At 62.9% G+C, this 56,809-nt stretch carries 54 protein-coding genes and 1 pseudogene (1 of these 55 cut by a window edge); 28 read left to right on the forward strand and 27 right to left on the reverse strand.

Going from position 1 to position 56,809, the window contains the following annotated elements; all coding sequences use genetic code 11:
- From BG83_RS0122140 to BG83_RS0122170, 7 genes are all read left to right on the forward strand, one after another.
- A partial coding sequence (locus BG83_RS0122140) for a phytanoyl-CoA dioxygenase family protein (RefSeq protein ID WP_024978785.1) occupies positions 1-824 on the forward strand: 824 nt, incomplete at its 5' end.
- Between the two features lie 193 nt (positions 825-1,017).
- On the forward strand, positions 1,018-2,514 hold the full coding sequence (locus BG83_RS0122145) for a flavin monoamine oxidase family protein (RefSeq protein WP_024978786.1): 1,497 nt from the start codon (positions 1,018-1,020) through the stop codon (positions 2,512-2,514).
- Positions 2,511-3,200 carry a c-type cytochrome gene (locus BG83_RS0122150; RefSeq protein ID WP_152543742.1) on the forward strand — a complete coding sequence of 230 codons (690 nt, stop codon included), beginning with the start codon at positions 2,511-2,513 and terminating at the stop codon, positions 3,198-3,200. The genes BG83_RS0122145 and BG83_RS0122150 overlap by 4 nt, the downstream gene beginning before the upstream one ends.
- A gap of 35 nt (positions 3,201-3,235) precedes the next feature.
- Complete coding sequence (locus tag BG83_RS0122155) at positions 3,236-4,732, forward strand: flavin monoamine oxidase family protein (RefSeq protein ID WP_024978788.1); 1,497 nt, start codon at positions 3,236-3,238, stop codon at positions 4,730-4,732.
- Positions 4,732-5,412 (forward strand): c-type cytochrome, encoded by a 681-nt coding sequence (locus BG83_RS0122160; protein WP_024978789.1) that lies wholly within the window; start codon positions 4,732-4,734, stop codon positions 5,410-5,412. The genes BG83_RS0122155 and BG83_RS0122160 overlap by 1 nt, the downstream gene beginning before the upstream one ends.
- Positions 5,413-5,478: 66 nt before the next feature.
- Positions 5,479-6,168 carry a hypothetical protein gene (locus BG83_RS0122165; protein WP_024978790.1) on the forward strand — a complete coding sequence of 230 codons (690 nt, stop codon included), beginning with the start codon at positions 5,479-5,481 and terminating at the stop codon, positions 6,166-6,168.
- 73 nt (positions 6,169-6,241) lie between these two features.
- Entirely contained in the window at positions 6,242-6,943 is a 702-nt protein-coding gene (locus tag BG83_RS0122170) for a TetR/AcrR family transcriptional regulator (RefSeq protein WP_024978791.1), read from the forward strand.
- A gap of 110 nt (positions 6,944-7,053) precedes the next feature.
- Here the strand turns inward: BG83_RS0122170 and BG83_RS0122175 are convergent, their stop codons facing one another.
- From BG83_RS0122175 to BG83_RS0122185, 3 genes are all read right to left on the reverse strand, one after another.
- A complete protein-coding gene (locus BG83_RS0122175; protein ID WP_024978792.1) occupies positions 7,054-10,161 on the reverse strand; it encodes an efflux RND transporter permease subunit in 3,108 nt (1,035 codons plus the stop codon).
- Entirely contained in the window at positions 10,158-11,234 is a 1,077-nt protein-coding gene (locus BG83_RS0122180) for an efflux RND transporter periplasmic adaptor subunit (protein ID WP_024978793.1), read from the reverse strand. The genes BG83_RS0122175 and BG83_RS0122180 overlap by 4 nt, the downstream gene beginning before the upstream one ends.
- A 101-nt stretch (positions 11,235-11,335) precedes the next feature.
- Positions 11,336-11,893, reverse strand: a complete 558-nt coding sequence (locus BG83_RS0122185) for a TetR/AcrR family transcriptional regulator (protein ID WP_024978794.1) — start codon at positions 11,891-11,893, stop codon at positions 11,336-11,338.
- A gap of 79 nt (positions 11,894-11,972) precedes the next feature.
- Between BG83_RS0122185 and BG83_RS0122190 the strand changes: the two genes are divergently transcribed.
- Positions 11,973-13,385, forward strand: a complete 1,413-nt coding sequence (locus tag BG83_RS0122190; RefSeq protein ID WP_024978795.1) for an efflux transporter outer membrane subunit — start codon at positions 11,973-11,975, stop codon at positions 13,383-13,385.
- A gap of 42 nt (positions 13,386-13,427) precedes the next feature.
- On the forward strand, positions 13,428-13,979 hold the full coding sequence (locus BG83_RS0122195) for a hypothetical protein (protein ID WP_024978796.1): 552 nt from the start codon (positions 13,428-13,430) through the stop codon (positions 13,977-13,979).
- A gap of 36 nt (positions 13,980-14,015) precedes the next feature.
- Here the strand turns inward: BG83_RS0122195 and BG83_RS0122200 are convergent, their stop codons facing one another.
- From BG83_RS0122200 to BG83_RS0122230, 7 genes are all read right to left on the reverse strand, one after another.
- Positions 14,016-14,288: a hypothetical protein gene (locus BG83_RS0122200; RefSeq protein ID WP_024978797.1), complete on the reverse strand. Its 273-nt coding sequence runs from the start codon at positions 14,286-14,288 to the stop codon at positions 14,016-14,018.
- Positions 14,289-14,329: 41 nt separating this feature from the next.
- Positions 14,330-16,021 carry a long-chain fatty acid--CoA ligase gene (locus BG83_RS0122205; RefSeq protein ID WP_024978798.1) on the reverse strand — a complete coding sequence of 564 codons (1,692 nt, stop codon included), beginning with the start codon at positions 16,019-16,021 and terminating at the stop codon, positions 14,330-14,332.
- Between the two features lie 47 nt (positions 16,022-16,068).
- Positions 16,069-16,785, reverse strand: a complete 717-nt coding sequence (locus tag BG83_RS0122210) for a hypothetical protein (protein WP_024978799.1) — start codon at positions 16,783-16,785, stop codon at positions 16,069-16,071.
- A gap of 23 nt (positions 16,786-16,808) precedes the next feature.
- Positions 16,809-18,491: a GMC family oxidoreductase gene (locus BG83_RS0122215; protein WP_024978800.1), complete on the reverse strand. Its 1,683-nt coding sequence runs from the start codon at positions 18,489-18,491 to the stop codon at positions 16,809-16,811.
- 30 nt (positions 18,492-18,521) lie between these two features.
- Complete coding sequence (locus tag BG83_RS0122220) at positions 18,522-19,943, reverse strand: coniferyl aldehyde dehydrogenase (RefSeq protein WP_024978801.1); 1,422 nt, start codon at positions 19,941-19,943, stop codon at positions 18,522-18,524.
- 103 nt (positions 19,944-20,046) lie between these two features.
- Positions 20,047-21,003: an alpha/beta fold hydrolase gene (locus BG83_RS0122225; RefSeq protein ID WP_024978802.1), complete on the reverse strand. Its 957-nt coding sequence runs from the start codon at positions 21,001-21,003 to the stop codon at positions 20,047-20,049.
- Positions 21,004-21,005: 2 nt separating this feature from the next.
- A complete protein-coding gene (locus BG83_RS0122230) occupies positions 21,006-22,532 on the reverse strand; it encodes a flavin-containing monooxygenase (RefSeq protein WP_024978803.1) in 1,527 nt (508 codons plus the stop codon).
- A gap of 510 nt (positions 22,533-23,042) precedes the next feature.
- On the opposite strand from BG83_RS0122230, the gene BG83_RS0122235 reads away from it, so the two are divergent.
- Entirely contained in the window at positions 23,043-23,294 is a 252-nt protein-coding gene (locus tag BG83_RS0122235; RefSeq protein ID WP_024978804.1) for a hypothetical protein, read from the forward strand.
- A 67-nt stretch (positions 23,295-23,361) separates the two neighbouring features.
- Here BG83_RS0122235 and BG83_RS27995 read toward each other — a convergent pair whose 3' ends face one another.
- Complete coding sequence (locus BG83_RS27995) at positions 23,362-23,622, reverse strand: hypothetical protein (RefSeq protein ID WP_235193243.1); 261 nt, start codon at positions 23,620-23,622, stop codon at positions 23,362-23,364.
- Positions 23,623-23,779: 157 nt separating this feature from the next.
- Here BG83_RS27995 and BG83_RS0122245 point away from each other — a divergent pair, with 157 nt between their 5' ends.
- Entirely contained in the window at positions 23,780-24,487 is a 708-nt protein-coding gene (locus BG83_RS0122245) for a succinate dehydrogenase iron-sulfur subunit (RefSeq protein ID WP_024978805.1), read from the forward strand.
- A gap of 30 nt (positions 24,488-24,517) precedes the next feature.
- A complete protein-coding gene (locus BG83_RS0122250) occupies positions 24,518-24,865 on the forward strand; it encodes a cupin domain-containing protein (RefSeq protein WP_024978806.1) in 348 nt (115 codons plus the stop codon).
- Between the two features lie 342 nt (positions 24,866-25,207).
- Here BG83_RS0122250 and BG83_RS0122255 read toward each other — a convergent pair whose 3' ends face one another.
- Genes BG83_RS0122255 through BG83_RS0122280 form a run of 6 tightly spaced genes read right to left on the reverse strand, consistent with a single transcriptional unit; the run spans position 25,208 to position 31,747 of the window.
- Positions 25,208-26,380, reverse strand: a complete 1,173-nt coding sequence (locus tag BG83_RS0122255) for a PLP-dependent aminotransferase family protein (protein ID WP_051541575.1) — start codon at positions 26,378-26,380, stop codon at positions 25,208-25,210.
- A 3-nt stretch (positions 26,381-26,383) separates the two neighbouring features.
- The gene (locus BG83_RS0122260) at positions 26,384-27,973 is read right to left on the reverse strand and encodes a class I tRNA ligase family protein (protein WP_037032336.1); all 1,590 of its coding nucleotides are present in this window, start codon (positions 27,971-27,973) and stop codon (positions 26,384-26,386) included.
- Between the two features lie 10 nt (positions 27,974-27,983).
- Complete coding sequence (locus BG83_RS0122265; protein WP_024978809.1) at positions 27,984-28,313, reverse strand: cupin domain-containing protein; 330 nt, start codon at positions 28,311-28,313, stop codon at positions 27,984-27,986.
- 26 nt (positions 28,314-28,339) lie between these two features.
- Entirely contained in the window at positions 28,340-29,119 is a 780-nt protein-coding gene (locus BG83_RS29570) for a phytanoyl-CoA dioxygenase family protein (RefSeq protein WP_024978810.1), read from the reverse strand.
- Between the two features lie 40 nt (positions 29,120-29,159).
- Positions 29,160-30,416 carry an MFS transporter gene (locus tag BG83_RS0122275; RefSeq protein WP_024978811.1) on the reverse strand — a complete coding sequence of 419 codons (1,257 nt, stop codon included), beginning with the start codon at positions 30,414-30,416 and terminating at the stop codon, positions 29,160-29,162.
- On the reverse strand, positions 30,413-31,747 hold the full coding sequence (locus BG83_RS0122280; RefSeq protein ID WP_024978812.1) for a lysine N(6)-hydroxylase/L-ornithine N(5)-oxygenase family protein: 1,335 nt from the start codon (positions 31,745-31,747) through the stop codon (positions 30,413-30,415). Before BG83_RS0122280 ends, BG83_RS0122275 begins: the two co-directional genes overlap by 4 nt.
- Positions 31,748-32,274: 527 nt before the next feature.
- On the opposite strand from BG83_RS0122280, the pseudogene BG83_RS29915 reads away from it, so the two are divergent.
- Positions 32,275-32,605, forward strand: a pseudogene (locus tag BG83_RS29915) (IS3 family transposase); the annotation flags it as partial.
- A gap of 172 nt (positions 32,606-32,777) precedes the next feature.
- Here BG83_RS29915 and BG83_RS0122295 read toward each other — a convergent pair.
- Positions 32,778-33,275 (reverse strand): hypothetical protein, encoded by a 498-nt coding sequence (locus tag BG83_RS0122295; RefSeq protein WP_024978813.1) that lies wholly within the window; start codon positions 33,273-33,275, stop codon positions 32,778-32,780.
- A 186-nt stretch (positions 33,276-33,461) separates the two neighbouring features.
- On the opposite strand from BG83_RS0122295, the gene BG83_RS0122300 reads away from it, so the two are divergent.
- From BG83_RS0122300 to BG83_RS0122315, 5 genes are read left to right on the forward strand one after another with little or no spacing between them, the layout of a single operon-like run.
- On the forward strand, positions 33,462-35,900 hold the full coding sequence (locus BG83_RS0122300) for a heavy metal translocating P-type ATPase (protein ID WP_024978814.1): 2,439 nt from the start codon (positions 33,462-33,464) through the stop codon (positions 35,898-35,900).
- Positions 35,897-36,136, forward strand: a complete 240-nt coding sequence (locus tag BG83_RS0122305; RefSeq protein ID WP_024978815.1) for a hypothetical protein — start codon at positions 35,897-35,899, stop codon at positions 36,134-36,136. The genes BG83_RS0122300 and BG83_RS0122305 overlap by 4 nt, the downstream gene beginning before the upstream one ends.
- Positions 36,133-36,435 (forward strand): YHS domain-containing protein, encoded by a 303-nt coding sequence (locus BG83_RS0122310; protein WP_024978816.1) that lies wholly within the window; start codon positions 36,133-36,135, stop codon positions 36,433-36,435. The genes BG83_RS0122305 and BG83_RS0122310 overlap by 4 nt, the downstream gene beginning before the upstream one ends.
- The gene (locus tag BG83_RS30130; RefSeq protein WP_080693719.1) at positions 36,419-36,565 is read left to right on the forward strand and encodes a DUF2933 domain-containing protein; all 147 of its coding nucleotides are present in this window, start codon (positions 36,419-36,421) and stop codon (positions 36,563-36,565) included. Before BG83_RS0122310 ends, BG83_RS30130 begins: the two co-directional genes overlap by 17 nt.
- Positions 36,566-36,567: 2 nt before the next feature.
- Complete coding sequence (locus BG83_RS0122315) at positions 36,568-37,230, forward strand: methyltransferase family protein (RefSeq protein ID WP_024978817.1); 663 nt, start codon at positions 36,568-36,570, stop codon at positions 37,228-37,230.
- A 422-nt stretch (positions 37,231-37,652) separates the two neighbouring features.
- Here the strand turns inward: BG83_RS0122315 and BG83_RS28960 are convergent, their stop codons facing one another.
- Positions 37,653-37,895 (reverse strand): hypothetical protein, encoded by a 243-nt coding sequence (locus BG83_RS28960; protein ID WP_024978818.1) that lies wholly within the window; start codon positions 37,893-37,895, stop codon positions 37,653-37,655.
- 161 nt (positions 37,896-38,056) lie between these two features.
- Entirely contained in the window at positions 38,057-38,662 is a 606-nt protein-coding gene (locus BG83_RS0122325) for a YqaA family protein (protein ID WP_024978819.1), read from the reverse strand.
- Positions 38,663-39,059: 397 nt separating this feature from the next.
- Between BG83_RS0122325 and BG83_RS0122330 the strand changes: the two genes are divergently transcribed.
- The 6 genes from BG83_RS0122330 (at position 39,060) to BG83_RS0122355 (ending at position 46,184) form a co-directional block, all read left to right on the forward strand.
- The gene (locus BG83_RS0122330) at positions 39,060-39,275 is read left to right on the forward strand and encodes a hypothetical protein (protein WP_037032338.1); all 216 of its coding nucleotides are present in this window, start codon (positions 39,060-39,062) and stop codon (positions 39,273-39,275) included.
- Positions 39,276-39,355: 80 nt separating this feature from the next.
- Positions 39,356-40,066, forward strand: coding sequence for an outer membrane lipoprotein-sorting protein (locus BG83_RS0122335; protein ID WP_235193245.1), 711 nt, complete (start codon positions 39,356-39,358; stop codon positions 40,064-40,066).
- Positions 40,063-40,764 carry an ABC transporter ATP-binding protein gene (locus BG83_RS0122340; protein WP_024978822.1) on the forward strand — a complete coding sequence of 234 codons (702 nt, stop codon included), beginning with the start codon at positions 40,063-40,065 and terminating at the stop codon, positions 40,762-40,764. Before BG83_RS0122335 ends, BG83_RS0122340 begins: the two co-directional genes overlap by 4 nt.
- Positions 40,761-43,250 carry an ABC transporter permease gene (locus BG83_RS0122345; protein WP_024978823.1) on the forward strand — a complete coding sequence of 830 codons (2,490 nt, stop codon included), beginning with the start codon at positions 40,761-40,763 and terminating at the stop codon, positions 43,248-43,250. The genes BG83_RS0122340 and BG83_RS0122345 overlap by 4 nt, the downstream gene beginning before the upstream one ends.
- Complete coding sequence (locus BG83_RS0122350) at positions 43,243-44,394, forward strand: hypothetical protein (RefSeq protein ID WP_024978824.1); 1,152 nt, start codon at positions 43,243-43,245, stop codon at positions 44,392-44,394. The genes BG83_RS0122345 and BG83_RS0122350 overlap by 8 nt, the downstream gene beginning before the upstream one ends.
- A gap of 83 nt (positions 44,395-44,477) precedes the next feature.
- A complete protein-coding gene (locus tag BG83_RS0122355; RefSeq protein WP_024978825.1) occupies positions 44,478-46,184 on the forward strand; it encodes an ABC1 kinase family protein in 1,707 nt (568 codons plus the stop codon).
- A gap of 21 nt (positions 46,185-46,205) precedes the next feature.
- Here BG83_RS0122355 and BG83_RS0122360 read toward each other — a convergent pair whose 3' ends face one another.
- The gene (locus BG83_RS0122360; RefSeq protein WP_024978826.1) at positions 46,206-47,387 is read right to left on the reverse strand and encodes a methionine adenosyltransferase; all 1,182 of its coding nucleotides are present in this window, start codon (positions 47,385-47,387) and stop codon (positions 46,206-46,208) included.
- A gap of 226 nt (positions 47,388-47,613) precedes the next feature.
- Between BG83_RS0122360 and BG83_RS0122365 the strand changes: the two genes are divergently transcribed.
- The 4 genes from BG83_RS0122365 (at position 47,614) to BG83_RS0122380 (ending at position 50,050) form a co-directional block, all read left to right on the forward strand.
- Positions 47,614-48,234 (forward strand): LemA family protein, encoded by a 621-nt coding sequence (locus BG83_RS0122365; protein ID WP_024978827.1) that lies wholly within the window; start codon positions 47,614-47,616, stop codon positions 48,232-48,234.
- Positions 48,231-49,070: a TPM domain-containing protein gene (locus BG83_RS0122370; RefSeq protein WP_024978828.1), complete on the forward strand. Its 840-nt coding sequence runs from the start codon at positions 48,231-48,233 to the stop codon at positions 49,068-49,070. Before BG83_RS0122365 ends, BG83_RS0122370 begins: the two co-directional genes overlap by 4 nt.
- Entirely contained in the window at positions 49,064-49,570 is a 507-nt protein-coding gene (locus BG83_RS0122375; protein ID WP_024978829.1) for a TPM domain-containing protein, read from the forward strand. The genes BG83_RS0122370 and BG83_RS0122375 overlap by 7 nt, the downstream gene beginning before the upstream one ends.
- Before the next feature lie 198 nt (positions 49,571-49,768).
- Positions 49,769-50,050, forward strand: coding sequence for a hypothetical protein (locus BG83_RS0122380; protein WP_024978830.1), 282 nt, complete (start codon positions 49,769-49,771; stop codon positions 50,048-50,050).
- A 131-nt stretch (positions 50,051-50,181) separates the two neighbouring features.
- Here BG83_RS0122380 and BG83_RS0122385 read toward each other — a convergent pair whose 3' ends face one another.
- The 6 genes from BG83_RS0122385 to BG83_RS0122410 all read right to left on the reverse strand — a co-directional run.
- Positions 50,182-51,495 (reverse strand): MFS transporter, encoded by a 1,314-nt coding sequence (locus BG83_RS0122385; protein WP_024978831.1) that lies wholly within the window; start codon positions 51,493-51,495, stop codon positions 50,182-50,184.
- A 6-nt stretch (positions 51,496-51,501) separates the two neighbouring features.
- Positions 51,502-53,889, reverse strand: a complete 2,388-nt coding sequence (locus BG83_RS0122390) for a heavy metal translocating P-type ATPase (RefSeq protein WP_024978832.1) — start codon at positions 53,887-53,889, stop codon at positions 51,502-51,504.
- Positions 53,886-54,536, reverse strand: coding sequence for a DUF6629 family protein (locus BG83_RS0122395; protein WP_024978833.1), 651 nt, complete (start codon positions 54,534-54,536; stop codon positions 53,886-53,888). Before BG83_RS0122395 ends, BG83_RS0122390 begins: the two co-directional genes overlap by 4 nt.
- A gap of 5 nt (positions 54,537-54,541) precedes the next feature.
- The gene (locus BG83_RS0122400; protein ID WP_024978834.1) at positions 54,542-55,894 is read right to left on the reverse strand and encodes an SAM-dependent methyltransferase; all 1,353 of its coding nucleotides are present in this window, start codon (positions 55,892-55,894) and stop codon (positions 54,542-54,544) included.
- Positions 55,894-56,178: a hypothetical protein gene (locus BG83_RS0122405; RefSeq protein WP_024978835.1), complete on the reverse strand. Its 285-nt coding sequence runs from the start codon at positions 56,176-56,178 to the stop codon at positions 55,894-55,896. Before BG83_RS0122405 ends, BG83_RS0122400 begins: the two co-directional genes overlap by 1 nt.
- Before the next feature lie 81 nt (positions 56,179-56,259).
- Positions 56,260-56,809, reverse strand: the 3' portion of a protein-coding gene (locus tag BG83_RS0122410; protein ID WP_037032340.1) for a thymidine phosphorylase family protein. Its footprint extends 962 nt past the window's final position; the window shows 550 of its 1,512 coding nt (coding positions 963-1,512); the start codon falls outside the window, past its right edge — the gene reads right to left on this strand; its stop codon occupies positions 56,260-56,262.

Consider the following 56,809-nt stretch of genomic DNA (forward strand, 5'->3'; position numbering starts at 1 on the left):
TTGAAGCGGACGGCGGTGTGATCGTGAAGGGCTTCCTAGCCCCAAGCTTGCTCGAGAACCTGAAGAAGGATCTTCTTCCGATGCTCGAAGCAACCCCAAACGGGGTGGACGAGTACTTTGCCGGTACACAAACGCGGCGGCTGTCACGCCTGTTTGCCCGCACTGACCATATGGTCGACGTCGCGCTGAACCCGCTGTATCTCGAAACTGCACGCCTCATCCTGCAGAAGCCGATCAAGCTCTGGAGTGGAGAGAACCAGGTCGAGGTGGCCCCCGATATTCAGGTGGGCGTGACGCAGGCTATCCAGATTCGACCCGGTCAGGGCATGCAACCGTTGCACCGTGACGATTCAGTCTGGCTGTGGCGACACCCCGGCTACAACCGGGAAGCTCGCGTGCAAATCATGATCGCCATCACCGACTTCTCCGAAGAGAACGGCGGGACCTTGGTCATCCCCGGAAGCCACAAGTGGGATGACGAGCGCATGCCAAAGCAAGAAGAAGCGATCCCGACCTCGATGGACGCTGGCGATGCACTGATCTTCATCGGTTCGACGTACCACGGAGGTGGTCAGAACCGTAGCAATGCGCCGCGCACGGGGCTGACCATGTCGTATGACCTCGCGATCTTGCGGCAGGAAGAGAACCACTACCTGACGTTGCCGATCGAGCGCGTCAAGCGCTTCCCTGAGGAAATGCAGCGACTGCTTGGATGGTCGTGTAGCACGACCTATGCGGGATTTGTCGAGCGCAACGGGGTGATGACCGACCCGCAGGCGTTGCTCCAGCAGGACGACTTTGCCGAGGTCGGCCACTTCGACTGACTCCAGTGCATCCGTCCTCCCCATGGAGCGCATGGGGAGGACTCAACCGCTTCAAGGGCGGTGCACGCAGCGATGTCACTGGCGAGATGCCAGGGGCGTCGGAGTGCCGTCGCGACAGGATATCGACGACCTGGCGCAATGCATCGCAAGCCAATAGATCACGCAGATTTTTCAAGTTAAGCCCGGGGGCAAGATGGACGACATTGCAAAGAAACACGATGAGGCGCCCGAGGCGGCAGCGCTCACGCGGCGCGGCTTTCTCGGCATGGCCGCATCGGTGACGGCAGCGGCAACGGCGGCGGTACTGCCGAATGTGGCGAGCGCAGTCACTGCAGCAAGCGATGGCCGCGATGTGCTCGAGGTGGCCATCATTGGCGCCGGGCTGGCAGGCCTGACCGCGGCACGTGACCTGAAGCGTGCGGGGTGCGAGTCCTTCGTGGTGCTGGAAGCGCGCGACCGCGTCGGCGGACGGACCCTCAACCACGATCTCGGCAACGGCTACTTCTCGGAAGCGGGTGGCCAATGGATCGGGCCCGGCCAGACCGCGATCGCCAATCTGGCTCGCGAGCTGGGTGTCGGCACCTTTCTGACGCACTGGGAGGGCGATTTCGTGATGCTTGCCGGCAACGCACGCACAACCATCGCAAACGACGGCGGCTTTGACACGGATCCGAAGCTGCGGCGCGAGCTCGAGGAGATGGCCAAGAGCGTGCCGACGGCCGCGCCGTGGACGTCACCGCGTGCTGCCGAGTTCGATGCCATGTCGCTTGCTGACTGGCTGGCAACCAAGAACCTTACACCGGAAGCCCAAATCGGCTGGGTGCTCGCCGCGCAGCTGACGACAGGTACTGCACCGGAAAAACTATCGATGCTGCACTATCTGTCCCTGATCAACTCGGCGGATTGCAATTACAGGCAGCTCGAAGCAATCAAGGGCGGTGCACAGGAGAGCCGCATCTCGGGCGGTTCGCAGATCCTGTCAATCAAGATGGCCGAGGCGCTGGGCGACAAGGTGCGCCTGTCGACCCCGGTGCTGCGTATCGAGAACTGGCAAAACGGACCGGTGACCATCCACACCGCGAAGGGCGTGGTTCGCGCGCGCAGTTTGATCGTCGCGCTCTCGCCATCACTGTGCAACCAGATCGCCTTCGATCCGCCGCTGCCGGAAAAGCGCCGGGAAATGCAGCGCCGCTGGCCTGCCTATGCACCGATGCGCAAGACAGCGCATGTCTACAAGAAGGCGTTCTGGCGTGACAAGGGCTTGGACGGCATGCTCGTGCAATTGAGGGGGCCGATCCAATTTGCCTACGACAACTCGCCGGAGGATGTCTCGTTCGGCGTGATCTCGGCCTTCGTGAACAACGGCGTGCTGCCGTCCGACCCCAAGGCTGCCGAAGCCGAGCTCTCGCGCATCTATGCCCAGGCGTTTGGCGACGAAGCGCTGCATCCCGTTGCGTACCACGAGCACGACTGGGGCAAGGCTGACAACTGGTCATTGAGCTGCACATCGCCCATCCCTCCAGGCTTTCTCACCAAGTACGGCGATGTGTTGCATCCGCCAATCGGCCGGTTGATCTGGGCGGGTACGGAAACCGCAGAAATCTGGATTACCACCATGGACGGTGCAATACGGTCGGGCCACAAGGCGGCATTGCAAGCGCTTCAGGCTGCGGCTGGGGGGAAAGCATGATGAACACGAATACGACAACAAAATCACGCGGTCGCGGCAAGCGGATTCTGGTACTGGGGGGCGCGCTCCTGTTGGCCGCAGTGGTGGTCGGTGGCGTCATGTACGGGCCGAACTTCTATGGCCTGCTGCAGATTGGCAAGCAGCTCGATCAGATCACGCAGGAGGACACGCGTGTCGGCGGTCCATGGCCACGCGTCAGCGAAGTGTGCGTGTCTTGCCATGGTTATGGTGGCAACGCACGCGCCCAGACCTATCCGCGCCTGGCGGGTCAGCCGGAGGCCTACCTCAAGAAGCAGCTCACCGCCTTCGCCAGCGGCGAGCGCAGCAATCCGACCATGACGTCGCTGGCGGTGAGCATGTCGCAACACGAGCTTGACGGCTTGGCGGCGCATTTCTCGAAGATGACGCCGCTGCCGAACACGACGTTCCAGGCGGACCCGGCACACGTGGCGCGCGGCGAGGCGCTGGTCAAGGCCAACAACTGCGCCGCTTGTCACGGGCAGCAGTTGGAGGGAAAAGACCTGTATCCGCGGTTGGCCGGGCAGGGTTACGGCTATCTGCGCGATCAACTGACCAGCTTCAAGAGCGGCGCGCGCCGCGATGCCACGGGCTCGATGCCGGCAGTTGTCGGAGCGCTGTCGCAGCAGGATATCGACGACCTCGCGCAATACATCGCAAGCCGATAGACCACGCAGATTTTTCAAGCTAGGCGGGAAGCAAGATGGACGATATTGCAAAGAAAGGCGATGAGACGCCGGAGGCGGCTGCGCTCACGCGGCGCGGCTTTCTCGGCATGGCCGCATCGGTGACAGCAGCGGCGACGGCGGCGGCATTGCCGAAGGTGGCGAGCGCGGCAACGGCTGCGAGCGATGAGCGGGACGTACTTGAGGTGGCCATCATCGGTGCCGGGCTGGCCGGCCTGACCGCGGCACGTGACCTGAAGCGTGCGGGGTGCGAGTCCTTCGTGGTGCTGGAAGCGCGCGACCGCGTCGGCGGACGGACTCTCAACCACGACCTCGGCAACGGCTACTTCTCGGAATCGGGTGGCCAATGGATCGGGCCGGGTCAAACTGCGGTTGCCGATCTGGTACGTGAGCTGGGTGTTGGCACGTTTCCCACCTACTGGCAGGGCAAGACCGTGATGCTGGCCGGTGGCGCGCGTGCTGCAGTCGATACTGAGGGCGGGTTCGGCACGGATCCGAAGATTGCGCATGAACTCGAGGAACTGGCCAAGAGCGTGCCGTGCGGCGCGCCGTGGAAATCGCCGCGCGCCGCCGAGTTCGACGCGATGTCGGTCGGCGATTGGCTGGTGAAAAAGAACATCGCAAACGCAGACCAGATCGGTTGGTCGACCGGCTTGGCGATCACGGGCGGCGCCTCGCCGGCGCGACTGTCGCTGCTGCACTGGTTGTCGATGGTCAATTCAGCCGAATGCAATTACGACCGGCTCGAAGCGGTCAAGGACGGCGCGCAAGGCACCCGTATCTCGGGCGGCTCGCAGATTCTGTCGATCAAGATGGCGGAAGCGTTGGGTAACAAGGTCCGACTGTCGAGCCCCGTGCTGCGCATTGAGAACTGGCAGAACGGACCGGTTGCCATTCATACCGCGAATGGTGTGGTCCGTGCGCGTAACGTGATCGTTGCGCTCGCGCCGATGCTGTGCAATCAGATCGCCTTCGACCCGCCGCTGCCGGAGAAACGCCGCGAAATGCAGCGCCGCTGGCCGGCGTTTGCGCCCGGACGCAAGACGACGCACGTCTACAAGAAAGCGTTCTGGCGCGACAAGGGCCTGAACGGCTGGATTTTTCAACCGGGGGGGCCGGTGCTTTGGGCGTACGACAACTCGCCGGAGGATGTCTCGTTCGGCGTGATCAACGCGTTCGTGCACATCAGCATGCTGCCGGCTGATCCGAAGGAGGCCGAGGCCCAACTCTCGCAGATCTATGCCGAGGCGTTTGGCGACGAAGCGCTGCACCCCATCGCATTCCATCAGCGTGATTGGCTCAAGGCAGACAAATGGACGCTGAGCTGCGTGTCGCCGATGCCGCCCGGTTTTCTCACCACGTACGGTGAAGCCCTGCATCCGTCTGTCGGCAAGCTGATCTGGTCGGGCACGGAAACCGCGGAAATCTGGGCGGGTTACATGGATGGTGCGGTGCGTTCCGGCCACAAGGCAGCGTTGCAGGCGCTGCAGGCCGTAGCCGGGGGGAAGGCTTGATGAATATCGCAACGAAACCACGCAGCCGCGGCAAGCGGATGCTCATCCTGTCAGGCTGGCTGCTGGTGGCAACTGCCGTGGTCGGCGGCATCGTTTATGGGCCGGAAGTCTATGGCCTGCTGCGGATAAGCAATGAGGTCGACAAGATCTCGGACAACAACGCACGTGTGAATGGCCCTTGGCCTCGCGCCAGCGATTCTTGCATTTACTGCCACGGCTTCGAAGGCAACGCCGTTACCCAAGCCTATCCGCGCTTGGCGGGGCAGAAGGAGGCATATCTCAGGAAGCAGCTCAAGGCATTCGCCAGTGGCGAGCGTAGCGACCCGACCATGACGCCATTTGCGCTCAGCCTGTCGGAGCACGAGTTCGAGTCGATGGTGACGCATTTCTCGCAGATGACGCCGCTGCCGAACACGAGCTTCCATGCCGATGCGGCCCGCGTGGCACGAGGCGAGGCGCTGGCCAAAGACAAGAACTGCGCCGCCTGCCATGGGCAGCAGCTCGAGGGGAAGGATGCGTATCCGCGATTGGCAGGGCAGGGCCACGACTACCTGGTCGACCAGCTCACGAACTTCAAGACTGGTAAGCGCCACGATCCCACCGGGGCGATGGCAGCGATGGCCGGTCCGTTGTCGCAACAGGATATCGAGGACCTCGCGCAATTCATCGCCAGCCGATAAGAAAGAACTGATATTCGTGGATAAGCGCAATGGTGAAGACATTCATCAACACCACCGGAATTCATCATGGAACCAAAATACTATCTTTATTGCCTTGCTGATTTCACATTGATCACGGCTTCATTAATCTACGGGATCAAGCTTCTCAAGAAGCGCAACTTCCTCCTCGGGTTCGAGTGGCTGGTTGTGGCGTTCTCGGCGACGAACCTATTGACCAATGCATTAACCGGCGAACGGATGTTCTTGAACATCTCGCTTTTTTGCGATGCATTTTCCAGAACCGCCGGTGTACCGGTGATCGGGATCGCCGGCATGATGGCTGTGACGCATCGATACAAGCCATCGATGGGCGCTGATGTCATGTATGTGTTGGGCGCGCTGGCAGCAACTGTGGTGGTATGGACAGCAGATTTCATGGTGGGGCCAAAGCCTTACTTCTATCTGGTGATGTGGTCTTTGTTCTCGGTTTACGTCGTTTACGTGATCAAGAAATTGCTAAGCGCCGGAGAGAAGCGGATCGCTTTCGGCGTGATCCTGGCGTTGGTATCCGCACAGACGATTGCCAGCATCTATGATTTCTACCATATACCGGGTGACGATGATCACGCGGTTTTCTATACGATTGCGATGCTTGTCTGGGCTTATCAGTCCGTGGTGTTTTATTACGCCTATTGCGCCTTGGAGCGCGCGCAGGCACAGGAAAGGAACCTGAATCGGGGTTATGCCCTTGGCGGCCTAGAACGGACTTCGCAGTGATCACGCCGTTCTTGTAGACATTTCTTTTAGAGGCTCTGGAACGAGTCGGCCATACACTTTTGGAGTGGGTGCCTTGAAGCGTCAAAGCCGCGAGCCGTCCGCTAAACGCTGGGTTCGACGCAAGGAAACCCGGCCGCAAGAGCTGGTCTCTGCTGCGCTGGACCTGTTCGTTGTGCGCGGCTATGCGGCCACGCGGCTGGAAGATGTCGCCGCGGCCGCTGGGGTATCAAAGGGCACGGTCTACCTGTATTTCGCCAGCAAGGAAGAGCTGTTCAAGGCAGTGATCCAGGAAAACCTCTTGCCTGTGCTGGCTGAAGGCGAGGCCTTCATTGATACCTTCGAAGGGACCAGCGAGGCGCTGCTGCACGAGATTTTGATGCGCTGGTGGGAGCGAACTGGTGAATCCGCTGCCTCGGGGCTAACCAAACTGTTGATCGCCGAATCGGGCAACTTCCCCGATCTCATGCAGTACTACAGCGTGGAAGTCATAGAGCGCTATGACCGGCTGTTCGCATCCATCCTGGCACGCGGCGTGGCGCGGGGCGATTTTCGAGAAACCGACGTGCAACAGACCACGCTGGCACTGGTCGCACCGATGCTGTTTCTGAAGATGTGGAAGCACTCCTTTGGCATCTGTGCAGCTAAGGCGCTGGAGCCGAAGGTGTTCATCACGCATGTGGTATCGCTGCTGTTGCATGGGCTGCTACGCAATCCCTCTCCAGATGCAGCACTTCCGGCGCCTCCGCCCCTGACTGCCCAGCCATCGGCCATCTAACCGCGAAGTTTCGACATGCCAAAAGCCAACGGGGTGCTCTGAAAGGCCACCCCCTTTGGCTTTAAGAGATCGACGCAGTGCAGGTCCTGCATATCAGGACCCGCATTGCATCAGGAGTGAGCGATCGATCCCGAGGCCGCACCGCTGCGACGTTGTTCAAGCCAGCGCGCCAGCCGCCCGCCGAACAGCAGTTCGTAAAGCACAGGCACCAGACCCAGCGTGATCAACGTGCCAAGCAGCAGCCCGCCGATGATGGTGAGCGCCATGCCCGCCCATAGGCTGCCGCCAAACAGCAACAGAGGGATCAAACCCGCCACGCACGTGAGCTTGGTCATCACGATGGGGCGCAGCCGCGCCACGGCAGCCGCCACCACGGCTTCGCGCCTGGGCTTGCCAGCAGCCAGTTCGGCCTCGATGCGCTCAAGCAGTAGCACCGCGTTGTTCACGATGATGCCGGCCAGCGACAGGATGCCGAAGTTGGCCATAAAGCCCAGGGGCTCGCCGCCGAGCAGCAGTGCCGGCGCCACACCGATCATCGCAAACGGGATGATGCCCACGATCAGCGTCAGCTTGCGGAAGGAGTTGAACTGCCAGACGAACAGCAACAGCATGGCCACCACCGCGAGCGGCAGGTATGTCTCGAGGGATGCGTTGGAATCGGCGGCCTCCTCGATCTCAGCACCCATCTCGATACGGTAGCCCGGGGGCAACGTGATCTTTGCGATGTTCGGAGCAGCGCGGTCGACGGTCTGTTGCGCAGTGGCCTGTGTACTGCGGCCTTCCACGGTCAACGTACGCACCAGGTCGCGCCGGCGGATGGCCGACGGCTCAGAAGACAGCGACACACTCGCCAGTGCAGACAGGGGCACAGGTGCCGCGCCGCTGGCCGGGTGGATCAGCGTGTTGGCCAAGTCTTCGGGGCGGGCGCGTTCAGCATCGCTGCCACGCACCACCAGCGGGACGAGCGTGTCGCCGTCGCGCAGGACGGAGACCTCAACGCCGGTATATCGGGCGCCGAGCGAGGTGGCGATGTCTTCGCTGCTGATGCCCAGGCGGCGTGCCTTGCGCTGGTCGATCTGCACGTCGACACGCGGCACGCGCGGGCCCCAATCATTGCGCACCTGCACCATCCCAGGAAGCGGGCGCAGCACGCCTTCGATCTTGCTGCCAATGTCACGCAGTACGGTTTCGTCCGGGCCGCTGATCCGGTAGGCCACCATGCCTGCATCGTTCGTACTGCGTGAGAAGCGCTTGGCATCCACGCGCACATCGGGATAGCGCTGCGCCATCCACTGGCGTGTGCGCTCGATCATGGGTGCAACATCCTTCGCACTCTGCACGCTCACCGTGAAGTAGCCCACGTGCGAGGCCGGCAACGGCGGGTTGAGCACGAGCACGACGCGGGGGCCGCCATCTGCCACGTAACCGATACTGGTCGTGACTTCGGGGTTCGCTTTCTTGTCGCTCAGCCAGTGGCTCAGGTCCCGCACCACGGCTTGCGTGCGTCGTGCATCGCTGCCTGGCTGCAGCTCAATTGCAACCTGGTACTGCGGGCGCTCCGACGGGGGCAAGAACCCGGTCGGCACGCGCGAGAGCAGAATCATCGAGCCGATGAACAGCACTGTCATCGCGGCCAGCATTTTGCCCTTGTGGTCCAGCACCTTGCGGATCACGCGCGCATAGCCCGCGTAGAAGCCGGTTTCTTTCGGTGGTTCGTTGGCGTTGTGGTGGCCGGGCTTCAGGAAGAAGTAGCACAGCAGCGGCGTCACCGTCAGACAGAGCAGCCACGAGCTCAGCAACGACAACGCCACCACGATCACCAGCGGCCGCAGGTATTCATTGACCGTGGTGTTGCCGAAGAAGAATGGCGAGAAGGCGAAGATGATGACCAGTGAAGAGGTCAGCAGCGGAATCCCTAGCGTTTGGCCAGCCCGGATGCAGGCCGTTTTGCGGTCTTCGCCCATGGCCAAGCGTCGCTCGACGTCTTCGGCAATCACGATGCCGTTGTCCACTAGCAGGCCCAACGCAATGATGATGGCCGCCATTGAGACGATATGCAGCTCGATGCTCAATGCGCGCATCACCAGCAGCGTGGCAAGAATCGTGAGCGGCACGATGCTGCCAACGATGATGCCGGCGCGCCAGCCCAGGAACAGCACCACCACTGTCATCACGATGACGATGGTTTCTTCCATCACGCGGTTCATGTTGCCCATCTCGCGCTCGACCACGTCAGCCTGGTAGGTCACGAAGTCCAGCGAGAAACCGGCGGGCAACTGCTGCTCCAACTGAGCCACGCGCTCCTTGAGTTCCTGGCCCAGCATCTTGATGTTCTGGCCGGAGCGCATCGATACACCCAGCACCACGGCGTTATCGCCGCGGTAGATGGCTGCGGACTCCGGAGGATCAGCCGGCAGCACGCGTATCTGGGCGATGTCGCCCAGACGGACGGTAGCTGGCGCCGTGCCAGCACTGGCGGGCACGGCCAGCACGAAGTCGCGCAGCGCCTCCAGAGAGCGGATTTCACCTGAGGCGACGACAGCGCTGTTCAGGCCCGAGAGCACGACCTGCCCGCCCGAGAGCACGACGTTCTGCTGGTGCAGTTGCTGCAGTACGGCGTTGGCACCCAGACCCAGGCCGGCGAGACGTGTGCGGTCGAATTCGATATAGACGCGTTCGTCCTGCAACCCATGGAAGGTCACGCCCTGTACGCCCTTGATGGCATAGATGCCCTCGCGCAGGCGCTTGAGCGGCTCACGCATCTCGCTCATCGAGAAGCCCGGTGCTGTGACGGCGATCGAGGCGATGGCCACGCGGCCAAAGTCATCGTTGATTTGTGGCGGCAGCGTGCCGGCGGGAAATAGGGGGCGAGCCTCTTCGATCTTGGCGCGCATGCGTTGCCAGACCGGCATCAGATTGCGCACTTCATCGCGCAGGTTGACTTGCAGGATGACGGTGCCGGGGCGCACCGTGCTCGTCACGTGCTTGAGCTCTGGCAACTGGCGCAACCGCTCTTCCAAGGGGCGCGCGACCAACTGCTCCATGCGTTCTGCAGGCAGGCCAGGGTTGGCCACGATGACGATCGCGTCGCGGACGGTGGTGGAGGGCTCCTCTTGCGAGGGGAAGCTAAGGAAGGCAAAGACGCCCGATACCAGAATCAGCAGCGCAACGAAGAATGTCAGGCGGGTACTGTTGAGCGCGCTTTCGGTGAGTTTCATTGCGCGACCCCTTCCGTTGCGCCTTGAAGCAGGGTCTGCGTCGGATGTGCTTGGGCGAGCTGGCCTTCATGCAGGAAGGCGGTGCCCGCGACGATCACACGGTCGCCGGCCGTCAGGCCTTGCGAAACCGTGACGCGGCCCTCGCGCTGCACGGCGGTGCCCGCTTGGACTGAGCGGCGTTGCAGCTTGCCGGTCTGGTCCAGCACAAAGACGGCAGCCTGGCCGGGCTTGTCGCCCCACATGACGGCAGGCGCTGGCACGGTGATCGCGTTGGGCGCGGTGCGGTTGGCCAACTCGACCGACACGACGCCGCCGCTGCGCAGATGTTTCGAGGTAACCGCACTTTGTGGCACGCGGAAGATTGCCTGCACCAGCGAGCCGTTGTCGCTGCGGGCGGACAACCGCTCCAGTGCAAGCGGGAATGACTCGGAGTCGCTCTTGCCCTGGGCGCTGTCTCCGGAAGAAAGGGTAGCGGCGACGCTGTCGGGCAACATGGCAACCACCTCCAGTGCGTTGCCGGCCTGAATCTGCAGGATGGCCTGGCCCGGCGCAACATCAGAGAAAGGCTGCGTCAGGCGTGCCACGATTTCGCCGTCAAACGGGGCAGTGATGTGGGTGAGCGCCAGGTCTCGGCGGGCCGCAGCAAGTGCGGCATCGGCTGCTGCCAGCTGACTTTGCGCAAGCTGGTGGGCGGCCCGTGCAGATTCCAGCGCCGTTTGCGAAATGATCTTGTCGCGTGCCAGCGCCTCTTGCTGCTGCAATTGGGCTCGGCGTTCCACCGCCGTTGCTGCTGCGGCGGCACGGTCGGCTTCTGCCTTGTTCAGGCGCCAGCGGGCTGGAGACTCGTCCAGCCGTGCAAGCACCTGGCCCGCACGCACCCGGTCACCCACCTCGACGGGAATGGCGACCACTCGCCCGGCGGCCTCGAAGCCCAGGTCACTGCGCTGGCGTGCCCGCAGCGTGCCGACGAAGCTGTCGGCGGATGCTCGGGCCTTGACCGCGCCGACGACTTCGACCTTGACCGGCTTGGGCGGTGCAGCCACCGGTGTGGCGGATGGGGTGCAGGCGCTCATGGCGAATGCTGACACCACGGCCGCAAGAGCCGTGAGCCCGGCGATGGGCTGGAAATGGGTACACATGGGACAACCTTTGAATCGAAGCGATGGGGCAGGGGTTAGGGCAGACCGCGCGCCAGTTCTTCCACCGTCTTGCGCATGGCGGCGCGCTGGTCGGGCGTGAACTCGTGCAGTTGAAGGAGTTCGAGCAGCAGCAGGCCGTCCAGCGCAACCGACAGCAGTTGCGCAAGACCGGCCTTTGGGCCGTGGTCCAGTGCGTCATAGCCGCGAGCGAACAACGCCTGGACTGGCGGCAGCAAGTGCGGGTGAGCGGAGGCCGCCGACAACATATTGGCCATGAGCTGCTTCCGGCTGGCAGGCATGTCGAAGGTGAAGCTGGCCAGCTCGGCCATCTTTGCCCGTAGCGAAATCGGCTTGGCATCGTCCGGCGCTGGTACGCCGACCTGTGCGTCCAGCTCGGCCACCATGCGCTCGACTAGGGCAGTGAGCAGATCGTCACGTGTCTTGAAGTGATAGATCAGCCCGGCTTTGGTGATGCCGACGGCATCTGCCGTCGCCTGGATGGTGAGTTGGGTCACACCACGCTCGGCCATCAGGTCTGCTGCGGCATCGAGAATTTTGTCGCGAGAGTTGGCGGACTCATTGGGTGTTGCCATGGCATCTCCTCGTGTTTGAACTTTACTATACGTATAGTATAGTTAAAGAAATCAACTCGTCAATGCCCGGAGCTATTGCATGCACCCCCTGATTTCTTCCGCTGCCCCCGTATTTCGTCGCGCCACGCGCCAGACGCTGCTCGGCGCAGCGGTGCTCACTCTGATTGGATTGGCCGGCTGCGCCACGGCCCCGGTGGGCTCCGCGCCGGCGGCAACCGCCGTCAACGTGCCTAGCCAGTGGAGCGAAAGCGCAATCCCCATCCAAGGTGTCGTGGCTGCCGAGTGGTGGCGCGACTTTGGTAACAATGAACTGAATACGCTGATTGATACCGCCCTCAAATCAAACCGAGACCTGAAGATCGCCGCCGCGCGGCTGGCCCAGGCGCGCGCACTGACCGATGGGGCACAGGCTGAGCGCCGGCCGCAGCTGGGCGCTGTGGCAGGGGCACAACGCGGCCGGGAAACGGGTATCGATCCGCGTGCTGAGCGTAGTTTCGCCGGCCTGCGCGCGAGCTGGGAAATCGATGTCTCCGGCCGAGGGGCTTTGGCGATCGACGCCGCCGAGGCCGACGCACAAGCCGCCTCCCAGGCGTTACGAGCAACCCAGATCGCGCTGGCGGCCGATGTGGCAACCGCCTATTTCGAGTTGCAGACGCTTGCGCACCGCGTGGCGTTGAACCGTGAGGCGATTGCCGTTGCGCAGCGCCAGGTCGAAGTGGTTCGCCGCAAGTTCGACGCAGGGCAGGCGACGTCGGTCGATGTGGACCGCTGGCAGGCAGAGCTGGCGCAGGAGCAAGCCGCTACCGAGCAGTTGGATGGTTCTCGGCGGATACGTCATCGACAACTGGCCGTGTTGTTGGGCGTGAGTGAAGCGCCGGCGTTGAACTTGCAGGCGACCGCCACCGTGCCGCAGCCGCCGGCGACTTTGCTGCCTGGCGAACTGCTGGAGCGCCGCCCGGACGTCTTGCGTCAAGCTCGCGCGCTGGATGCTGCGCTGGCACGCGTGGGTGTAGCGCGTCGAGAGGTCTACCCCCGACTGCAGATTGAGTGGGCCAACACGCGTGAACGGACGGCGATCGTTGGCCAATCCGCGTCTCCGCAGGTGGTATTGGGTTACGGCGTTTCGCTGACGTTGCCGATCCTGGACGGCGGGCGTATCCGCGCCAACATCGCGGTCAACGAGGCTAAGGCCAATGAGGCAATGGCCGAGTATGAAAAGGCCATGCTGGCCGCACTGTCGGACGCCGAGGTGGCCTTGGCACAGTGGTCCACCTCGGAAGCCTCTTTGACCAAGTGGCAGCAGGCGCAGGCTGCGGGCGAAACTGCGGCACAGCGCGCGGAACGGCTGTTCGATGCCGGCCTGGCAGATGCGAGCTCGGTATTGGATGCACGGCGCAGCTACCTGCGCGCGCAGGATGCCGTCAGCCAGGCGGAAGGCGCGCGTTGGACGGCTGCCGTGGGCCTGCGCCGCGTGTTTGCCGGCGCGGTTTGATAGGAATATGGGGCAGCTTTTTCGCCAATCAGGAGGCTGCGCATGAGCCAGGCACAAGCGTCCGAAGATCGGCAACTCCGTTTTGAGGCATGCCGCTTCGCGATCGATACGTTCGTGAAGATCCACCTGGAACATATCGAGGGCGCAAGACTGCTGCTCACAAGCCATCTGCGCATGATGTTCACGCTATCGCTCGGGGCACTGGCAGGATTGATCACGCTGTATGCGTCGATCCTGCGCTTTGGCGCCGTCGACCTTCACGCCGCTGGCAGCATGGTGCGCGTGGGCTTTGCGATGGCGGCGGTTACGTCCATGGTGGCATCGGCGCTGCTGTCCGCCGCATGCCTGCAGCGTGCTAGTGCCGATGCGGCTCAGCTCCTGCGCGATCCGTTTCCAGATACGGACAACGCGTTGACGAACATCTTCGATGCAGTCGATGCGAACGAGCGCCAGATCCTGCAGTCAGTGAATCGGGCATTGGAGACGCGTGTGGCACGGCACCCCGGGTTCGATGCCAACACGCGCACCCCGACCGTACTGCTGGTGGTCGGGGTTGTCATGGCGGGGCTGTCGTTCTTTGAGGCTACTGTCTGAGTGGCCGATCGATGTTTTCGGAGTGCTGCCCCGCGATCAGCGCGGGCGACGCGCGGCATCCGCCGTCGGCTTCCAGTGCAGGACACCGAACAGCAGCGTCAGCAGCACGCTATCGAACAGCGGTCCCTTGTGCAGGGCCACCTTTCGGAAGCAGATCAGCACTTCAAGCGCATGCACGGCGAGCAGCACCGCAGCCGCGACACGCACCCAGTGGACGGCGTCCGGCGCCAGCGGCAGCGCCGTCAGGTAACTGCCGGCTGCGACGCCATACACAAAGAGCAGCAGCAACTTGCTAGCGACGGTGAACACGGTGGAATCTCCAGAGGTGGATGCGGATTGTGCCCATCGGCTCAGCTTGCGGTACTTGCAGCCTTCGCGGCTTCCTGCTCCTGAAGCTCGCGCCACATGATCTTGCCGGTGCCCGATTTTGGCAGTGACGCGACAAATTCAACAATGCGTGGTGCCTTGTAGGCCGCCATGTTCTCGCGGGACCACGTGATGATGTCGTCTTCGGTCACGGCCGGCGCATGCCGTGCATTGCGCACGACGAACGCTTTCACCGTCTCGCCCCGATGCGCGTCGCGCGCGGCAATCACGCAGACTTCCTGGATGGCAGGGTGGTAATACAGCATGGTCTCCACCTCGGCCGGCCACACTTTGTAGCCCGACGCGTTAATCATCCGCTTCAGACGATCCGCCATGAAGAAATAGCCCTCCTCGTCCATTCTGGCGAGGTCGCCGGTACGCAGAAAGCGCTTGCCGTCGATTTCGATGAACGCTTCGCGCGTGGCTTCCGGATTGCGCCAATAGCCTTGCATCAGCTGCGGGCCGTGCGTCACGATTTCGCCGGTCTCGCCTTGCGGCAATGCTTCGAGTGTCTGCGGGTCGATGATCCGGGCATCGACATCGAACATGGGAATGCCGAGGCAATTCGGCTTCGGCCGGTGCGGCGGGTTGATGTGCGTCGGGGCGATCGTCTCCGACAAGCCGTAGCCTTCGATGTACTCGATGCCGGTCTTGTCGTGCAGTTTCTTGGCGACGGCGTCCGGCATCGCCGCGCCGCCACCGGCCACCACACGCAGGCTCGACAGGTCATAGTCATCGAGCTTCGAGTTCGAAAGAAAATCGATGGCCATTGTTGAAATGGACCACCAGTCCGTCACACGGTGATGCTCGATCGCGTGCGCGGCTGCATCACGATCCCAGCGTGGCAGTACGACGACGGTTGCGCCGCTGAAGAGCGGCGCGTTCAGCCCACTCTGCATGCCCGTCACATGAAACAGCGGCAGTACCGACAGCAGGATTGAGTTCTGCGTGCCGCTCGCCCAGTTGACCACGCCGAGCGCCGTGCACATCGCGCTGCGATGCGTGTGCATGCATCCCTTCGGCTTGCCCGTCGTGCCCGACGTATACGGCATCACGCAGAGGTCGTCCGGCCCTGCGGTCAGCGGCCCTGGCGCAACGCGCGCATCCAGCATGTCGCTCCAATGCGTGACGCCAATGCGGTCACCACCGTCGATATGGCGTGGCGCGCTGACGAACTCCGGCGGCGTGATGCTGGATGGCCGCTTCAGATAGTCGCTGTACGTCGCGACGATGGTGTGCGCAAGCTGCCCGTCGGCATCGTCGGCGAGCGGCGCGATGCGTTCGTATAAATCCTGCGCCACGAAGGCGGTGCGTGCACCGCTGTCCTCGACGTAGTGACGAAGCTCGTCCGTCATGTTCATCGGATTGATGGGTACGACGACGGCGTTGGCGCGCAGGATGCCGTAATAGGCGAGCATCCATTGCGGGCTGTTCTGCATGTACAGCAACACGCGGTCTCCGGCCTTCACGTTGCAGCGTTGCTGCAGATACCCGGCAATCCGTTCGGTCTCGTCCTTGAACTCCGCAAACGTGATCGGCGTGTCGTAGAAGACGATGAACGGCTTGTCCGGATAGCGGGCCGCCGAAACCTCCGCGTTGAAGTACAGATTGGTCGCGGGCAGGGTCAGATGACGGGGAAGGTGCGCTGGCCAGTGCGCGGAGGTTTCCGGGGGCATGTTTCGACTCCAAACTTCACGTGGGTAATAGACAGCGAGACAGGGTGTTAAGCCCGGGCGGCATTCGGCACGGCAAGCGTCGGCGCGCGACGCATCAGTTGCCAGCCGAAAATCAGCATCCAGATCGGCAGGGCGAGGACGGCGATGGTCTCGCCCGCATCTGCGATCGAAGCAAGGCTGGGGAAGAAGCCGAACACGAAATAGCACCCGAAGCCCCAGCCGACGATATGGAGAAGGAACGATCCGCGCCAGCCCGCTTTTTTGAGCAGTCTTCCGGCAATCGGTGTCCAGAAGAACACGAGCGGGCCTTCCACCCACCAGAACCCGCTTTGCGTGGCATTGGCGATGGCGGTCCACACGGCTGCCGCTGCAACTTTCGCGCCGTCTTCCCCGCTGGCATATACATGGGCGAGCGGATGGATGGTCGACAACTGGAGCACCGCCCCAGCGATGCCGCAGACGATATAGACCGCGATGGCGATGGCGATCATTTCGCGGAGTGCCCCAAGCTCTTCACGAAACGTGTGCAGGAAGTAGCCGCCAATGGCCACGAACGGCAGATAGAAGCCCAGCACGTCGGCCAGCATCCACCAGCGGAACAGGTCACGCGCTTGCGCCGGCAAGGCCAGCATTGCGGGGCCGTGAGGCACCATTTCGATGTCGCCGCCCGTGACGACCACCGACAGGGCGATGGTGGCGCAAGCCGCGAGACCGCCAAGGATGGCGCTCCAGGCCGTGAACCTGGCTGCGTTATACGAGTTCATATGCATCAATCTCCAGGGATACCTCAGGTGTTTGCGTGACGGACTTCTTGGTGATGGATCGCGGACTGCGCGGCGGAGGTTTGCGCCTCTTCGCGCATGCCGGGCGTGACACGGCTGACACCGCGGATCAGATCGACGGCCTTCTCACCGATCATGATGGTGGGTGCGTTGGTGTTGCCGCCGATCAGGGTCGGCATGATCGACGCGTCGACAACACGCAGCCCGTCCAGGCCGTGCACGCGCAGTTGTGGGTCGACTACGGCCATCTCGTCCTGGCCCATGCGGCAGGTGCCGACGGGGTGATAGACGGTATCGGTGCGCTGCCGCAGGACTGCGCGGATGTCGTCATCGGTCTTCACGTGTGGGGTGAAGAGGTCGCGCGTGGCCCACTTGGCCAGTGCGGGCGCCTGCATGAGCCGGCGCGTGATCTTGAAGCCGGCCACCATGTCTTCGACATCGCGCGGGTCATCGAAGAAGGCCGGGTCGATGAGCGGTGCGGCGAGCGGATCGTTACTACGCAGCGTGACCGCGCCCCGGCTGTGCGGACGCAGCAGGCAGACGTGGCACGAGAACCCATGGCCCAGGCGCATGCAGCGCGCGTGGTTGTCCACCATCGCCACCACGAAATGCAGCTGGATGTCGGGTGCCTCGAGTTCGGGGCGTGTCTTCAGGAAGCCGCCACCTTCGGCGAAGTTCGTCGTCAGCATGCCGCGCCGCTCGCGGCGGAAACGCAGGATCTCGCCCAGCATGCGCACACCGCCGCGAAGTGAGACGCCAATTGTGTCGAGACTGCGTGCGCTGTAGCCGAAGACGAAGTCGGGATGGTCCTGCAGATTGCGCCCCACGCCCGGCAGATGCTGCACGGCCTGGATGCCCACGCGTGCAAGCTCCTGTGCTGGCCCCACGCCAGACAGCATCAGCAACTGCGGCGTCTGGAGCGCACCTGCAGCCAGCACCACTTCGCGCCGCGCGCGCAGTGTGCGTACCGTGCCGTTCTGCAGCACCTCCACGCCAACGGCGCGCTTGCCTTCGAACAGGATGCGGCGGACTTGCGCGTGGGTTTCGACCGTAAGATTGGCGCGTCGGCCGATATGCGGGTGCAGATACGCACGCGCCGCGCTCCACCGTTCCCCCTGCTTCTGCGTGACCTGGTAGATGCCGATGCCTTCCTGTTGCGCGCCGTTGAAATCGTCCGTGAGCGGCAGGCCCGCCTGGCGGGCGGCTTCCAGATAGCGTGCCTGGAAGGGATTGTCGGTGCGCAGGTCGCTGACATTCAGCGGGCCGTTGCGGCCGTGCCATGTGTTGTCGAAGCGTTCGTTGTGCTCGCTGAGGCGGAAGTAGGGCAGCACGTCGTCATACGACCAGCCGCCGTTGCCCAGCGACGCCCAGTGATCGTAATCGCTGCGGTGGCCGCGGATGTAGACCATCGCGTTGATGGCAGAGGAACCGCCCAACATCTTGCCGCGAGGCTGGTAGCCGATGCGCCCACCAAGCCCGGCCTGCGGCACGGTATCGAATGCCCAGTTATTGAGACGGGTTGGCACCATGGCGACCGCGCCCGCCGGGACCTTGACCATCATGCCGTCGCCATGCCCCCCTGCCTCGAGCACGCAAACCGAGATGTTCGGGTCTTCGGACAGCCGGCCCGCGACCACGCAGCCGCCCGAGCCGCCGCCGACGATGATGTAATCGAATTGTTGATTCATGATGTTTCTCTCGACAAGCAACCGACGGGATCAGGCAATGCGCGACAGCACGCGCAGCAGCCAGTTGAAGATGTGGCCGTAGGGCGGGTGGAACAGCGCGGTGCCATTCCAGCGGGCCTGATGAAAGACCGGCTTGCGCTTGCTGAAGGTGTCGAATCCCCATTTGCCGTGGTAGGCCCCCATGCCGCTGGGGCCGACGCCGCCAAAGGGTTGGCTCTCTTGCGCCAGGTGCCACAGGCAGTCGTTGATCGTCACACCGCCCGATACGGTTTCGCGCAGTGCGCGATTGCAGCGCGATGCATCGTCACCAAACCAGTACAGCGCGAGCGGGCGGGCGTTGCGCTGGACGTACGCCAGTGCATCGTCGAGGTTTGCATATTCGACGATGGGCAACACTGGGCCGAAGATCTCTTCACGCATCAAACGCGTGGCGACGGGGGCGCCAATCACGAGCGTGGGCGGGAACTTGCGTGATGCCGCGTTGAACGCTTCGCCAGCCGGGTTGACCTCGATCACGCGTGCGCCTGCGGTGCGCGCCTCGCGGACCATCTCTGCCAAACGTGCACGATGGCGTTCGCTGATGACGGCGGTGTAGTCGGGGTTGGAAGCGAGCTTCGGATAGAGCTTCGTGATGGCCCGCTCCAGATGCGATGCGACGTTTTCCGCCGTACCTGCGGGCACGAGCAGGTAATCCGGCGCGACGCAGGTTTGCCCTGCGTTCAGCAGCTTGCCGAATGCGATGCGTTGCGCCGCAACCGCGACATTGCACGACACATCAAGAATGGCTGGTGATTTGCCGCCGAGTTCCAGAGTCACCGGTGTCAGGTTGGCCGCCGCCGCTTGCGCCACGTCACGCCCCACCTGGGTCGAACCCGTGAAGAACAAGTGATCGAACGGCAGGCTGGCAAAGGCCTTGCCCAGTTCAACATCGCCGATGGCGACATCGAGTTCATCCGGGTTGAATATTTCGCGCGCCATCGAAGCGAGCAACGCCGACAGCCGTGGCGTGAGCTCTGACGGCTTGATCAACACCCGGTTGCCGGCCGCAAGCGCGGCAAGCGCTGGCCCCAACGACAGTTGCAGCGGATAGTTCCACGGCGCAATGATGCCCACCACGCCCAGCGGCTGCGGCATGAGCCGGTTGTAGGCGGGGCGGAAGTGCAATGCAGTCGGCACGCGCTGCGTGCGCATCCACTGCTTCAGGTGGCGCCGCGCATGACGGATGCCCGTGCGCACGACAAACACCTCGGCAAGTCGGGTTTCGTGCGCCGAGCGGCCTTGAAAGTCGACGTCGATGGCACGCACGATGTCAGACTCGTGCGAGTCGAGCCAGGCCGCGAGCCGATCGAGACGGGACAGGCGCGTGGCCAGTGTCGGGTCGGGGTCCAGCGCGAAAGCCTGGCGCTGGCGTTCAAAGCTGGCGACAAGCTCGGTTGGGGAGCCTTGCAGCATGGTGTCTCCTATGCGCTCTCGATTGAGAGATCGCAGCAACGGCTGTTTTTGTTTTGGTTGTGCGTGGATGCCGGCCAGGTGGTCCCGGCACGCCGGAACGTACTCAGGCGGAATGCCTGCTGGCGTTCATCTGTTCGGCTGCGGAAGCTGCCGTATTGCGTTTCGCATGTCCGGCAATCAGGTCGACCAATAACGGCGCGACGCCCTCCGAGATGTCGTGGCCCATGCCGCGAATGGTGACCATCTCTGCATCGGGGATGGCAGCAGCAGTTGCGGTGCCGCCACTGGCTGCCACCATCAGATCCCGATCGCCGTGCACCACCAGCGTCGGCACCCGGATGCGGCGGACTTCTGCTGTCCGGTCACCCGACTTGATGATCGCCCCGAGCTGGCGAGCCACGCCTTCGGCATCCATCGCCTGCTGGCCTCGGTCCCACGCGTCGGCGGCGTAGGCGCGTCGCGCAGCGTCGTCCACGGGGTACGTCTGCGTACCGATGTGCGCCATGATCGCGCTGTAACGCTGCACGGCTTCGTCACGCGTGCGTGCGGGCGGCTTGGTCAGCATCGACATGCTGGATATGGCCGGCTGGCCGACCTTTCGAGAGCCGGTGGTGGAGAAGATCGAGGTGAGCGACAGCGTGCGGTGCGGATGGCTACCGGCGATGATCTGCGCGATCATGCCGCCCATCGACATCCCCACGATATGCGCACGCGCCACACACAGATGATCGAGCAGGCCAACCGTATCGGCGGCCATGTCTTCAAGGCTGTAGCCGGAAGGCATCGGCAATCGCAGGAATTGCCGCAGCAACCCGGGCGGCTTCTGCGCGATGCGGGAGGAGCGGCCGACGTCGCGGTTGTCCAAGACGATGACGCGAAAGCCACGTTGCACCAAGCCGTCGATCATGTTGGCGGGCCACGACGTCAGTTGCAGGCTCAGGCCCGCGACGAGCAGAAGAGGCTCAGCGCTTTCGAGCCCGTACGTGCGGTAGCACAGGCGGACACCGGTCGGCGCGTCGCAGAACAGATCGTGCGCTTCATCCATGGCGTGGATCGACATGATCAGGCTCCCACCGCTTGCCGGGCCTGCGAGCGCGCCGTGCTGCCCGCTTGGTTGGCGTGCTCAAAACGCAGGAACGGGTTTTCGACCGGGCTGTCTCCCAGGTTGGCGACGTCGACGTTGTAGTCCTCCGACATGATCCAGGGCGTTTCCAGGCCCTGGCAAGGCATGCTCTGGATGGCGCGCTTAACGTAGCCGGAGCCGAGGTTGAGCAGCGGAAGCTTGGGCATGTCAGCGTCGGGAGCCTTGGGCACGCAGATCGCGGAGCCGGTGCGATCCATGTGGTCGAGCATGCGGCAGAAGTGTTGCGCCAGCAGCCCCAGCTTGAGCGTCCACGACGAGTTCGTGTAGCCGATGGAGAAGACGTAGTTCGGCACGCCGCTGAGCATCATGCCTTTGAAGGTCACCGTGCTGTGCAGATCGACGGGCTCGCCATCGACAATCAGCTTGATGCCGCCGAACAGGCGAATGTTGAGCCCGGTGGCAGTTACGACGATATCCGCCGGCAGCTCTTGCCCCGACTCCAGCAGGATGCCGGTCTCCGTAAACGTCTTGATGTGATCCGTCACCACGGATGCCTGGCCTTTGCGTATGGCCTTGAACAGATCGCCATCGGGCACCGCGCACAAACGCTGATCCCACGGGTCGTAGGGCGGGTTGAAGTGCACGTCGATCGGATAGCCCTTGGGCAACTGGCGCTTGTTGAGAAAGCGGATGAGACGCCGCGCAAATTTTGGCCGCTTCTTGCACAGGTACCAGATGCCGCGCGAAATGGCGATGTTCTTGCGGCGCACGAGTGCATAGGCCCACGCATGCGGTATCACCTTGCGCAGCGTGTTGGCGATGACGTCCTCCGAGGGCAGGCTCACGACATAGGTGGGCGTGCGCTGGAGCATCGTCACATGCTTGGCCTTGTCCGCCATGGCCGGCAACAGCGTGACGGCGGTGGCGCCGCTGCCGATCACCACGACACGCTTGTCTGTGTAGTCGAGGTCCTCCGGCCAATGCTGCGGATGCACGGTGCGGCCCTGGAAGCGTTCGATGCCTTCCAGCTTCGGGGTGAAGCCCTGATCGTGGTGGAAATAGCCGGCGGCGCTGAACAACCATTTGGCCAGGATCGTTTTGCGTTCGCCCGTATCCGTACGCTCGACCTCGACTGTCCATAGGGCTTGAGCGCTGGACCACGATGCTTGAATCACCTTGTGGTTCAGGCGGATGTGGCGATTGATCCCGTACTCAGCGGCGGTCTCGCGCAGGTAGGAGAGGATATCCGCCGCCCCGGCAATCGACTTCTTGTACGGCCATGGCTTGAACTCGTAGCCGTAGGTGTGCATGTCCGAGTCGGAGCGGATGCCGGGATAGCGGAACAGGTCCCATGTGCCGCCGGTGACAGCGCGCGATTCCAGGATGACGTAGGACGTGCCCGCGCGCTCCGTCTCCAGGTAACGCGCGACACCGATGCCAGACAGGCCGGCGCCAACGATGAGGACGTCCACATGCTCTGTGGGCGGAAGGTGATGTACGGTCACAGCGTGTCTCCGGATTGGGGCGAGGTGCCCAGGGCTGGGGAGCAATGTGGGTGGCAGCGCTGTGGTCAAACCCGAGGTTTTCGGGCTGCGCTCCGAACCCCGCGTCGCTGCCATACGCAGGCCCTCCCCAAAAAACGGCACCTGAAGTACGTATTATCGGCCTACAGCTAGCGTTCTATCGGCCAAATATTAGCGTTGATACGGCCTAGATTCAAGCTGGGGTGAGGTAGGGAAAACACCCAGGCGATCGGGCGCAAAGGATGTGCATGTCGTCTAGTCTGTGTGTGGCGGGACACGCGTCAGCGAACGGCGCCGCCTTGCCGCAGAATGCAAGCCGCCCGTAACGAGCGGCATGGCTGTAGGAGGTCGATCAGTGAACGTGGCCACGAGCTAGGTGATGGGCGCCCCGTAGTGGCGGCAGCGATCCGCAGACTCAACCGTAGCGTGTTGCTGCACTGAGTAACGTCCACCGTTGAGAGTCCAGGCGCGCTCGTCTCTCGCTATATCTCGGTGGACACGCAAAGCAACGCGCAAGCGCCGCTGCGGCCTGACTTGACCGACCTGGATTTCGCCTCGACCCGGTCTGCGCAGCGCACGTTGTGGCACCCGTGGATGGAACTGGCGGTCAGCTTGACGCAGGACCTTCAGGAACTGCATGAGTTGCTGCCGGTGTCACCGCGCACCATCGTGGCCTACGTTGACAGCCACATGGAGGCCATGGCTGAACTCCTGCGGATCGAGTGCGCCGAAGTAATGATGTGAACAAAACCTCGGTCAATGGATGGTTGTGTGACGCTGTTTGGTCACCGTGCGCCTAGACCTCGTGAAATCAAAAACCGGACGACAGGTACTGTTCGCGCACCGCCAGCCCGGCGTAAGGCAAGTTGCTCGCGGTGACGATCGCCACGTAGTCGGAAAATCGATACTGCAACCGTGCCGTCTGCAGTGGCGATCCGCTCAATACCTCTAGTGATGGATCACCCATTGTCGACGTCGGCATACCGAGCGCATTGCGCAGCGCATATCTCGCGCCATCCCAGGCGGCCGTTGTGTCGCCGGTGCTCCGCCCAGAACTGATCCACGTCACCATGACCGACTTTGCTTTTTATATCACGTTGCGATATATCTAAAGGATGCATGCATAAGATGATGTCGCGAAGCGGTGCCCTCATGGCCGCTGTCAGAACCACGTGCGTAGCAGTGCCTATGCGCAGCGATGCTGGTGCAGGGAACGACGGGAAAACTCCATGGCCGAGTCCAGAACGTTCGACATCTTCCGCTACGATCCGGACCGTGACACCGCGCCACACATGCAGACGTTCGAGATCGACATCACGTCAACTGACAGGATGCTACTCGACGTCTTGGTGCGGCTGAAGGCGCTCGATGAAACGTTGAGTTACAGGCGCTCTTGCCGGGAAGGCGTATGCGGTTCAGACGCGATGAACATCAACGGCAAGAACGGTCTTGCCTGTACGACGAACCTTCTCGATCTGCCACGCCATACGGTTTTGCGCCCGTTGCCCGGCTTGCCGGTCGTCCGCGACCTGATCGTCGACATGACGGCATTCTTCAAGCAATACCACTCGATCACGCCATACCTGATCAACGATACGCCACCACCTGAACGCGAACGCCTCCAGTCGCCGGACGAACGCGATCAACTTGACGGGCTCTACGAATGCATCCTGTGCGCCTGTTGTTCGAGCGCCTGTCCATCGTTCTGGTGGAACCCCGACAAATATGTTGGCCCGGCGGGGCTTCTGCAGGCATACCGCTTCCTCGTGGACTCACGCGATGAGGGCACGAATGCACGGCTCGACAATCTCGAGGATCCGTATCGACTGTTCCGCTGCCGCTCGATATTGAACTGCACCGACGTTTGCCCGAAAGGACTGAACCCAGCGAAGGCGATCGGCGAGATCAAAACCATGCTAGTACGCCGGATCATTTAAACCGTTTTGGAGAAAGGAGCAAAAACCATTATGGCAACACCACGAGCGGCGCCAGGGGAACTGATCGACGTGCGACCGCTTGGTCCGGGCGTGAAGAGCGCCAAGTCGGTCACTCTCATGCGGTCCGACCATCTCGAGGTCATACGGCTCGTGCTTCCTGCCGGCAAGCGGATTCCCGAACACCGCGCGCCAGGTGAAATTACCGTGCAGTGCCTCGAAGGAAGCTTGACGTTCGGCACGGACGTCGCTGTACGCACGATGCACGCCGGGGACTTGCTCTTCACCTTGCCGGGCCAAGCGCACTGGCTCGAGGCGCTCGACGACGCGTCGGTACTGGTCACGCTCTATTTGCCGCAGGGTCACGACGAAGGGAGATGAGGCAATATCGTCGGCTCATGGGGCGACGGCGTGCGAACGTCTATACAGATCTTGAGCGCACCGAGCTCTTTCAGCTCTTGGCGTCAGCGCCCGGAATACGCCACGTCGAGATCACGAAAAGCATCCGAAGGGGGGCTATCGCACTTGCTTCAATCTGTCGATGGACGTTGTCGACGATTTCGTCGCCTACTTGGAAGATCACGACTGGATGTCTTGTTTTGTCGTGCGCCGTAAAAGCCGTGCACGGTCGCTGTTAGCTTAGCCCCACTTGAATACCTATTAAGGGGCCTAAGTGCTGACGCGGCGTAACGGTCAAAGTTATTCCTCGGACACAACGCTCGCTCAGGCCGCTACAGTCCCAACGGCGATTTGCCTCGGCCTATAGAGCCGCGTATGCAACACGTCCAGGTGTGCCAGCCCTTGCGCGATGCTGGACATCGGCAGATAGCTGAAGCACAGCCGGACGTGGTTGAGGCTGGCCGGGCCGTAGTGCTGGCCGTGCACCAAACGCACATCGTGCTCGCGGCGCGCTGCGTCGATGAAGGCCTGCGCATCGGTGCCAGCCACCAGCCGAACCCAAAACGAGAACCCGCCGCGTGGCATGGTGTAGTCGGGCTCGCAGAAGCGGCTGCCTTGAAGCAGCTTGTGCAGAGCATCGCGCTTTGCGCGGTAATGCGGGCGTAGCCGCGCGATGTGCGTATCGAGCACGTCCGACTGCATCAGTCCCAGCACCACGTTGCTCACGACCGGGCTCACGCCGCCGTCGCACTTGAGCCGCGCGAGTTGGCTGATGATGTCGGGCTCCGCCAGCACCCAGCCTACGCGCAGGCCCGGTCCCGCCACCTTCGAGATGGAATGCACATTGATCACGTTGCCACCGGACGAAAGCCACTCGGTGGGGCCATCGTAGGGCAGTTCGGCGTAGACCAGATCCTGGACCAGCGGCACCCCGTGCTGCGCCAGCAGCGCCGCCACGCGGGCCATGTGCGCACGTGGCATATGGCAGCCGGTCGGATTGTGGAAGGCAGGAGTGGTGTAGTACAGCCTCACGCGGTGCGTGTGACGCAGAGCGGCTTCCAGCGCATCCAGGTCGACGCCGTCTGCTCCCATGCCGAGCTGCACTATGGTCGCCCCTGCCACCGAGAACGTGCGTAGCGCGCCCAGGTATGACGGGTCTTCGGTCAGCACTACGTCGCCTGGATCGAGGTACAGGTCAGCCAGCAGTTGCACCGCTTGCGAGGCTCCGTTGGTCAGGATCACCTGGTCTTGCCGCACGCCGTGGCGCAGCGCGATCTGCGTGCGCAGCTCCGGCAGGCCCAGCGCATCGGTGTACTGCGGCAGGTCGGCCGCCGATACGCCGGTGGCAGTGTCGAAGGCATCCGGCCAGGCAAGCTCTGTGAACAGAGCTGGGTCCGGCAGGCCGTAGGCGAAGTTGACGGCGTGCTTGCCGCCCGAGTAGTCGAACGCGGCAAAGTCTTGCGACAGGCGGCTGCGGTGCGAGGGGATCAGGTTCATGGGTCAGGCAGGCATGGTCGTGGCGGCGTGGTCAGGGCGAAAGCGCTCGTAGTAGGCTGCGATAAAGCTGGCGGGCACCGGTGCACTGAAGTAAGGAAAGTCGGCCGTGGCCTTTGGCAGAGCAGGCTGCACAGCGGACTCCTTGAGCGAGGGCTGCCAAGCCGCGCCAAAGAACTGCTGACCGTAGCGGATCGCTAGCGCCGGCACCACCGGATACAGCAGGCTCAGGAACACCGACACGCGCTCCGCCTTCCATGCGCCTGTGCTCTCATGTGCCAAGCCCGACTCTTCGAAATACGCGTCGATGGCGTCGAGCGCGTCCCAGAAGCGCACGTCTTCGATGGCGCGAGCGTAACGCTGGGTGATGCCGCGCAGGACGGGCGAAAGGCCACTGGCATCCACCGTGAGGGCTCCCTCGGCGTTACGACGCAGCGCGTCTTCCCAGGCGCGCAGATGCGTGGTAGCGGCAATCAGGCCGTCGATCTGGAAATCATTGTCATTACCGCCAAACGGTTTGGCCACGCGCGCCAGCGCGTAGCGCAGGACGCTGGGTTCCAGCTCGCGGGCCACCTCGTCGGCCCACAGCGCGTGGTTGCGGCTGGTGGAGAACTTCTCGCCTTCGAGCTTGTAGAAATCCTGGATCGAATGGTTATCGGGGATGGGGTAGCCGCGCGCGAGCAGGGCTCCGCTCACGCCCACCGTGTAGTAGAAGCGGTTGTCCTGGCCCATGAAGAACAGCAGGTGCGTGTCGGGGTCGTGCAGCACCGCTTCGGCGTCCAGACCGTCGCGGGCGCATTGCTCACGGATACCCGTGTCGTAACACCACAGGCCCTCGAACCAGGTGAGCAGCGTCTGACCAGCCACGGCTTCGGGCTGGTCGAGCACTACGCCGCGGCTGAAGTGGCGCGACATCGGCAGTGCATGGGCATCGCGAGCCAGCCAGCTGCGCTCTTTTTCGCGGATCACCTCGGGCCACGCGCTCCGCGAGATGGCCTTGTCAAGCGCCTGCGCCAGCAGCGGCACGTTGAGCACCGCTTGTCGAATCGGCCGCAACGTGAGCGCGTTGCCGCACGTGGCGTGCCGCGCATTGCGCAAGGTAGCGTGTTGCACGGCCAAGCCGCAGTTTTCGCATAGGTTGCTGTCTGTGGGTGCGCCACAAGCCGGGCAGTTGCCTGCGGCCAGCGAGTCAGCGACGAACTCGTCGCAGTGTGCGCAGTAGAGTTGCACTCCGTCGCGCACATCTACATAGCCTGCGTCCTGCAACTGGCGGAAGACCGCCAGGGCGTTGTTCTTGTGCGCGGCATTGGAAGTCCGCACGAACACGTCGGGTGTTATCTGCAGCGCGCGCAGGCACTGCAGAATTTCATCGATGTGCATCTGTGCAACCTCGTCGACCGGGCGGCCGAGCTTGCGGGCCTTCACGAGGGTGTAGGTGCCGTGCTCATCGGCGCCAGTGACGTGGTACGCCCGGTGGCCAGCCATGCGCTGGAAACGCACGAAGACGTCAGTGAGCAGGTAGACGCCGCCGATATGGCCGAGGTGCAGCTTGCCATTGGGGCAGGGTGGTGCGGGGCAAACGAAGTAGGTGCGCATATCGGTCAGGTCAGTCCCACCAGATGGAGAGGAATTTGAGGCTGGCATTCGGGTCGGTATTGCGGATGGCGTGTTTCTGGTGCGGCGGCATGTAGAACAACGTTGATTCGCCCACCAGGCGGATCTGGCCGTCGGCCTCGAACTCGCCGCGCCCCGAGATGAGCACCCACAGCTCGTGCTCGTGGTGCGCGTGCAGATCGACCGCGCCGCCCGGCACCACTTCCACCACCGACGTGCCGAACTGCGTCTGCAGGCCCTGCGGCAGGTGCTCCAGCAGGCGGCAGACCAGCACGCCGTACTCGGGCCGCATCATCGTGCGGTCGATCTGCTTCGCGTACACGTGTGCATTCCCCCGGGGTTGTCCGCTCAGTCGCGGTAGAAGATGCCGTTGGACACCTTCAGGTTATCCATGTCTGCCACCTTGCCCTCGGGCGGGTTGTAGGCGCGCTTCATGCGGTTGTATTCGGCACGTGTCGGCCCGCCGGTGGAGGCGCGCTGAAACACCAGATACAGCGTGCGGCGCGAGCGGTCGCTCTTGTTGGGCTCCGAATAATGCGGCGCGTAGTCGTCGAAGATGAAGATGTCGCCGGCCTTCCAGGGCGTTGGTTCCCACATGAAGGTGTCCGCCACCTCGGTGTCGATCACGCCGCCCTTGTTCATCGGAAACACGCCTTCCTTGTGGCGGCCGGGCGTGAAGAACAGGCCGCCGTTGTTGGGGTCGGAATCGTCGATGCCGATGGCGACGACTGCGTGCACCATGCGGTCCGGAATCTTGTGCGGGATGTGATAGATGTCCTGGTGCGGACGGTAGCCACCGCTGTCGGGGTACTTGAAGATCAGCAGCTCCTTGAGCATGCGCGTGTCTTCGTCAAGCAGCGTCTCGACGGCGCTGCGGATGCGGCCATCGGCCAACAGGGCTTCGCGCAGGGCATCGTTGTAGTCGAGAAAGTTCTCCACCTTGGAGATGATCTTGCGGTCTTCTTTGGTCTTCTCGAACCACATCATCCACTTGTCGTCGCTCACGTTCCAGCGGCCGACCTCGTCGACCAGGTTGGAGATGCGCTCGCGCGCGGTCGCGTCGAAGAAGCCTTCCAGCCTGAGATACCCGTCCTGGTGCCACTTTTCCTGTTGCGCTTCGGTCAGCATACGAAATACCCTCCTTGAGAAGAAAGACGAAGGCCGCGCTTCAGCGCACGGCCGGTGCGGCCGCCCGCACGCGCAGCGTGGCCAGCAGCACGACATTGATGGCCACCGCCCCCAGTAGCGCGAGCAGCATGGCGTTGGGGCCCGAGCGGCGGATCAGATGCCCTCCGATGAACGGAAACCCGAACAGCCCGATGAAGTACGCCAGCGTGAAGATCTGCGAGGTGACGGGCATCGACACGCCCTGTTCGCCAGCCATGTTGACCGCCATGCCGTTGAGCGTGGAATAGCTCAGCCCGTAGCCCGTGGCGAAGACCACCGTGGCCGCCACGTACAGCAGCGTGCTGCCTGTGTTGGTGATGAACAGCGTCAGCGATGCGGCCGTCGCCACGAACAGCACCAGTGCCAGCCGCTGCACCGGCATGCGCCCCATCACGCGTGCCAGCGAGAAACGCAGCGCCACGCTGGTTGCCGTGAAGGCCAGGAAGAACAGATCGGGCCGCAGGTGGCGTGATTCGGCATACACGCTCTGGTAGGTCGACAGCCCCGCAAACACGCACGCGGCAAACCCGATCATGGCGATGGGCGCGGCGGTGCGCTCGCTCAGTAGCGCCAGCGTTTCACGCGCGGTGATAGCCACACGCGTCATCGGCAGGCCGGGCGCATGGGCCATGGCACGCCGGGCGGCTTCCACGCACATCGCCGCCGCAACGCAGGCCGCCGCAAACATCACGTAGACGACCGCCACCGAGCCGGTGTACTGCGCCAGCAGGCGGCTGAGCGGCGTGGCTAGCCCGAGGCCCGCCATCTGCGCGCCCGACACGATGGTCAGATACTGGATGCGCGCGGCTGGCCGCAAGTGGTGGATGATCTGCAGTGGCGCCAGGATGAAGAACACCGACCAGCCCACGCCCAACAGCATGCCGCCCACGTATGCCGCACGCGCATCGACTGCCACACCGGCAAAGCCCAGCATGGCGAGCGCCATGGCCAGCGATGCAACAGCGATGGTCGGCATCACGCCGATGCGCTGGGCCACCCATCCCGCCAGGCAGCAGCACACGATGGTGGCAACCATGCCGCTGGAGATGATGGCACCCGCTGCGGCGCTGTTCATGCCGTGCGCCTTTAGGTAGTCCGGTAACAGGAAGCTGGTGCCATAGGCGGCCGCAATCACGATCGATGCGATCAGGAACGGCACGAAGGCGCGCAGCTCCAGCGTGTCGGGCAGCAGGTCAGCATGTGGAGGCACTGTGATGCCAGGCCGGTTGTGGACAGCAGAGAGCGAAGCAGCGGTCATGCGATGGCGGCGTGGCGGCGCGGGTGGGGGATGGCGTCAAAGCTGAGGCTAAGGTCAACCTCAGCGGCGTCCTCGGCGTGGTCAAGGACGCCGAGCATTTGCTGGTCCGGTACGTCTGGATAGAACGCATGCCCGAGCAGGCTGTTGATGATGCGGCTGTTGCGATACGCCACCAGTGATAGGTTGACGCTTTGCAGCCCGTGCTGCACGCGGCCCTGGTTTTGCAGATAGACCGGGCCGGGCATGCCCTGCTCGAAGCGCACGGCGTAGTCGTCGCCGAGGTCGGGCAGGTCGTCCTCCAAGCAGGCACCGGCCAGCAAAGTTTGCAGGAAGGGCGGCGTGCGCGGCTGGAAGCCGGTTGCCAGCACGATGCGGTCGGCCTGGATGCGGCAGCGGTGTGGCGTGGTGAGCGCGGTCAGCCCCACCTGCCAGCGTTCGTCGCGGCGGGTGATGTCTTCCATCACCACGCCTGGCAGCAGGCGGAAGCTGCCGGCTAGCGTGCCGGCCACGCTGCGTTCGTACAGTACGTCGTACAGACGGTTGCACAGCTCGGCCGAGATGCCGTCGCTGGTGAGTTTCTCCGCCTCGACAATGGCGCGGCGCTGGCGGATCGGCAGGGCGTGGAAGCGCCGGTTGTAGCCCGGCATGTAGGCTTCGTTGACGAAGGCGTTGTCGTCCATGGCAAACAGGTTGGCCCGCGAGGTGACCCACGTGATGCGCGCCGTCGGCGCCTGCTCGAGCATATGTTCGACCACCTCGGCGCCGCTTTGGCCGCCGCCTACCACCAGCACCTCCTCGCCCCCGCGTAGCGGTGGGCAATCGAGGTAGTTGGCCACGTGATAGACCGTGTCGCCCAGCCATGCGCGGGCGCTGGCCGGGATCTTCGGCTCCACGCCCACGCCCATCACGATGGCTCGCCCATGGAAGGTGCCGGCGTGCGTGCTGACGCGATAGCCGCCAGCCACGGGCGCTATGTCGATCACCTCCTCACCAAAGCGCAGCGTACCGAGCTGTTGCGCAACCCACTGGTAGTAGTCGGTGAACTCTCGCCGCGAGGTGGAGGCGCTGCGCTTGTTGACGAAGCTGTAGAGCCGCCGGTGCACCGCCAGGTAGTTGAGGAACGAGTAGGGGCTGGTCGGGTCGACCAGCGTGACGCAGTCCTTGAGCGGCGAGACCTGTAGCCGACCGTTAGGCAGCATCAGCCCTGGGTGCCAGCAGAAAGCGTTGCGCTTTTCCAGGAACAGTGCCCGCAGCGGTGTGGGCGCAATCAGTGCTGCTAGGCTGAGGTTGAACGGGCCGATCCCGATACCAATTACGTCCAGCATGTCCATGTGGGGCTTCCTGCGGGTCTGGGGATGAGCGACGCCATCGTTGCGCCGCTGCGAGGCGCAGCGGCGCAACGACGGCGGGCGAAAGACGAGATGCGCGGTGCGGTGACGGTGTGTCGAGCGTTCAGGCCGGAGCACATCGGCCGCCGTGCGGCGGCAGGTTGGTCATGACGGCCGCTGAATCAAGCCGCGCTGGATGCGAGGCGCCGCCGGAGGGGTTTAAGGACTTCATGGGGATACTCACCTGTCGGGTGCGCTGCTTGAGGGACAACCGCCTCTGTTCGTGCGCGCAGTTCTTGCGCATCGCTTTTTTTTGAACTGCCGCAAAAGTAGAAAACGCGTAAGCCGTCCGCAAGGCGCCGGCACTATGAAGTTTTTTTTCGGCAGAAAAAAATGACGCGCAGCTCCATTGTTCGGTCTACACAGGACGGACAGTGTGTGCATGTGAGGTGACACCGCACCAAGAGACAGTACCGCTGGGACGTGGAGAATTCGGCATGATTCTCACGATTTGGGTTGGAAGACATGCTATGAAGACGAGCAAGTTCACTGAGGCGCAGATAGCGTTCGCGCTCAAGCACGGGGGCGTCGGTACTTCGGAGCTGCGCCGGATGCGTCAGCTCGAGGGGGGAACGCCAAGCTCAGGTGGCTGGTGGCGGACCTAAGCCTGGACTAGGCGATGCTGCAGGACGTGCTGTCAAAAAAGCTCTAAAGCCTTCCCGCAAACGCACGCTGGCTGACGAGTTGCGCGACCGTTATCGCGTGAGCCTGACCAAGGCTTGCGCGCTGTTTCACATGTTGCGCCCGTTATATGGGTATCGCTCGGTTGCCCGCGAAGCGTCCGCACTGCTTGCGCGCATCTGACACGGTTGATCTGCCGCAAATACGGTATGGCCGGCGCCCGCTCGTCGAGCACGACGCCGCCGCTGTCGCGTGCCATTACGGCGTTTGCATGAAGTTCCGCACAGGTCTCTTTACGTGGGATTCGGTTGGCGTTGCATCGAGACAGAAACGCCTTCCTCACGTGGGAAGGTTAAGGATTCTTGGGGCTCTCCTGCTGTTTGAGCATTTGCTCCATCATCATCTGCATCATGTCCATGCGGTTTTCCATCATGTTCATGCGCTGATCCGGAGTCATGCCCGGTCCACCCATTCCGGGGGCTCCGGCACCCCCCATCATCCCTTGGCCCCCCATCATCTCCATCATCATCGGGCCGCCCATGCCGTGCATGGATTGCATCGTCTCGCGCATGGTCTGCATGTGCTCGCCCATCAGACGTTGCCGTTCCTTGGGGTCCTTGGTTTGATGGATCTTGTCCATTTGGGCCAGCATCTTCTTCATCTGTTGGCGCGCCTGCTCGAAACGCTTCTCGGTGTCGGCGGGTTTTGCCGTTGTGGCCGGCGGATTCTTTGTTGTTGGCGCGGCAGCAACATCACTGGCTGTTTCAGGGTGATGTGCATCCACCGCCAGTGCCGGCATGCTGCCAATCACGAGAGCGCTTGCGACGAGAGTACCGATACGTTTGACCATGATGATGACTCCTCGAATTGGGAATTTCATTGTGGGATGCATGCGGCACTGCTCGATTGACTTGGCGCAATGAGTCGCATTCGCTTGACCGGTATCAACCTCTGCATTTTGGCAAGGCACACACTGAAATTGTCTACGCCGCCAATGTAGACGCAAGCGTACAAAGCGCAGAAAGAAGAGGCCGGCATGCCAAGCGAATCCATCGAACACCAGCACGGCGCACATGCTAGTGACGGAGCGCACGAACGCGGTTCACTGGCTGCCACCGAGTTGGCGTCGCTCTCGGGGGATTTCGTGCGTGACCCCGTGTGCGGCATGGACATTTCCCCTGCTCAGGCAGCCGGCAGCGAGGAATTCGGCAATAGGCGCTATTGGTTCTGCTCGTCGCACTGTCAAGCGTCGTTTCACGCCGACCCCCAACGCTACAGCACTGCTGCGGATTCACGCGCAGGGCCGCTGAAGGGGGCGGCTTCAAGTACTGCCGGCACCAAGCAACTTGCCAAGGACCCGATCTGCGGAATGATGGTGGACAAGGCCACAGCCCTGTCCACCGAGCGGGGTGGCCGCAAGTATTACTTTTGCAGCGAGAGCTGTCTGCGCACGTTTGAATCGCCGGAAACGGAATTGAAGGCGATGAAGACCCGCGTGACCATTGCCTTGACGGGCGTGCTCGCGCTGGCGGTGCTCCGTGCGGGCGCCTTCCTCGCGCTGGCGGCAGGCGCGACCCTGCTGACATGGGCCCCGATTCCCGCGCTGCCCTGGTTCACCTGGGGCGTGTGGCTCTTTCTGCTGGTGACCCCGGTGCAGTTCATCGGCGGCTGGAGCTTCTACAAAGGCGCGTGGAACGCGATCCGCACGCGCAACATCAACATGGATTTCCTGATCGCGCTCGGCACGTCAGTCGCTTATTTCTATAGCGTGGCGGTGCTGTTCTTCCCGTCGTGGCTGCCGGTAAAGGTGGCCGAGCGGGATGTGTACTTCGAGGTCTCCGCGGTCATCATCGCCTTCGTGCTGCTGGGCAAGTACATGGAGGAGATCATCAAGAAGAAGTCCTCCGCAGCCGTGCGTCGCCTGCTTGACCTCAAGCCTGCCGTGGCCCACGTGATCCGCGACGGCAAGGAGGTCGAGATCCCGGCTGAGAGCATCATGGTGTCGGAGCTGGTGGTGGTCCGGCCTGGCGAGAAGATTCCAACGGATGGCAAGGTGACCGAAGGGCAGTCGAGCGTCGATGAGTCGATGTTGACCGGAGAGTCGATGCCGGTCGAAAAGGCCCCCGGCGCGCAGGTGATCGGCGGCACGCTCAACCGTTCCGGGGCCTTCACATTTCAAGCGACCCGAATCGGTGCCGACACCGCGCTTGCGCAGATCATCAAGATGGTGGAAGAGGCCCAGGCCAGTTCCGCGCAAATCCAGCGGCTGGCCGATCAGGTCACCGGCTATTTCGTGCCTGCGGTGGTTGCAGTGGCGCTGCTGGCTGTGGTCGGTTGGACGCTGGCGGGGCATTTCCCACAGGGCTTGCTGGCCTTTATCGCGGTGCTGATCATTTCATGCCCGTGCGCACTCGGCGTTGCGACACCCGCAGCGTTGATGGTCGGCGTGGGTAAGGGTGCGGATTCCGGCATCCTGATTCGCGGCGGCGAAGTCCTCGAGCGCGCCGAGAAGCTCACCACCGTTGTCTTCGACAAGACCGGCACCATCACGCGCGGCGAGCCGACCGTGACGGACATCCTTCCATTCGGGTCGCATCAGGAGGTGGAGCTGCTGACCATTGCGGCGGCGGTGGAGTCAGGCTCGGAGCATCCGCTTGGTGAGGCGATCGTCCGGGCCGCGCAGCATCGCACGCTCGCCATACCGAAGGCCGGCGCAATCGAGGCGTTGTCCGGGATGGGCATCCGGGGCGAGGTGGACGGCCGCAGGGTCTGGCTCGGCAACCGGCGTTTATTCGCCCAGCAAGCCATCGCTACCGATGCGGTTGAGCCTGCGCTGACCAGCCTGGAAGCGGATGGCAAGACCGCCATGCTGGTTGGGGTAGAGGGCGAGTTGATTGGCATCGTTGCGGTTGCCGACACCGTGAAGCCCGAAGCGACCGAGGCGGTCACCACGCTCAAGGCAAGGCGAATCAAGGTCGTGCTGCTCAGCGGCGACAATCGCCGTACGGCGCAAGCCATTGGGCGACAGGTTGGCATCGACCGCGTGATCGCTGAAGTGCTGCCCGACGACAAAGTTCAGCATATCCGCGCCCTCCAGCAAGAGGGCGAAGTCGTCGCCATGGTGGGTGACGGTGTCAACGATGCGCCGGCATTGGCCGCGGCAGATATTGGTATCGCCATCGGTTCGGGCTCGGATGTGGCCAAGGAGACCGGCAGCATCATTCTGATCCGCAATGACGTGCGGGATGTCGCGGCTTCCATCGAACTGTCGCGCGCCACGATGCGCAAGATCAAGCAGAACCTGTTCTGGGCATTCATCTACAACACCATCGGTATCCCGATCGCAGCGTTCGGGCTGCTCAACCCCATTCTTGCGGCAGCCGCGATGTCGCTGTCGTCGCTGAGCGTGGTGGCCAATTCAGCGCTGCTCAAGCGTGTACGTCTTGGAACAACCGAACGCGAGGTGGCGACATGAAGCGCGCAGCCGCCGGGTTCTGCGCCGCGATCGCGACGCTACTGGCTGGGGGCATTCTCTACTGGTACGGGATTTCACCACTCTCGGTCTTGGTCGCCGCCATTCTCCTCGCCTGTCCGGTCTGGGTGATCTGGATGAGTTTGCGCTTGTCACGGCACACCCAGCGCGAAGTGCAGGCAATGGTTAAGCGGGAACTGGACGCCCGCAGAAAGTCGTCAACGTGGAGGCAGAAATGAATTGGCTCTCGCAAAACCTGATTTGGATTGTTCTTGGGGTAGTCGTGGTGGCAATGCTGTTCCGCAGCCGCGCTGGGCAGCGGCATCACCATGGCGACTTTGCCGGCGCAACGCAAGGCGAGTCGGGGGGTACCAGCGACCCCGTGACCGGTAACAAGGTCGATCCCGCGCATGCCATCACGGCCAACTACGAGGGGAAGACCTTCTATTTCGAATCTGAGAATTCTCGCGCTGTCTTTCAGCAGAACCCGTCCCGCTTCGTGCAGGAGCATCATCGCCACCATGGTGGCTGCTGTTAGCTTGCCCCCGTTCCTGTCCCTTCTTTTGTTTGCCTTGTGCCCGCTGTGGCATCTGGTCATGCACCAGGGGCATGAACATCAGCATGAAGAGGTCGAGGCGCAGAAGGGTGCCCGCCCCCAAGGAGCTTGACGATGCAGCACGAGACACAACCCGGCTATGGACTGTGGACGCTGGTCATCATCAACTCAGCGATCTTCATCATCTTCGCCTTCAGCTTCACCAAGCCCCAGACATCACGCGACTGGCGCTCATTCGGCGCCTTCTCAGCCTTCCTGGTGGCGCTGTTCACCGAGATGTATGGGTTCCCGCTGACGATCTACCTGCTGTTGCCCTGGTTGACGAAGCACTTCCCAGGCGTCGACTTCCTCTCGCACGATGCGGGCCACCTGCTGGAGATGATGTTCGGCTGGCGGACCAATCCGCACTTCGGACCGTTCCACATCCTGAGCAACGTGCTGATCTTCGGCGGCTTCGTCATGCTGGCCTCCGCTTGGCGCGTGCTGTACCTGGCGCAACAGCAGCACCAGCTTGCGACTGGCGGACTCTATGCACGCATGCGCCACCCGCAATATGTGGCGTTTGCCCTGATCATGCTGGGTTTTCTGGTGCAGTGGCCAACGCTGCTGACCCTGGTCATGTTCCCCGTGCTTGTCTGGATGTATGTACGCCTTGCGCTGACTGAGGAGCGGGAGGCATTGACCGAATTCGGGCAGGAATATGAAGCCTACTGCAGCCGGACACCGCGGTTTATTCCGCGTTGGGGAGGCGGCACCTTCAAGGCGCCGATCCATTGAGGAAACATCAAGTCGGATGCAACCAGGAAGCCCTCAGTAGTTGCCTAAGCGCCAAGCTGCCAAGAAGTCGCTGAAACCTTATTCCGCGCCGGTGGCACAGGCTTCACACGCCTGGCAAGCCGGTGTTTGCTCAAGGTCGCAGTTGGAACGCTCTGTAGCGGGGCATACGACTGAGCCCACGCGTATGGCCAAGTCCATAAAGCTATTGGAAAGACAGCCCAGCAGCCTGAGTTGGAATCGCCCAGGTTACGCATACCGCGTCCAGCGCATCGGATGACTCCATTTCAGCCACCCGGCACCCAACGGCGTCGCCAGTGCGCGCACGAATGGGCTCCCGGACTTGTCGAACAGTCTTACGTTGAATTGCGAAACCAAGCTTACGCGCTCGACTATGCGGTCGTCTTTCGATCCTGTGCGCAGCCTTACTTGGTATCGGGATGGAAATGCCGGGATTTGTCTTTGCGCACGCTACCTTTGGCCGGTGTAACTGCCGGCGTGCTTGAGGCGGCAACACCGGTTCGTTCAGCTGTATGGGAGTGCGGTATGACCTTGCTCGCGGCAGGCGCTTCGGGGGCTACGGGCTTGTCGGCGTCGGCGGCATACACACTCGCCGACAAGGAAGATGCAGCGAAAATCAATGCAGAAATGATGACTCGGGGTTCCATTTGTTTCTCCTCGCAGGTGATGAACACTATGCTCAGTCTGTGCCGGTAAAGCCTTCGCAAACATGACCCGGAAATGACATTTCAGTCAGGATCATCGAAGCCGACGCGCAGTCTGATTTTGGAACCAGCGCCGGTGAAGCTCGCTTGCACAGTGCGACACATTAGCGGCGCTCACCCTGCAGCGGCGTAGAGCTTTCGGAGTCTTCCTTGCTGTTGCCGAGCACCGCGCGCAACACATCGACATGGCGCTGGCCGTGCCGCATCAGACGCTCCGGAAATCGCGAGGCGAGCCAAGCGTAGACGTGATACTTGGCCAACTTGCCAAGCCACAGCGCAGCAATGACCTCCACGACCGGCAGACGAGAGATCGCTGCAAACATGAGTGCGGGGGTCAGGGGCGCCGGCAGCGCTGCAATGACCAACAGCGAGACGACGCCGTAGTGTTTCAGCCAATGCGTCGCGTCACGCCACGCGGCTGAACGCACAACGTCCGGATAGGCTGCGAACAACCGGCTCCATCCTAGGTGATGAAACACAAGGTACAGCGCGAGCGCACCGGTGGCCGCTCCCAGGCTTGCCCAAATCGCAATGGACACCCAGCGGCGCGGCGCCAGCAGCACCGCTGCCATGAGCAAGCTTGCGAACGGAACCGACATCGACAGTTCCGCAGCCAGTGCTGCCCCGGCAACCACCAGCGGATACGCGCGTGAGTCGGAACACCGCGTCAGGGCACGAAGCAGGCCAGATTGCAGGCTGATGCGAAGCATCGGCTGATTCTCCTCATTGCCAGACGACTAGCACGCCGGCGGAGATCGCGATGGCCTGGACGGCTCGGGGCCAAAGGTCGAATGGACAAGCGTGGTTCATGCGGAAACCCCTTCCATCAAGTTTTGCAGAACACTGGACGGCGTTGCAGCAACGCCGATGCAGTAAATACAGTGTTGCACGTGCCAATGCCTCTGGGTTGATCGAAAGCAGCTCCTGATAGGTTTCAGAGGGTAACCAGCGCTGCGTGGGAATGCATAACGGTGTCAGCGCCATGACGCGTGCACACTTGAAATGACGTCGTCACGCCTAGCCTTGATCTAGATAAAGCGACCGTGCGTAGAAAGGTATAGGGTGATTTATGTGGCACGCGGTGCTCGACCAAGGAGGTGGCTCGTGATGGTTCACTGGTTCGACATGGCCGGATACGGTCTGGCCCATTGGATCACCTTTGCCGTCATGGCGCTGGTGTTGCTTTACCCCATTGGCCGGATCTTGATGCGCATTGGCTTCTCGCCATTCTGGGCGGCTCTGGTCTTTGTGCCGCTTTTCAACCTCATCGGGCTTTGGCTGTTGGCCTTCGTTGAATGGCCACGCTCCAGAGGGCCGAGGTAGGGGCCGCTCCGGCGCCCAGCTTTGCCATGTTCTGCAACGCGATGCTTCGTGCGTTTTGTCTGGCGCTCGTCGTGGCGTGCATGCCCGCCGCCACGCGCGCCGCTGAGCCGGACGGGCGCACGCTGGTCGAACGCGTCGATACCTTGCTATGGGGCAAGACGCTGCAGGGTGAATTCGAGATGACCATCACCACCCCCCGCTGGCAGCGCACCTTGGACCTGCGCGCGTGGATGGAGCGGCCACGCCGCTCGTTTATCCGCGTTCGCGCGCCCGCCAAGGAAGCGGGAATCGGATCGTTGCGCATTGGCGCCGAGATGTGGAATTACCTGCCCAACATCGAGCGCACGATCAAGATTCCGCCATCGATGATGCTGCAGCCCTGGATGGGTTCCGACTTCACGAACGACGATCTCGTCAAGCAGAGCAGCGTCGTGGATGACTACACGCACCGGGTTCTGCGTACCGAAAATCTCAACGGCGCCGCATCCTACGTCATCGAGTCGATTCCCAAGCCCGATGCGCCTGTCGTCTGGGGCAAGATTCTTTATTGGGTCCGGCAAGCGGATTCGATTCCGCTCAAGCAGGAGTATTACAACGAGCGTAATGAGCTCGTGCGTGTCCTGACCTTCTCCAATGTCGGCCCGATGGGAGGACGCGTTATCCCGACCAAATGGGAGATGCGGCCGGTGAACGAGCCCGGCCATTCCACGACGATTACTGTCAAGTCTGCGCAGTATGACCAGCCGTTCGACGTGGATATCTTTACCCAGCGCAACCTGCAAAAGCCATGAACACCGCTGACGTTGTCGTCAAGCTGGCTGGAGTCTCCCGGCTTTACCGGCAGGGCGGAAATGCCGTGCGTGCACTGCAGCAAATCAACTTGGAGATCCGCAGGGGCGATTTCGCCGTGCTGGTCGGCCCGTCGGGCTCCGGCAAGACGACGCTGCTGAATGTGATCGGCGGTCTCGACTCACCCAGCGAGGGACGCGTATGGGTCGATGGCACGGAAATCGGGCAACTGGGCAAGAGCGCGCTCTCGGAAATCCGGTTACGCAAAATCGGTTTCGTTTTTCAGGAATTCAACCTGATTCCTGTGCTCTCGGCGCTGGAAAACGTGGAGTTCGTGATGCTCCTGCAGGGCGTGCCGCCCGTGCAGCGGCGCACGCGCGCCATTGCGCTGCTCAATGAGCTTGGCCTCGACGGGTTGGAGAACAGGCGGCCGCAGCAGCTCTCCGGCGGCCAGCAGCAGCGCGTCGCCGTGGCGCGCGCCATCGCGGCCGAGCCGATCATCGTGCTGCCCGACGAGCCGACTGCCAATCTGGATTCGAAAGCCGGCGCTGCGCTTATGGACATGATGAAGACCTTGAACGAGCGGCGCGGCGTGACGTTCGTCTTCTCCACCCACGATCCGATGGTGGTCGAGCGTGCGAGGCGTGTCATCCGCCTGCGTGATGGCCGGGTCGAAGCTGACGAGCGGCGGTCGCCATGATGCTGTCGCTCGCCATCCGCAACGTGCTGCGTAACAGAAGGCGTTCTGCGATCACGATTTCGTCGATCGCCATTGGCCTGATCGCGATGATCTTCCTCTGGGGGTTCACCGACGGCATGAACCGCGAGATGGTTGAAAACACCACGCGCTATTTCGCCGGCGATGCGCAAGTGCACCTCAAGGGGTATCACGACGATCCGATCCTGGATCTCGCGATGCCAGATTCGGCGCCCATCCTGCGCACCGTGCGCGATGAGGCGGGCGTTGCTGCAGCCAGTGTCCGGTTGGAAACCAAAGCACTGGTGAGCCGTGGCGACAAATCGCGCGGCGTCATGCTGGTGGGTATTGAGCCGGCAGACGAAGCGCAGGTGACGATCCTCTCCGATGCAATCGTGTCCGGTCGGACTCTGGAAAACGAGACGCCTGGTGTCTTGATTGGGGAGAAGCTCGCCGAGTCCCTCGCGGTGCAACCTGGTCAGGACATCGTGTTCGTGGGACAAGGCTACGACGGCTCGATATCGAGTGGCAAGTACCCCGTGCGCGGTATTTTCCGCAGCAAGATCGACGATCTCGATGGCTACGTCGCCGTGATGCCGTTGCCAACTGTACGTGAGTTTCTCTCCGCACCCGGCGGCGCCACCGCGATTGCGCTGCGGCTACACGATCGAACGGCGCTGGATTCGGTTGGCGTCAATCTTGCGGCCCGTCTGGGCGACCGTTATGAAGTCGTGGGGTGGCCGCGGCTGCTGCCGATGGTAGCGGTCAGCTCTCGCTTTCACGAGGTCACAACCTACGTGGTGCTGCTGGTGTTCTTCGTTGTCGTGGTATTTGCCGTGGCGAACCCGGTGCTCATGTCCGTCATGGAGCGCACGCGCGAGTTCGGCATCATGCTTGCCGTCGGCATGAACCGCGCGCGCGCCCTCCGGCTGGTCCTCTATGAATCGATGCTGCTGGGCCTCGTGGGGCTGGTCGTTGGCAACGCGGTCGGCTGGTCGATCAACGCGTATTTCGCGCGTGCGGGTATTCATCTCCATGCGTTCGAAGCGGGGCTGCGCACGATGCCCGGACTCTCTGATGTCGTTTATCCGGTGGTCAGCGTCGAGCGCGGCATTGTGCTGTCGGTGGCGGTCTTCGTCATTGCCGGGCTCGCAGCGCTTTACCCTGCAGCCAAGGCTGTGCAGCTAAGGCCTATCGAGGCGATTCGTGGGCTCCCGGCTGCCATGCGGGTGTCCTCGCATGACACAGGGGGGCTCGGCTTGCCGGTGTTCGTGCTGCTTGCGCTGCGCAATCTGCTGCGCAATCCACGACGCACCGTTCTCATGGCCGCAGGCGCCGCCTTCGGCATCGTGGGCTTTGTGTTCATTCTGGGGTTCTTCGACGGCTTTTTCGATCAGACCATCGAGAACTCCACGCGCTACCTGACGGGGCACATCCAGATCGAGCGCAAGGGCTTTCGCAAGGACTACGCCCCAGAGCTTGCCATCGACGGTGCCGCCTCGCTGCTGGACGCCGTCCGTGGCACGCCCGGGGTGACTGCCGCCGCGCCGCGCACCCAGACGCAGGCGCTGGCGAGCACCGCCGCGAAATCCGAAGGCATCATGCTGATCGGCATCGATCCGGTGGCGGAAGCCGAGGTCACATTCATCGCCCGCACAGTCGTCCAGGGCCGCGCGCTCGCACCGGGAGCCGATCGCGAGATCATGGTCGGGCGCAAGCTGGCCGACAAGCTTGGTGTTCGACTGGGCGAAAAGATCGTCGTCATGGCCCAGGCCGCCAACGGTGAACTCGGAACGGCAGCGTATCGCGTGGGCGGCATTTTTTCGACGGAGAGTGCCAGTTTCGACGGGGCGTTTGCGTTCGTGACGCTACCAGCCGCGCAGTCGCTGCTGGCGCTCGGTTCGCGCGTCTCCACCATCAATATCCGGCTTGAGGATCGCGCGCGCGTTTCGTCCGCCATCGCCATGCTGCGCGAGCGTATTGGCGCCGCCGACCCGACGGTCGTACCCTGGCAAGAACTCCTGCCGCAGCTCGAAGACATGAGTCGGCTCCTGCGCGTGGTGAGCAATATCATCCTGGCCGTGCTGCTTCTGGTGATTACAAGTGCGGTCATCAACACCGTCTTCATGGCTGTTACCGAGCGCACACGCGAGTTTGGCGTGATGCTGGCGCTTGGCACATCGCCGGCAGCGTTGCGGCGCATGGTCGTGTACGAGACCGTTGCCTTGCTGCTGCTGGCTGCGGCCGTCGGCTATGGTGCTGGTATCGCGCTGGTGCTGTATCTGGGGCATGCCGGCATAGACCTGTCGAGCTTCTTTGCCGGATATTCCGCAATACCTGGGCTGACGGGCATCATCTACCCGCGCGTCGTCAGTGCGACGGTGGTCCCGCCAGGCGTTGCCATGCTGGTCGCAGGCGTGCTGGTATCGCTCTATCCCGCAGCCAAAGCGGCGCGGCTCGATCCTGTGCAGGCGATTCGCCATGTTTAAGCAGACTGTGCTGCTCGGGTTGGCCGCCACGGCAGCGCATTCTGCGATGGCACAGGAAGCCTCGGCTCCCAGCTCTGGGGTGAAGTTCTCCGGCTATTACAAGTCCCTTCTGGAAGGTTCGGAAACAATCCTGCCGGCAGGGCAGCGCTACGTGTTCGACCTCAATCGCCTGCGGCTGGAGGTCAAAGGCAACGTTTCCGACCATGTTGCCGTCGATCTGCAATACGACAATGAAGTGCTGCTCGGCAGCTATTTGCGCACCGCTCAGTTTGGAGCCCAGCAGAGTCTGGCTCCGGACCAATATCTGAATCTCGACGGCACTTACCTCAGGGGCCGCTCGTATGAAGGCAGGCAGCGCCTCTATCGCGGCAATGTCACGCTCTCATCCGGAGACACGGACCTAAGGGTCGGACGGCAGCGTATTGCGTGGGGGACTGGCCGGTTCTGGAGCCCGCTTGATTTGCTCAACCCGCTCAATCCCATCGCCCTTGAACGCGAGGAACGTGTCGGCGTTGATGCAGTTCTTGCTGAGCACAAGCTTGGCCCGCTTTCCCGCGTGAGTGCGGTGTACGCACCGGAGCACGGCGGCGCACGTTCCAGTGCGGCGCTCAACTGGCACTCGAATGCCGCCGGTGTCGACTATTCGCTGGTCGGGGGCCGCTTCGGAAATGAAGAAGTAGCGGGCGTCGATGTGGCAGGCCAGATTGGCGCCGCTGGCGTGCGCGGCGAGTTCACGCTTGTGCATGCAACAAATGGGGCCAGTTATCAGCGCGCGGTGCTTGCGCTCGATTACGCCTTTGCAAATACGTTGACGCTCAGCGGTGAGCTTTACTACAACGGCGCCGGTACGACCAATCCTGCCGCCTACGATTTCGCGTCCCTGTTCGCTGGCAAGGTTCAGAGTGTTGCCAAGCATTATTTGGGCGGCTACGTGAGCTATGAGATCACTCCGCTACTCAAATGCGAGGGCTATGTCGCGCAGAATCTCGACGACAAGAGCCGGTTCCTGTCACCCGTCCTGAGATATTCCGTTAAGACGAACCTGGACTGGTCGATCGGCGCTCAATTCTTCATGGGCGGCGGCGGTAGCGAGTACGGTCATCTTCGCAACATTTACTTTACCCAGATCCAGTGGTTCTTTTAGCCGACAACACTTGCATTTCCTCAGACTGACCGCCGCAAGCCGAGCCATGAACGGCGGCGTTTCCGAGGACAGTGGAGGGGCCCATGAACGCAACAACCCAGGCAGGTCAGGATCGCGATGAAGGCAACGCAGCGGCTACCGCCGCATTTCCGCGACTGCTGCAGATACTGCGCGCGCTGGCCGGCGCGGGCTGGGCGCATTATGTGGAGCGGTTGCATCTGCGGCGCACGGTGTTCGACAGCGCACATGAAACCGCAAAGACCGACTTGCGCGACGCGAAGCGGTTTCGTGAAATGCTGGAGGGCCTCGGTCCGGCATTCGTCAAATTCGGCCAGCTTCTGAGTTTGCGGCGTGACATGCTGCCGGAGAGCTACATCGAGGAGTTACAAAAGCTCCAAGACGACGTCGCGATATTTCCCGGTGACCAGGCGCGCGCCATCATCGAGCGCGAACTGGGAAAACCTGTCGAGGAATTGTTCGCCGAATTCGACGAGACGCCTCTTGCCGCCGCATCGATCGGCCAGGTCCATACGGCGCACCTCATGGACGGCAGTAGCGTTGTGGTCAAGGTGCAGCGCCCCGGCATTGAGCCGATCATTCACGCCGACATCAACATCATGCGGTTTCTTGCGCGGCGGCTGGAGCTCCATGTTCCAGAGGCCCGCCGGTTCGGCCCGTCGGATTTGGTCGAAGAATTCGGGCGGCTCATCAGCGATGAACTGGACTATCACATTGAGGCGCGAAACGGCGACCGCTTGCGTGAGAACTTCGAGGGCGATCCCGATGTCGTTGTGCCGGGCATCTACTGGGACCTGACCAGCCGTCGCGTCCTGACGATGGAGCGCAGTCTCGGCCACAAGCTCGCGCAACAACCCGCGGACCTCGCGCATCGGCAGCAAGTCGCGGAAAAGCTGATGCAGTCATTCCTGAAACAGGTCTTCGAGCACGGGTTCTTCCACGGTGATCCGCATCCTGGCAATGTGTTCCTCCTCGACGATGGCCGGCTATGCCTGCACGACTTCGGCATCATGGGCGAGTTGTCGGCGCATGATCAGGAAGCGCTCGCCCAGCTCATCCTGGCTGTCAGTTCGGCGGACATTGCGTGGATGGTGGACGCTTATTTCGAGATGGGTGTCGCTGCCGAGGGTGTCGACCGCGAGGCCTTCACCCGCGATGCCGCCAAGGCGCTCAGCGCGTATTACGAGGCTGCGGGCAAAGGCTATTCGTTTGGCGAGATCGTGCGGCAGTTCGCACAACTGAGTCAGCGTCACCAGATCCGGCTGCCTCGCCAGTTCCTGCTGGTTTCGAAGGCCTTCATGCTGATCGAGGCGCAAGCGCTGACCATGGACCCCAGTTTCAATGCGTTGATGTCGCTGCACGACTATGTGCCGCGCTTGCTTGGCCGCCACGTGTTGCAGGGTCTCAATCTTCCGCTTGCCGATATCAGCCGAGGTTTTCGCACGCAGCGCTCATTGCGCCACGCTGTGAGTAACCTGCCCGACATGTTGAACCGCGCAGTCGAGGTCTTGAGCGGCGGGAAAGCGACGCTTCATATCGAACACGATCAATTGCAAGGCCTGGAAGCGCACATCGACCGGGCGAGCAACCGGTTGAGCCTGAGTCTGATTATCGCCAGCCTTGTCATTGGCTCGTCCATCGTCATGACGTTCCACAGCGGGAACGGGCCGCACTATTGGGGGATTCCGCTGCTGGGACTTGTCGGCTTTGTGGTTGCGTCCGTCATGGGGCTTGCGTGGGCCATCGCCATCCTGCGGTCTGGAAAGCTATAAGGGACGCAGGTGGCAGTTGACCTAGAACACGCTCAACGTGCCGCTTACCAGCTCGCTGACTAGGTCCGGAAGCGCAGTCAACTCCTGTTTGGCGAGTTCGCGGATTTGCCGCTGCTGTGCCGGCGAGAGGCCGCCCGCGGCGACCACGTCGATTGCTGCCAGTTGAGGCTGGTCGATGGGCCGGCCGATTGTCGAGAGTAGGCGGACCGTCACGGCGTTGACGCCATCGACGCCGGCATGGATGCGGCCCGCTAGCCGATGCGCCAGCACGTTGTAGAGCTTGCCGACATGCGCTGCCGGGTTCTTCCCGGCGGCGGCCTCCAGCGACATGGGCCGGTAGGGGGTAATCAGGCTATTGACGCGGTTTCCCCGGCCAACTTCGCCGTCGTCGCCGTGCTCCGCGCTCAAGCCCGTGACGGTCAGGTAGAGTTCGTTCTCGCCGCGCGCTGCAGGGTTATCGAGCGTATTGATCGCGATTTTGCACGCAGGCAGGCGTTCGGCAAGGTAGGCGGAAATCCGGCCCTTCAGCGTGAAGTAGTCTTCGGTGTCTTGCACGCATCGGTCGACGAGTGCAAGTGCAACCGTCAATCGCAGATGCGTATCGTGACGGCTGCCCATGATCTTGTAATCCAGTCCGGCTACCTCGAAGGCTGTTCGAAAATCGCTGGAACGCAAAATCTTTGCGGCACGGAGCACCGCGTTTTCGAGCGAGGAGAGCGGCGCGTAGCCGACTCCAAAAGAGGTGTCGTTGGCCAGCGGGAGCGAGGAGGGTGACGTGACGCGCTGAAGGTTCGGGGCCGAGGGCCGGAGGATCGGCTCAATGCCGATCGCGTTGCCGACGTTGCCCAAGGTCTCGATCAGGTAACCACGGATCGCTTGCTCGACGACCGCCTGGGCCGGGGCCGACGGCAACTCCGTCACAGGGCCCGAAACGATCAGCCGCATGGGGCGCAGCACGTCACCGCCACCGAATTTTGGTCGGCTGATGCCGCCGATCAGCAGCGCCTTGTCCAGATTGAAATGCTGGATGGCCCCATAGCTCCCAAGGTATGCCCGGCATAGGGCACGGGCGGCAGCCTCGACCGCGCCGTCGCAAAGGCTGTCGGGGTGACCGATGCCCTTGTGCTCGCACATTTCGGTCTGCGTGGACCATTGCGACGGCACGGCTGTGACCGACAGTGCAATCTCTTCCAGGGCTGGCATAACGGTGCCCCCGTTCTTGTGTCGCGTGATGTTGTCATTCTATGCGTCACGCTCCGTCGATCCAGGGTCCTTGAGGCGTATCAACAGACGCGTCACTTGAGCGACTAGACTGGGATCAACCCAATCCATTGCCTAATGGCGCACACGCTGCGCTGGAACGGTTTTCGGCGCGTCGCGGTGTTCTCCAGGACCTTCCTGCGATCAGATCATGAAAACGACATCTTCCATGCGCAAGCTATGGCTGCCATTCGCGACAATGCTCATTCTGGGTCTCACCGGTTGCGGCTATAACACCATTCAATCCCAGGACGAGCAGGTCAAGGCCGGCTGGTCGGAAGTGGTGAACCAGTACCAGCGCCGCGCCGACCTGGTGCCGAACTTGGTCAACACCGTTAAGGGATACGCCAGCCACGAACGGGAAGTTCTGACGCAGGTGACCGAGGCTCGCGCCCGTGTCGGCTCCATCCAGGCGTCGCCCGCGCTGCTCAACGACCCGCAAGCGTTTGCCCAGTTCCAGGCCGCCCAACGGCAACTCTCAGGGTCACTGTCCAGGCTGCTTGCAGTGTCGGAGAACTATCCCCAGTTGAAGGCGGATGCCGGTTTCCGAGATCTGCAGGCGCAGCTCGAGGGCACGGAAAACCGGATTGTCATTGCACGCAACCGGTACATCCAGGCGGTGCAGAACTACAACGTGACCGTGCGTTCGTTCCCCTCGAATCTGACCGCCATGGCCTTCGGCTATAAAGAAAAGCCCAATTTCACGGTGGCCAACGAAGAGGCCATTGCCAAGCCACCGCAAGTCGAGTTCGGTACCGCGCCCGCAAGCACTCCGGGGATGACGAAATGAACCTGCTCAGGGCCGCGCGCGGAATACTGGTGGCGGTGACGGCTTTTGTGGCGCTCGGCGTCGCGGCTGAGGTGGCTATTCCACCCCTGACAGCGCGGGTGACTGACCAGACCGGCACGCTGACACCGGAGCAGCAGGCCACGCTGGAAGCCTCCCTGCAGGCTTTTGAGGCGAAGAAAGGCTCGCAGGTTGGGGTGCTCATTGTTCCCACTACCCAGCCGGAGACGATCGAGCAGTATTCGATTCGTGTGGTCGAGCAATGGAAACTAGGCCGCAAGCGTGTGGATGACGGAGCGTTGCTCATCATCGCAAAGGACGATCGTGCGGTGCGCATCGAAGTCGGCTACGGCTTGGAAGGCGTCCTGACAGACGCGGCAAGCAAGCGCATCATCAGCGAAGTGATTGTGCCGCAGTTTAGGCAAGGCAACTTCTACGGTGGCGTGGCGGCAGGCGTCAGCAGCATCCTTGCCGTGATCGAGGGAGAGCCGCTACCGCCACCGACGGAACGGAATGGCTACAGCCCCAATTCGATTCGGTCGTATATGCCTGTCATTCTGCTTCTCACCCTGGTGTTGGGCGGCGTGTTGCGGGCAATGCTGGGCCGCTTTCCTGGGGCGGTGGCGACGGGCGGCGCGGTCGGCCTGCTCGCATGGGCTCTTTCGGGCGCGATGTTCGTCGCCGTTTTTGCCGGGGCCATCGCGCTCATGTTCACGCTGCTCGGCGGCGGTATGGGCGCCCATGTGGGCTCGCGCAGCATTGGCGGGCGCATGGGCGGTGGCGGATTCGGCGGCGGCGGCGGGGGTTTTGGCGGCGGTGGAGCTTCGGGCAAATGGTAAGGGCAAATATTAGGCGCATGGTGAGCCATCTGCCGATGACCCATTGGCAGGTCAGACGCGCATTCCCGCGCGAGACGATGCATGCAATCGAGCAGGCCATCGCGCAGAGCGAGTCCTCTCATGTCGGGCATCTCTGTTTTGCCGTGGAGGGCGCGCTGAGTTTTCCTGCCTTGCTGAAGGGGCTCTCGCCGCGAGCGCGCGCGCTTGAAGTCTTCTCGCAGCTACATGTCTGGGATACCGAGCTGAACAATGGCGTCTTGATCTATCTCCTGTTGGCGGACCGCTCAGTTGAGATCGTGGCTGATCGCGGTATCCATGCGAAGGTTGGCCCCCACGGGTGGGAGTCGATCTGCAGGCAGATGGAGGCGGCGTTCCAACAGGGTGAGCACCAGCGCGGGGTTATTGAAGGCGTGCAGGCTGTCATCCAGAGTCTGACGCTGCATTTTCCGGCGCGCGATCGTCGCCGAGACGAATTACCCGACAAGCCCGTGATTTTGTGAGCGCCGAATTCAACGCTCCAATCCCGGTGCAGTCGCGTTAGGAGGTCAACATGTTCCATCGCTCCCCTGACTGCGTGTCGCGCGACCTTCCTCCCGAATGACGAACTCGTAATTTCAACGTCATCGCCCAGTCAGGGGCTGATTCCTATAGTGGCTCGCAAAGCAAGTTTTTTAACTCAGCCACATTAGGAGAATGCGATGAACCGAATCAAGAAGACTTCTGTGATTGCCGCTGCGCTGCTCGCTCTCTGCGCGAACATTGCTACCGCGGCAACCTTCAGCAGCGGTGCAAATGGTCAACGTGACGTCTACACCGACGGCGGGCGCATGACACGCGACGCCTATACAGACGGCTCGCGTTCGACGAGCACGCGCGATCCTTATACCGACGGCGGCAAGGCGGGGAAGTTTGAAATTTATTCGGACGGGGCGTGGGCTGGAGACACACGCTATCCTTCCAGCGAAGGCGCATCCACGTAACGGGCGAACCAGGGAAGTGAACATTCCAGACATGAACTTCCCGTCTGGGCTTTAGACATTCGGCCCTCGGCGAAAAGGTCAGAGGGCGTTGAATCACAAGGGTGGGACCCGCCGCATTGGAGGTATCGCCGTCACGCGCGATGCCTTCCCTTCGCAGTTCGTCTAGTACCGGGTCGTGGGGCTTGAGGTGGCGCAAGACTACGCTCAGCCTGCCGGGCTACACCCCACCAGCGCAACGCCGCCAGGGAACCGAGCAGCAATATGGCTGCCGCGGCCCAGAACGGCGCGAGCGGATTCCACCCGAACAAGCTGCCGGCCCCAACTGAGCCCAGGGCCTGCCCCAGGTTGCCCGCGGCAGCCTGCCGTGCAAGCAGCGACCCAGCAAAGGTTCGATCGCGTTCCAGCAGTTCGTACGACAGCACGGGCCCGATCATCCCGATGCCGGTGGCTACCACCGCAATCAACAGCCCGAGTGCGCCAGCGCCCGGCACCAGCGCGGCAAATCCAAGTGCGGCGGCCGAGGCGATGAAGGCACCCGCGACCCAGCGCTGGTCGATGCGCCGACGTACCGCGGGGAACAGCAGCAAGGACTGCGCACCCAACATCGCGAGGCTGCAGGTGACGAACATGGCCGCCATCGTCGAGTTCGACAGGCCCAGCGTCTGGCCGCCAAACAGGCTAAAGCCCACTTCGAATGTCCCTGTGGCAAACGACGCCAGCGTCGCCAGCAGCATGGAGGCGCCGACGAATTGCCGGCGCTCGCGGCTCATGCTGCGCAATGTACTGATTCCGGCGTCCGTCGGGCGCGGCGATTGCAGGCATCGGGGTGCCGTCAGCAGCAGCGGCAGACCGACGGTCACGACTGCCAGCGCCGGCCAGTTGACCATGCCTGCCATTTGTCCGGCGCGCACGCCCATCACGGGACCCGACAGCCAACTCCCGAAGGCGGGCCCCGCCAGGAAGCCAACGGACGCAGCATTGCCGATGAGTACGAAGCGCCGGCTGCGTTGCACGGCGTCGCTGATGTCGGTTACGTAGGCCTGGGCCCCCGGCACGATGGCGGCCGCGCCAGCGCCGGCGATCAACCGGCTGACATAGATCATGGCCAGGCTGGGCGTCAACGCGGCAGCCGCGGTCCCGAGCAGGTACGTTGCAAAGCCCGCGATCAAAACCACCGCCCGGCCATGCCGGTCGGATTGGCGGCCCCACCACGGCGCGAAGACGAATAGGGCGAGCGTGTAGACGCCGCCCAGCATGCCGACATGCCACGCGAGCGTCTGTCGCGTGACGTTGCCCAGATACTGCGATAGGTACAACTGCAGCAGCGGCAGCCCCGCGCCGTAGCCGAGCGCGACGACAAACACCATCGCCAGCAGCACCACCAATGTGGGCCATACAGCCCGCTCGGCCGGCGGCGGAAGGGGAGCAGTTGGGACGTCGCGCATGGCTGTTCAGCTTGTACTCTGGGCTGCGGCCGATTCGGAGATGCCGTTGCGCACCGTTGCCGCCGTAGCGCGCCGGATGCCGGTGAGCCGGGTGCGCTTGAGCATTAGTGCATTGACTGCAACCAACGCCGAACTGCCCGACATTGCAAGAGCCGCCACCTCCGGGCTGATCGTGAACGGGTAGAACACGCCGGCCGCTAGCGGGAACGCAATCACGTTATAGGCGACCGCCCACCACAGGTTCTGGTGCATCTTGCGCAAGGTCGCGCGCGATAGCTCGATCGCGCCAACCACATCGAGCGGGTCGCTCTTCATCAGTACGACATCGGCGCTTTCCATCGCGACGTCAGTGCCAGCGCCGATAGCGAAGCCGACGTCGGCCTGCGTCAACGCAGGGGCATCGTTGATGCCGTCACCGACCATACCGACCTTCTTGCCTTGCGCTTGCAGCTCCTTGACCTTCGCGGCCTTGTCGCCCGGCAGCACGTCAGCAAGCACGATGTCGATGCCGAGTTCGTGCGCAATGCGCTCGGCCGTTGCTTGGTTGTCGCCAGTCAGCATCGCCACCTGAACGCCCCTGGCATGCAGCGCTTTGACAGTCTCCGCCGAGGTTGGTCGCACGGCATCTGCAATCGCGATGAGGCCAATGAGGCTGCCGTCGTGGGCTACGTGCACGACCGTGCGGCCTTGGCCCTGCAGACGCTCGGACTCGCCGGCAAGTTCGCCGAGGTCGATGGCGTTGGCCTCCATCAGGCGCCGATTGCCCAGCAAGGCGAGGTGGCCGGCGACCGTGGCCTGCGTGCCTTGACCATCGATGTTCGTAAAGTCGGTGATCGCCTCCGACGCGAGTGCCCCTGCGCGCTTGAGGATTGCGACCGCGAGCGGGTGCTCGGATAGTTTCTCGACGGAGCCAGCGATGCGCAACAGCTCGTCGACGGTGACATGGCGGGCCACGGCCATGTCGACCACCTCGGGCTGACCGAGCGTGAGCGTGCCCGTTTTGTCGAAGATCACCACATCAAGCCGTGTCGCTTCCTCGAGCGCGGAGGCATTCTTGAAGAGGATACCGTTCATCGCGCCAAGACCGGTGCCGACCATCACCGCCATCGGGGTGGCCAACCCGAGTGCATCGGGGCAGGCGATCACGAACACTGTGATCGTGAGTGTCAGGGCCAGAAGCACCGGCTGGCCAAGCGCGAAGTACCAGGCGACGAACGTCGCCACGCCGATCACGAACGCAATCACCACCAGCCATTGGGAAGCCTGGTCGGCTAGCAACTGTGCCGGCGCCTTCGAGTTTTGCGCTTCCTGCACCAGCTTGACGATCTGCGCCAGGGCAGTGTCCGCGCCGATCTTGGTCGCGCTGTAGCGGAAGCTGCCGCTCTTGTTGATCGTCGCGCCGATCACCTTGTCGCCGGCGGACTTCTTCACCGGCATTGATTCGCCGGTGAGCATCGATTCGTCGACCTGCGATGCGCCCTCCAGCACTTCCCCATCGACCGGAATTTTGTCGCCTGGGCGGACGAGGACGACGTCGCCGAGCAGCACGTCCGCAGTCGCTACCGTCAACTCCCGACCGTTGCGGAGCACCGTGGCCTTGGGCGGAGCGAGGTCCATCAGCGCGCGGATCGCTTCCGAGGCGCCCGCGCGAGCCCGCATCTCCAACCAATGCCCCAGCAGGATGAACACCAGCAGCACCGCAACTGCCTCGTAGAACTGCGCCCCACCGAAGACGAAGGTGCTACCCACGCTGAATGCATACCCGGTGCCGACGCTCAGCACCACCAGTACCGCCATGTTGAGCACGCCATTGCGCAGCGCCCGCGCGGCGGCTACAAAGAAGGGCCACGCCGGGTAGACCACCGCACCCGTGGCCAGCAGGAACAGCCAGATGCCGAGGTTGATTCCGAAGGGCGGCTTCAGCTTGATGAAGTCCATACCCATCGGGGCATAGAGAAAGATCGGCACCGCGAACGCCAGGCAGATCCAGAAGCGGTTGCGCATGTCGAGCGCCATCGCCTTGGCGTCCATGCCGGGTCCATGCCCCATCTCGTGGGCCATCGCCTCCATGCCGGCATGATCCATGGCGGCGTGCTCGGGCGGATGACCGGCAGGCGCGTGCTCATGCGCTGCGCGATGCATGGCGTGCTCCATCGGGCCGCACAGGTGATGGGGTGTCAGTTCCCCGGCGCAGTGGTGGCCGCAGTCCGTGATCGCCACCCGGATGCGTTCCGAGTCGGTGCGCCGCGGGTCGTAGGTGACGGTGGCCGAACCAGCCACCGGGTTGACTGAAACCCGCTCGACGCCGCGCATCTGCGCCAGATGCTTCTCGACGCCGCGCGCAGACAGCGGGGACAGCAAGCCGGTGACCTCAAAGGTAGCTGTTGTGCTCATATAAAAATCCGTGGGGAGGATAAAGACCGGCGTGCGATGAAGTGCAGCGCGACTGCAACGCTCAGCACAGCGGCGAAGAAGCACCACACCGAGATGAACCAACGGGCATAGACAAGATAGGACACGAACGACGAACCGAGCGCCAGCAGGCCGAATACCTTGACCCAGGTGTGGCTGGAGAGCAGCAGGCTGACCGTCGTGGACAGCAGGTACAGCGTCATCGATGCAGCAATGTAGAAGTGCGGCGAGTGGTAGTCCACATGGCCACCCACGGGATGCGCCTGGATCGGGTTGGTCGCCAGGCTATATAGCAGGTAGGCGCTCACCGCCAGCCCGCCGGCCATGAAGGAGCACAGCGCGCGGCGTCGCGGGCCGCTCGGTTCCATCAGCCATGTCGCGACGGGCACGTACACTGGCCACAGCACGTGGGAGAAGAACGAGTAGGCCTGTATCGCGGCGAAGTTGAGTCCGGGCGGGCCGCCAAAGGTCAGCCACACCGCGCCTTCGATAAACTGCTGGAGCGCGAACAGCAACGGGATGGCCGCGTACGGGCGATCGGCTGGCCGTCGCGCCATGGGCAGGGTCACGGCACCGATCGCCAGCAGCACCGTGCCGGCCGAAAAGCTTGCCGTGGCGGAGAAGCACATGGCGCTCAGCTTCCCCGGGTTAGTTGCCGCCGGCTGCGGTACAGGTCGCGCCGGGTCAGTGGGACCGGCCACTGGCTGCGGTGGCCGCAGGGACGGTTCGAGGCGAGAATCTGGTAGACGCCGCTGCCCCCGGCCTCGAACTCGAGCGCGCAGGCTGCCATGTACAAGCGCCAGACACGGTAGGCAGCTTCGCCGACTTCGGCAACCGCCGCCTCGCGCTGCGCTTCCAGGCGCCGTACCCAGTGCCGCAGGGTCATTGCGTAGTGCGGACGCAGGCCCTCGACATCATGGATCTCGAAGCCCGCGCGCTCCATGCCGAGCAGGATGTTGCTGACGCAGTCGAGTTCGCCGTCCGGAAACACGTAGCGGTTGATGAACTCCGTGGCGGCCGTCTTGTTCCAGCCTTCCTCGTCATGCGTGATGCCGTGGTTCAGGAAGAGGCCGCCTGGCTTGAGCACGCGGCGCACCGTTGCGTAATACGCCGGCAGGTTAGCCAGGCCGACGTGTTCGAACATGCCGATGCTGCTGACTTTGTCATAAATGCCATGGCTTTGCAGGTCCCGGTAGTCGCGCAATTCAACCGTGACGCGGTCCTGCAATCCCTCGGCTCGGATACGCTCGTGCGCGTATTCGAGCTGCCGCTCGCTCAGCGTGATGCCGTGGGCGTGCACGCCGTGCTCGCGAGCAGCCCAGCACGCCAGCGCGCCCCAGCCGCAGCCGATGTCCAGCAACCGCTCGCCGGGCTTCAGGCGCAGCTTGCGGCAAATGTGCTCGAGCTTGTTGCGCTGCGCGGTGTCCAGCGAATCGGTGGGCTGCTCGAAGTAGGCGCAGGAGTACACCCGCTCCTCGTCCAGCCACAGGCCGTAGAACGCGTTGGAGACGTCATAGTGGAAGGAGATTGCGGCGCGGTCGCTGCGGCGCGAATGCTGGTGCGCGAACCGGCGCGCCACTCGCGACGCGAAACCGGTGTTCGGTTTGACCTCACTGGGGCCCCGGGCGGGCAGTTTCAGCGCGTCCAACAACAGTGCCAGCTTGTCTCGCCACGACAGGTTGATCGCTTCAAAGTGGTCTTTCAGGCGAAGTGCGCTGAACAGATCCCCCTCGACATCGAGGGTGCCTCGAAAGTAGGCGTCGGCCAGCAGGATCGGGTCGTGCCCGATTACCAGTTGACGCAACAGGCTAGGATCGCGCACCACCAGAGTGAAATCGGCCTCGGTGTCGTATCCATACCGCGATTCGTTCCACAGCCGAAGCGCTGGCGGCCTTTCCATTCCATCAAGCAACCGGCGCAGGATGCGCAGTGCCCGCTCGGTGTCCGCCGGGTGCAAGTGGCGGATGACATCTGTGGTCGTGTTCATCATCTGGCCTCCTGCTCGGTTGGCGGTTCGTTGTCAGAGGGGGAAATACTCGCCTTCACGGGCGTACCTCTTGGCGCCTGCAGGAGTTCGCGTACCGCATCTGCAAGATCCGGGGCGATGGAGATGGTGTTGGAAGGCTGGGCTATCGTGTCGCAGCTTACGATGCTGCCGGCTCCCGCCGTCGTCAGGTCCTGCACCGCGCTGCCCGAGAACACTGCGTGAACCGCGATGCACACCGGCTTGACCAAGCCGCCGCGGCGCAGGTGGCCGATGGCTTCGATCACGGTGCGGCAGGTGGAGATGATGTCGTCGGCCAGTACTGGCGTATGTGCTCGCCAAGACCGGCATTGCCAATAAGAGCGGTGTCATCGTGGCTCTCCCACGTCGATCAGTGGGTGGGCCTTCAGGTAGTCCAGCGCGTACTCCAGTTCCCCAGGGGCCTCGGCGTGCAGCGTGAACAGCGGCATGCCCCGTTCGACCCGATCGCCAAGCCTGACCTGCAATTCCAGCCCTGCAGTGGGCGCTTTTGGCGCGCCGGCCAGCTTGGCTACACGCGCCAGCCTACGGCTGTCGATAGCGCGCACCAAGCCGTCACGCTGCGCCAGTACGGGTTCGTGCAGTGGCGACAGCGCCGGCTCGCGCAAGCCTCCCTGCGCTTCGCAGATCGCCTGAAACTTGGCCCACGCGGTGCCGCTGTCGAGCAGGTGGCCTGCGGTCGACGCGCCGTCCCCCGGTGCGCTGTGCCCACAGAACTCCAGCAGGCGACCAGCGAGCCCGATGGCACGCATGCGCAAGTCTGACGGCGCGCGCGCCGCACCCCGCAGGACGGCGAGCACGTCGAGGGCTTCCAGCGCCGGTCCGATGCCACGCCCGACCGGCTGCATGCCGACCGTACGTACCACTTGCAGGTGCAGG

Source organism: Ralstonia pickettii (assembly GCF_000607165.1).
In the GTDB taxonomy this organism is placed as follows: domain Bacteria; phylum Pseudomonadota; class Gammaproteobacteria; order Burkholderiales; family Burkholderiaceae; genus Ralstonia; species Ralstonia holmesii.

Bases quoted from the DNA above. Each gene is read 5' to 3' on its own strand.
- BG83_RS0122145 (WP_024978786.1), top strand. From the start codon at position 1,018: ATGGACGACATTGCAAAGAAACACGATGAGGCGCCCGAGGCGGCAGCG.
- BG83_RS0122150 (WP_152543742.1), top strand. From the start codon at position 2,511: ATGATGAACACGAATACGACAACAAAATCACGCGGTCGCGGCAAGCGG.
- BG83_RS0122155 (WP_024978788.1), top strand. From the start codon at position 3,236: ATGGACGATATTGCAAAGAAAGGCGATGAGACGCCGGAGGCGGCTGCG.
- BG83_RS0122160 (WP_024978789.1), top strand. From the start codon at position 4,732: ATGAATATCGCAACGAAACCACGCAGCCGCGGCAAGCGGATGCTCATC.
- BG83_RS0122165 (WP_024978790.1), top strand. From the start codon at position 5,479: ATGGAACCAAAATACTATCTTTATTGCCTTGCTGATTTCACATTGATC.
- BG83_RS0122175 (WP_024978792.1), bottom strand. From the start codon at position 10,161: ATGAAACTCACCGAAAGCGCGCTCAACAGTACCCGCCTGACATTCTTC.
- BG83_RS0122180 (WP_024978793.1), bottom strand. From the start codon at position 11,234: ATGAGCGCCTGCACCCCATCCGCCACACCGGTGGCTGCACCGCCCAAG.
- BG83_RS0122185 (WP_024978794.1), bottom strand. From the start codon at position 11,893: ATGGCAACACCCAATGAGTCCGCCAACTCTCGCGACAAAATTCTCGAT.
- BG83_RS0122190 (WP_024978795.1), top strand. From the start codon at position 11,973: ATGCACCCCCTGATTTCTTCCGCTGCCCCCGTATTTCGTCGCGCCACG.
- BG83_RS0122195 (WP_024978796.1), top strand. From the start codon at position 13,428: ATGAGCCAGGCACAAGCGTCCGAAGATCGGCAACTCCGTTTTGAGGCA.
- BG83_RS0122205 (WP_024978798.1), bottom strand. From the start codon at position 16,021: ATGCCCCCGGAAACCTCCGCGCACTGGCCAGCGCACCTTCCCCGTCAT.
- BG83_RS0122210 (WP_024978799.1), bottom strand. From the start codon at position 16,785: ATGAACTCGTATAACGCAGCCAGGTTCACGGCCTGGAGCGCCATCCTT.
- BG83_RS0122215 (WP_024978800.1), bottom strand. From the start codon at position 18,491: ATGAATCAACAATTCGATTACATCATCGTCGGCGGCGGCTCGGGCGGC.
- BG83_RS0122220 (WP_024978801.1), bottom strand. From the start codon at position 19,943: ATGCTGCAAGGCTCCCCAACCGAGCTTGTCGCCAGCTTTGAACGCCAG.
- BG83_RS0122225 (WP_024978802.1), bottom strand. From the start codon at position 21,003: ATGTCGATCCACGCCATGGATGAAGCGCACGATCTGTTCTGCGACGCG.
- BG83_RS27995 (WP_235193243.1), bottom strand. From the start codon at position 23,622: ATGGTGACGTGGATCAGTTCTGGGCGGAGCACCGGCGACACAACGGCC.
- BG83_RS0122245 (WP_024978805.1), top strand. From the start codon at position 23,780: ATGGCCGAGTCCAGAACGTTCGACATCTTCCGCTACGATCCGGACCGT.
- BG83_RS0122250 (WP_024978806.1), top strand. From the start codon at position 24,518: ATGGCAACACCACGAGCGGCGCCAGGGGAACTGATCGACGTGCGACCG.
- BG83_RS0122255 (WP_051541575.1), bottom strand. From the start codon at position 26,380: ATGAACCTGATCCCCTCGCACCGCAGCCGCCTGTCGCAAGACTTTGCC.
- BG83_RS0122260 (WP_037032336.1), bottom strand. From the start codon at position 27,973: ATGCGCACCTACTTCGTTTGCCCCGCACCACCCTGCCCCAATGGCAAG.
- BG83_RS29570 (WP_024978810.1), bottom strand. From the start codon at position 29,119: ATGCTGACCGAAGCGCAACAGGAAAAGTGGCACCAGGACGGGTATCTC.
- BG83_RS0122275 (WP_024978811.1), bottom strand. From the start codon at position 30,416: ATGACCGCTGCTTCGCTCTCTGCTGTCCACAACCGGCCTGGCATCACA.
- BG83_RS0122280 (WP_024978812.1), bottom strand. From the start codon at position 31,747: ATGGACATGCTGGACGTAATTGGTATCGGGATCGGCCCGTTCAACCTC.
- BG83_RS0122295 (WP_024978813.1), bottom strand. From the start codon at position 33,275: ATGGTCAAACGTATCGGTACTCTCGTCGCAAGCGCTCTCGTGATTGGC.
- BG83_RS0122300 (WP_024978814.1), top strand. From the start codon at position 33,462: ATGCCAAGCGAATCCATCGAACACCAGCACGGCGCACATGCTAGTGAC.
- BG83_RS0122305 (WP_024978815.1), top strand. From the start codon at position 35,897: ATGAAGCGCGCAGCCGCCGGGTTCTGCGCCGCGATCGCGACGCTACTG.
- BG83_RS0122310 (WP_024978816.1), top strand. From the start codon at position 36,133: ATGAATTGGCTCTCGCAAAACCTGATTTGGATTGTTCTTGGGGTAGTC.
- BG83_RS30130 (WP_080693719.1), top strand. From the start codon at position 36,419: ATGGTGGCTGCTGTTAGCTTGCCCCCGTTCCTGTCCCTTCTTTTGTTT.
- BG83_RS0122315 (WP_024978817.1), top strand. From the start codon at position 36,568: ATGCAGCACGAGACACAACCCGGCTATGGACTGTGGACGCTGGTCATC.
- BG83_RS28960 (WP_024978818.1), bottom strand. From the start codon at position 37,895: ATGGAACCCCGAGTCATCATTTCTGCATTGATTTTCGCTGCATCTTCC.
- BG83_RS0122325 (WP_024978819.1), bottom strand. From the start codon at position 38,662: ATGCTTCGCATCAGCCTGCAATCTGGCCTGCTTCGTGCCCTGACGCGG.
- BG83_RS0122330 (WP_037032338.1), top strand. From the start codon at position 39,060: ATGGTTCACTGGTTCGACATGGCCGGATACGGTCTGGCCCATTGGATC.
- BG83_RS0122335 (WP_235193245.1), top strand. From the start codon at position 39,356: ATGCCCGCCGCCACGCGCGCCGCTGAGCCGGACGGGCGCACGCTGGTC.
- BG83_RS0122340 (WP_024978822.1), top strand. From the start codon at position 40,063: ATGAACACCGCTGACGTTGTCGTCAAGCTGGCTGGAGTCTCCCGGCTT.
- BG83_RS0122345 (WP_024978823.1), top strand. From the start codon at position 40,761: ATGATGCTGTCGCTCGCCATCCGCAACGTGCTGCGTAACAGAAGGCGT.
- BG83_RS0122350 (WP_024978824.1), top strand. From the start codon at position 43,243: ATGTTTAAGCAGACTGTGCTGCTCGGGTTGGCCGCCACGGCAGCGCAT.
- BG83_RS0122355 (WP_024978825.1), top strand. From the start codon at position 44,478: ATGAACGCAACAACCCAGGCAGGTCAGGATCGCGATGAAGGCAACGCA.
- BG83_RS0122360 (WP_024978826.1), bottom strand. From the start codon at position 47,387: ATGCCAGCCCTGGAAGAGATTGCACTGTCGGTCACAGCCGTGCCGTCG.
- BG83_RS0122365 (WP_024978827.1), top strand. From the start codon at position 47,614: ATGCGCAAGCTATGGCTGCCATTCGCGACAATGCTCATTCTGGGTCTC.
- BG83_RS0122370 (WP_024978828.1), top strand. From the start codon at position 48,231: ATGAACCTGCTCAGGGCCGCGCGCGGAATACTGGTGGCGGTGACGGCT.
- BG83_RS0122375 (WP_024978829.1), top strand. From the start codon at position 49,064: ATGGTAAGGGCAAATATTAGGCGCATGGTGAGCCATCTGCCGATGACC.
- BG83_RS0122380 (WP_024978830.1), top strand. From the start codon at position 49,769: ATGAACCGAATCAAGAAGACTTCTGTGATTGCCGCTGCGCTGCTCGCT.
- BG83_RS0122385 (WP_024978831.1), bottom strand. From the start codon at position 51,495: ATGCGCGACGTCCCAACTGCTCCCCTTCCGCCGCCGGCCGAGCGGGCT.
- BG83_RS0122390 (WP_024978832.1), bottom strand. From the start codon at position 53,889: ATGAGCACAACAGCTACCTTTGAGGTCACCGGCTTGCTGTCCCCGCTG.
- BG83_RS0122395 (WP_024978833.1), bottom strand. From the start codon at position 54,536: ATGTGCTTCTCCGCCACGGCAAGCTTTTCGGCCGGCACGGTGCTGCTG.
- BG83_RS0122400 (WP_024978834.1), bottom strand. From the start codon at position 55,894: ATGAACACGACCACAGATGTCATCCGCCACTTGCACCCGGCGGACACC.